52 protein-coding genes and 1 pseudogene (1 of these 53 running past the window's edge) are annotated in these 57,671 nt (G+C 63.4%); 39 read left to right on the forward strand and 14 right to left on the reverse strand.

The genetic code is table 11. The annotated features are described in order from the left end of the window. Positions 1 to 301, reverse strand: a 301-nt coding sequence (locus tag BLR92_RS17445; RefSeq protein ID WP_139171580.1) for a helix-turn-helix domain-containing protein, incomplete at its 3' end; no start/stop codon positions are given. 168 nt (positions 302 to 469) lie between these two features. Continuing rightward, positions 470 to 841 carry a diacylglycerol kinase gene (locus BLR92_RS17450; protein ID WP_089730559.1) on the reverse strand — a complete coding sequence of 124 codons (372 nt, stop codon included), beginning with the start codon at positions 839 to 841 and terminating at the stop codon, positions 470 to 472. A 168-nt stretch (positions 842 to 1,009) separates the two neighbouring features. On the opposite strand from BLR92_RS17450, the gene BLR92_RS17455 reads away from it, so the two are divergent. From BLR92_RS17455 to BLR92_RS17480, 6 genes and pseudogenes are all read left to right on the forward strand, one after another. After that, positions 1,010 to 1,984 (forward strand): MDR family oxidoreductase, encoded by a 975-nt coding sequence (locus tag BLR92_RS17455; RefSeq protein WP_089730560.1) that lies wholly within the window; start codon positions 1,010 to 1,012, stop codon positions 1,982 to 1,984. A 138-nt stretch (positions 1,985 to 2,122) separates the two neighbouring features. Then, complete coding sequence (locus tag BLR92_RS17460; RefSeq protein WP_089730561.1) at positions 2,123 to 3,145, forward strand: type I glyceraldehyde-3-phosphate dehydrogenase; 1,023 nt, start codon at positions 2,123 to 2,125, stop codon at positions 3,143 to 3,145. Between the two features lie 66 nt (positions 3,146 to 3,211). Next, on the forward strand, positions 3,212 to 4,375 hold the full coding sequence (locus BLR92_RS17465; protein WP_089730562.1) for a phosphoglycerate kinase: 1,164 nt from the start codon (positions 3,212 to 3,214) through the stop codon (positions 4,373 to 4,375). Positions 4,376 to 4,426: 51 nt separating this feature from the next. After that, positions 4,427 to 5,491, forward strand: a complete 1,065-nt coding sequence (gene fba / locus BLR92_RS17470; protein WP_089730563.1) for a class II fructose-bisphosphate aldolase — start codon at positions 4,427 to 4,429, stop codon at positions 5,489 to 5,491. A 124-nt stretch (positions 5,492 to 5,615) separates the two neighbouring features. Then, positions 5,616 to 5,951: a Rossmann-fold NAD(P)-binding domain-containing protein gene (locus BLR92_RS17475; protein WP_089730564.1), complete on the forward strand. Its 336-nt coding sequence runs from the start codon at positions 5,616 to 5,618 to the stop codon at positions 5,949 to 5,951. A gap of 15 nt (positions 5,952 to 5,966) precedes the next feature. Continuing rightward, positions 5,967 to 6,584 (forward strand): annotated as a pseudogene (locus BLR92_RS17480) (NAD(P)-dependent oxidoreductase); the annotation flags it as partial. Between the two features lie 111 nt (positions 6,585 to 6,695). Here BLR92_RS17480 and BLR92_RS17485 read toward each other — a convergent pair. From BLR92_RS17485 to rpiB, 7 genes are all read right to left on the reverse strand, one after another. Then, positions 6,696 to 7,652 carry a D-ribose ABC transporter substrate-binding protein gene (locus BLR92_RS17485; protein WP_089730566.1) on the reverse strand — a complete coding sequence of 319 codons (957 nt, stop codon included), beginning with the start codon at positions 7,650 to 7,652 and terminating at the stop codon, positions 6,696 to 6,698. A 17-nt stretch (positions 7,653 to 7,669) separates the two neighbouring features. Continuing rightward, positions 7,670 to 8,830, reverse strand: coding sequence for an ABC transporter permease (locus tag BLR92_RS17490; protein ID WP_089730567.1), 1,161 nt, complete (start codon positions 8,828 to 8,830; stop codon positions 7,670 to 7,672). Positions 8,831 to 8,871: 41 nt separating this feature from the next. After that, positions 8,872 to 10,425, reverse strand: coding sequence for a sugar ABC transporter ATP-binding protein (locus BLR92_RS17495; protein WP_089730568.1), 1,554 nt, complete (start codon positions 10,423 to 10,425; stop codon positions 8,872 to 8,874). After that, positions 10,422 to 11,078 (reverse strand): DUF2291 family protein, encoded by a 657-nt coding sequence (locus BLR92_RS17500; RefSeq protein ID WP_089730569.1) that lies wholly within the window; start codon positions 11,076 to 11,078, stop codon positions 10,422 to 10,424. Before BLR92_RS17500 ends, BLR92_RS17495 begins: the two co-directional genes overlap by 4 nt. Positions 11,079 to 11,083: 5 nt before the next feature. Then, positions 11,084 to 12,196: an MDR/zinc-dependent alcohol dehydrogenase-like family protein gene (locus BLR92_RS17505; RefSeq protein WP_089730570.1), complete on the reverse strand. Its 1,113-nt coding sequence runs from the start codon at positions 12,194 to 12,196 to the stop codon at positions 11,084 to 11,086. A gap of 318 nt (positions 12,197 to 12,514) precedes the next feature. Further along, on the reverse strand, positions 12,515 to 13,489 hold the full coding sequence (locus BLR92_RS17510; RefSeq protein ID WP_089730571.1) for a sugar-binding transcriptional regulator: 975 nt from the start codon (positions 13,487 to 13,489) through the stop codon (positions 12,515 to 12,517). A gap of 78 nt (positions 13,490 to 13,567) precedes the next feature. Then, positions 13,568 to 14,053, reverse strand: coding sequence for a ribose 5-phosphate isomerase B (gene rpiB, locus BLR92_RS17515; RefSeq protein WP_089730572.1), 486 nt, complete (start codon positions 14,051 to 14,053; stop codon positions 13,568 to 13,570). A gap of 293 nt (positions 14,054 to 14,346) precedes the next feature. Between rpiB and BLR92_RS17520 the strand changes: the two genes are divergently transcribed. From BLR92_RS17520 to tkt, 4 genes are all read left to right on the forward strand, one after another. Further along, positions 14,347 to 15,471: a dihydroxyacetone kinase subunit DhaK gene (locus BLR92_RS17520; protein WP_245704258.1), complete on the forward strand. Its 1,125-nt coding sequence runs from the start codon at positions 14,347 to 14,349 to the stop codon at positions 15,469 to 15,471. A 35-nt stretch (positions 15,472 to 15,506) separates the two neighbouring features. Further along, a complete protein-coding gene (gene dhaL / locus BLR92_RS17525) occupies positions 15,507 to 16,160 on the forward strand; it encodes a dihydroxyacetone kinase subunit DhaL (protein WP_089730573.1) in 654 nt (217 codons plus the stop codon). Between the two features lie 134 nt (positions 16,161 to 16,294). Beyond that, positions 16,295 to 17,254 (forward strand): transaldolase, encoded by a 960-nt coding sequence (gene tal, locus BLR92_RS17530; protein WP_089730574.1) that lies wholly within the window; start codon positions 16,295 to 16,297, stop codon positions 17,252 to 17,254. An 18-nt stretch (positions 17,255 to 17,272) separates the two neighbouring features. Continuing rightward, complete coding sequence (tkt, locus tag BLR92_RS17535) at positions 17,273 to 19,264, forward strand: transketolase (protein WP_089730575.1); 1,992 nt, start codon at positions 17,273 to 17,275, stop codon at positions 19,262 to 19,264. Positions 19,265 to 19,282: 18 nt separating this feature from the next. Here tkt and BLR92_RS17540 read toward each other — a convergent pair whose 3' ends face one another. Then, a complete protein-coding gene (locus tag BLR92_RS17540; protein WP_089730576.1) occupies positions 19,283 to 20,662 on the reverse strand; it encodes a dihydrolipoyl dehydrogenase family protein in 1,380 nt (459 codons plus the stop codon). Between the two features lie 45 nt (positions 20,663 to 20,707). Continuing rightward, positions 20,708 to 20,995: a DUF4235 domain-containing protein gene (locus BLR92_RS17545; protein ID WP_089730577.1), complete on the reverse strand. Its 288-nt coding sequence runs from the start codon at positions 20,993 to 20,995 to the stop codon at positions 20,708 to 20,710. 194 nt (positions 20,996 to 21,189) lie between these two features. Between BLR92_RS17545 and BLR92_RS17550 the strand changes: the two genes are divergently transcribed. The 10 genes from BLR92_RS17550 (at position 21,190) to BLR92_RS17595 (ending at position 29,408) form a co-directional block, all read left to right on the forward strand. Further along, a complete protein-coding gene (locus BLR92_RS17550) occupies positions 21,190 to 22,569 on the forward strand; it encodes an NAD-dependent succinate-semialdehyde dehydrogenase (protein ID WP_089730578.1) in 1,380 nt (459 codons plus the stop codon). Positions 22,570 to 22,705: 136 nt separating this feature from the next. After that, on the forward strand, positions 22,706 to 23,248 hold the full coding sequence (locus BLR92_RS17555) for a COG4315 family predicted lipoprotein (protein WP_217636610.1): 543 nt from the start codon (positions 22,706 to 22,708) through the stop codon (positions 23,246 to 23,248). 145 nt (positions 23,249 to 23,393) lie between these two features. After that, complete coding sequence (locus tag BLR92_RS17560; RefSeq protein ID WP_340148224.1) at positions 23,394 to 23,738, forward strand: CidA/LrgA family protein; 345 nt, start codon at positions 23,394 to 23,396, stop codon at positions 23,736 to 23,738. Then, positions 23,731 to 24,471 (forward strand): LrgB family protein, encoded by a 741-nt coding sequence (locus BLR92_RS17565; RefSeq protein ID WP_089730580.1) that lies wholly within the window; start codon positions 23,731 to 23,733, stop codon positions 24,469 to 24,471. Before BLR92_RS17560 ends, BLR92_RS17565 begins: the two co-directional genes overlap by 8 nt. Before the next feature lie 173 nt (positions 24,472 to 24,644). Beyond that, positions 24,645 to 25,610, forward strand: coding sequence for a sugar kinase (locus BLR92_RS17570; RefSeq protein WP_089730581.1), 966 nt, complete (start codon positions 24,645 to 24,647; stop codon positions 25,608 to 25,610). 25 nt (positions 25,611 to 25,635) lie between these two features. Then, the gene (locus BLR92_RS17575) at positions 25,636 to 26,619 is read left to right on the forward strand and encodes a 2-hydroxyacid dehydrogenase (RefSeq protein WP_089730582.1); all 984 of its coding nucleotides are present in this window, start codon (positions 25,636 to 25,638) and stop codon (positions 26,617 to 26,619) included. Positions 26,620 to 26,756: 137 nt separating this feature from the next. Continuing rightward, positions 26,757 to 27,431, forward strand: coding sequence for an HAD family hydrolase (locus BLR92_RS17580; RefSeq protein ID WP_089730583.1), 675 nt, complete (start codon positions 26,757 to 26,759; stop codon positions 27,429 to 27,431). Between the two features lie 50 nt (positions 27,432 to 27,481). Next, positions 27,482 to 27,856, forward strand: coding sequence for a translation initiation factor Sui1 (locus tag BLR92_RS17585; RefSeq protein WP_089730584.1), 375 nt, complete (start codon positions 27,482 to 27,484; stop codon positions 27,854 to 27,856). A 22-nt stretch (positions 27,857 to 27,878) separates the two neighbouring features. Beyond that, positions 27,879 to 28,307 carry a YbaY family lipoprotein gene (locus BLR92_RS17590; protein WP_089730585.1) on the forward strand — a complete coding sequence of 143 codons (429 nt, stop codon included), beginning with the start codon at positions 27,879 to 27,881 and terminating at the stop codon, positions 28,305 to 28,307. Between the two features lie 105 nt (positions 28,308 to 28,412). Next, complete coding sequence (locus BLR92_RS17595) at positions 28,413 to 29,408, forward strand: aldo/keto reductase (RefSeq protein ID WP_089730586.1); 996 nt, start codon at positions 28,413 to 28,415, stop codon at positions 29,406 to 29,408. An 8-nt stretch (positions 29,409 to 29,416) separates the two neighbouring features. Here the strand turns inward: BLR92_RS17595 and BLR92_RS17600 are convergent, their stop codons facing one another. After that, on the reverse strand, positions 29,417 to 30,283 hold the full coding sequence (locus BLR92_RS17600) for an NAD-dependent protein deacetylase (protein ID WP_370659234.1): 867 nt from the start codon (positions 30,281 to 30,283) through the stop codon (positions 29,417 to 29,419). Between the two features lie 318 nt (positions 30,284 to 30,601). Between BLR92_RS17600 and BLR92_RS17605 the strand changes: the two genes are divergently transcribed. Further along, entirely contained in the window at positions 30,602 to 31,513 is a 912-nt protein-coding gene (locus BLR92_RS17605; protein WP_089730588.1) for a nuclease-related domain-containing protein, read from the forward strand. Position 31,514: 1 nt separating this feature from the next. On the opposite strand, the gene BLR92_RS17610 is transcribed toward BLR92_RS17605, so the two are convergent. Further along, positions 31,515 to 32,318: a ribonuclease T2 family protein gene (locus tag BLR92_RS17610; RefSeq protein WP_245704259.1), complete on the reverse strand. Its 804-nt coding sequence runs from the start codon at positions 32,316 to 32,318 to the stop codon at positions 31,515 to 31,517. Positions 32,319 to 32,348: 30 nt separating this feature from the next. After that, the gene (locus BLR92_RS17615) at positions 32,349 to 33,686 is read right to left on the reverse strand and encodes a deoxyguanosinetriphosphate triphosphohydrolase (protein WP_089730589.1); all 1,338 of its coding nucleotides are present in this window, start codon (positions 33,684 to 33,686) and stop codon (positions 32,349 to 32,351) included. A 495-nt stretch (positions 33,687 to 34,181) separates the two neighbouring features. On the opposite strand from BLR92_RS17615, the gene tssB reads away from it, so the two are divergent. The 18 genes in view from tssB to BLR92_RS20025 are tightly spaced (at most 40 nt apart) and all read left to right on the forward strand, a layout consistent with a single transcriptional unit that may run on beyond the window. Next, a complete protein-coding gene (tssB, locus tag BLR92_RS17620; RefSeq protein WP_089730590.1) occupies positions 34,182 to 34,700 on the forward strand; it encodes a type VI secretion system contractile sheath small subunit in 519 nt (172 codons plus the stop codon). 34 nt (positions 34,701 to 34,734) lie between these two features. Continuing rightward, positions 34,735 to 36,216, forward strand: coding sequence for a type VI secretion system contractile sheath large subunit (gene tssC, locus BLR92_RS17625; RefSeq protein ID WP_089730591.1), 1,482 nt, complete (start codon positions 34,735 to 34,737; stop codon positions 36,214 to 36,216). A gap of 15 nt (positions 36,217 to 36,231) precedes the next feature. Further along, positions 36,232 to 36,663, forward strand: coding sequence for a type VI secretion system baseplate subunit TssE (gene tssE / locus BLR92_RS17630; RefSeq protein WP_089730592.1), 432 nt, complete (start codon positions 36,232 to 36,234; stop codon positions 36,661 to 36,663). Between the two features lie 39 nt (positions 36,664 to 36,702). Beyond that, entirely contained in the window at positions 36,703 to 38,466 is a 1,764-nt protein-coding gene (gene tssF / locus BLR92_RS17635; RefSeq protein WP_089730593.1) for a type VI secretion system baseplate subunit TssF, read from the forward strand. Further along, positions 38,430 to 39,434 carry a type VI secretion system baseplate subunit TssG gene (gene tssG / locus BLR92_RS17640; protein WP_089730659.1) on the forward strand — a complete coding sequence of 335 codons (1,005 nt, stop codon included), beginning with the start codon at positions 38,430 to 38,432 and terminating at the stop codon, positions 39,432 to 39,434. Before tssF ends, tssG begins: the two co-directional genes overlap by 37 nt. A gap of 20 nt (positions 39,435 to 39,454) precedes the next feature. After that, on the forward strand, positions 39,455 to 40,810 hold the full coding sequence (gene tagH, locus BLR92_RS17645) for a type VI secretion system-associated FHA domain protein TagH (protein WP_089730594.1): 1,356 nt from the start codon (positions 39,455 to 39,457) through the stop codon (positions 40,808 to 40,810). After that, entirely contained in the window at positions 40,807 to 41,331 is a 525-nt protein-coding gene (tssJ, locus tag BLR92_RS17650) for a type VI secretion system lipoprotein TssJ (RefSeq protein ID WP_089730595.1), read from the forward strand. The genes tagH and tssJ overlap by 4 nt, the downstream gene beginning before the upstream one ends. Continuing rightward, the gene (gene tssK / locus BLR92_RS17655) at positions 41,331 to 42,665 is read left to right on the forward strand and encodes a type VI secretion system baseplate subunit TssK (RefSeq protein WP_089730596.1); all 1,335 of its coding nucleotides are present in this window, start codon (positions 41,331 to 41,333) and stop codon (positions 42,663 to 42,665) included. The genes tssJ and tssK overlap by 1 nt, the downstream gene beginning before the upstream one ends. Positions 42,666 to 42,668: 3 nt before the next feature. After that, a complete protein-coding gene (gene icmH, locus BLR92_RS17660; protein WP_089730597.1) occupies positions 42,669 to 43,463 on the forward strand; it encodes a type IVB secretion system protein IcmH/DotU in 795 nt (264 codons plus the stop codon). Between the two features lie 10 nt (positions 43,464 to 43,473). Beyond that, the gene (gene tssH / locus BLR92_RS17665; protein WP_089730598.1) at positions 43,474 to 46,098 is read left to right on the forward strand and encodes a type VI secretion system ATPase TssH; all 2,625 of its coding nucleotides are present in this window, start codon (positions 43,474 to 43,476) and stop codon (positions 46,096 to 46,098) included. A gap of 4 nt (positions 46,099 to 46,102) precedes the next feature. After that, the gene (locus tag BLR92_RS17670) at positions 46,103 to 47,647 is read left to right on the forward strand and encodes a sigma-54 interaction domain-containing protein (protein ID WP_245704260.1); all 1,545 of its coding nucleotides are present in this window, start codon (positions 46,103 to 46,105) and stop codon (positions 47,645 to 47,647) included. Beyond that, positions 47,644 to 48,276 (forward strand): type VI secretion system-associated protein VasI, encoded by a 633-nt coding sequence (vasI, locus tag BLR92_RS17675; protein WP_089730600.1) that lies wholly within the window; start codon positions 47,644 to 47,646, stop codon positions 48,274 to 48,276. The genes BLR92_RS17670 and vasI overlap by 4 nt, the downstream gene beginning before the upstream one ends. Before the next feature lie 8 nt (positions 48,277 to 48,284). After that, on the forward strand, positions 48,285 to 49,733 hold the full coding sequence (gene tssA / locus BLR92_RS17680) for a type VI secretion system protein TssA (RefSeq protein ID WP_089730601.1): 1,449 nt from the start codon (positions 48,285 to 48,287) through the stop codon (positions 49,731 to 49,733). Positions 49,734 to 49,765: 32 nt separating this feature from the next. Next, positions 49,766 to 53,470 carry a type VI secretion system membrane subunit TssM gene (gene tssM, locus BLR92_RS17685; protein WP_089730602.1) on the forward strand — a complete coding sequence of 1,235 codons (3,705 nt, stop codon included), beginning with the start codon at positions 49,766 to 49,768 and terminating at the stop codon, positions 53,468 to 53,470. Then, positions 53,454 to 54,044 (forward strand): GNAT family N-acetyltransferase, encoded by a 591-nt coding sequence (locus tag BLR92_RS17690; protein ID WP_089730603.1) that lies wholly within the window; start codon positions 53,454 to 53,456, stop codon positions 54,042 to 54,044. Before tssM ends, BLR92_RS17690 begins: the two co-directional genes overlap by 17 nt. A gap of 40 nt (positions 54,045 to 54,084) precedes the next feature. After that, positions 54,085 to 56,256: a type VI secretion system Vgr family protein gene (locus BLR92_RS17695; RefSeq protein ID WP_089730604.1), complete on the forward strand. Its 2,172-nt coding sequence runs from the start codon at positions 54,085 to 54,087 to the stop codon at positions 56,254 to 56,256. After that, positions 56,253 to 56,918 carry a DUF4123 domain-containing protein gene (locus BLR92_RS17700; RefSeq protein WP_175488844.1) on the forward strand — a complete coding sequence of 222 codons (666 nt, stop codon included), beginning with the start codon at positions 56,253 to 56,255 and terminating at the stop codon, positions 56,916 to 56,918. The genes BLR92_RS17695 and BLR92_RS17700 overlap by 4 nt, the downstream gene beginning before the upstream one ends. Beyond that, positions 56,915 to 57,671, forward strand: partial view of a toxin VasX gene (locus BLR92_RS20025; RefSeq protein WP_245704261.1) — the start only. It continues 2,750 nt past the right edge of the window; 757 of the gene's 3,507 nt are visible here — the first part of the coding sequence; its start codon is at positions 56,915 to 56,917; its stop codon lies off the right edge, out of view. Before BLR92_RS17700 ends, BLR92_RS20025 begins: the two co-directional genes overlap by 4 nt.

The raw sequence follows: 57,671 nt of genomic DNA on the forward strand, positions 1-57,671 counted from the left end.
ACTGACGCTCCCATCTGCCAATAGCGCGGCGCTCACGGATATCGAACAGGGCCGCAGTCTGACGATGTGACAAGCCATCTCGCCACATCCTCTCAAGTACTGCCAGCTTGAAAGCCGCACTGCGGTGTGTGTATTTCTTGCGCAGCCCCGTCACGCCATGCTGCCGGTAGTTGTCCAACCATTGCCGTACGGTGGACGCATCCAGGCAGTGCTGACGTGCCACTTCCCTTAAGCTGGTCTCCTCACGTAAACACTGCTGCACCACCCGCAGCTTGAACCACTCGTCGTACCGATTGCTCATAGAAACACCCCGAAGGTTGGATTGGGTGTCCAACTTTCGGGGTGCAGTTCATCAGGGGGGCACGTGGCGTGCTGACCGAAAAACCCGGCGCATGCCACTTTATCGCGGTTGACGATCCGAACATCCATAGGGGATACCGACCATACTCAGGATATATAAAACTGATAACTAGCCCATCAGACGCTGCCAGAGCAGCAACCCCCAGGTCATTCCGGCCATCATCAGCGACAGCATGACCGCCGCCGAGCCGATGTCCTTGGCGCGCCCGGAGAGCACGTGATGCTCCAGGCCGATGCGATCGATGGCGGTTTCCACGGCACTGTTGAGCAGCTCGACGATCAACACCAGAAAGCAGCTACCCACCAGCAGGATCCACTGCACCGGGGTCTCGCCGATCCACCAGGCAAACGGCAACAATAGCGCGCACAGCAATAGCTCCTGGCGAAAGGCGGCCTCGTTGAGAAACGCCGCCTTGAAGCCCTTCATCGAATAGCGGGTCGAATGCACCAGATGGCGCCAGCCGGTGTCGCTTGGTTTCATGCTCCAGTCTCGCGGGTCATCGATAGTCTCGCGATGGTAGCAGAGGGCTTGCCCGTCGCCACCCTTCCCGATGTGGATCGCCGACTGACCCAATGGTCGCGTTGTCGCGCCCGTGAATGCGAGGCTAGGCTGAAACCATTGCAAGCCTGCTCATTCAGGGAGGGTGCCATGCCTCGCGTATTGATGCTCAAGGACGAAGACCCACGTAGCCGGGTCGAGACGATCGACGACGATCAATTGCCGCACCGTGCGGTCAGCGTCGATATCGACTATTCCGATCTCAATTACAAGGATGCACTGGCGGTCTCCGGCCGGGCCAAAATCGTGCGCGAGTATCCGTTCGTGCCGGGGATCGATCTTGCCGGCCATGTGCGTGAATCCGGCGATGAGCGCTACCGCCCCGGCGACAAGGTGATCGTTACCGGCTGGGGCGTCGGCGAGCGTCACTGGGGCGGCTTCGCCGAGAGCATGAACGTCGACGCCGAGTGGCTGGTACCGTGCCCCGAACGGATGACGACGAAGAACGCCATGCTGCTCGGCACCGCCGGGCTGACCGCCATGCTCTGCGTGATGCGCCTTGAGGAAGCTGGCCTGGCCCAGCACAGCGCGATACTCGTCACCGGCGCCACCGGTGGGGTGGGCAGTTGGGCGGTGCAGATGCTCTCGCGGCTCGGTCACGAGGTGCATGCGGTGACCGGCAAGCCCGATCAGGGCCAGTGGCTCAAGGAACTCGGCGCTTACGACGTTCACGACCGCACCGAGCTGGAGGGCGAGCCGCGCCCGCTGGAAAAAGGCCGCTGGGCCGGCGCGGTGGATACCGTCGGCGGTCAGGTGCTCGCCAATGTGCTGGCGCGCATGGACTACAATGGTCGCGTGGCGGCGGTCGGCCTGGCCGGCGGCACTGAACTTGCGACCACCGTCATGCCGTTCATCCTGCGTGGCGTCTCGCTGCTCGGCACCGACAGCGTGATGATCCCCTTCGAGCAACGCAGCCGTGCCTGGCAGCGCCTTGCCGAGTTGCCCGAGGAGCTGTTCTCCACCATGCAGTATGAAGAGATCGGCATGGATCTGATCGCCGAGCGTGCCGAAGCGCTGCTCAACGGCGATATCCATGGCCGGCTATTGATCGACCCACACCAGTAGATATCCTGGGATAGCGCTCGCCTCGCCGCATTTTACAGTGAGCGAGGCGCAACCCTTGGTCAGCCGACCCGCATTTGCGCTAAAATCGACGTTTCCGATTGCCTTTCATGTTCCATCGACTCGTCGAGCCCACTGCTCATGCCCTACCGCATCGCCATCAACGGTTACGGTCGTATCGGCCAATGCGTCCTGCGTGCACTGGTCGAACGCCCCGAACTGGGTTTTCAGGTGGTGGCGATCAATGAATTCTCCGATCTCGACACCATCGCCTACCTGACCCGCTACGACACCACCCACGGCCATTTTCCCGGGCGTGTCGAGACCCACGACGGCCAGTTGATCGTCAACGGCCAGCCGATCGCCATCCTCTCCGAACCCGAGCCGAGCGAGTTGCCGTGGGGCGAGCTGGACATCGATCTGGTGCTGGAATGCTCCGGCAGCTTCAAGGATCGCGCCACCGCCGAGCGGCATATCGACGCCGGCGCCAGGCGGCTACTGTTCTCGCAGCCCGCCGAATCCGACGTCGACGCGACCATCGTCGGTGGCATCAACGAGCATCTACTGAGCCGCGAGATGCGCATCGTCTCGGCGGCCTCGTGCACCACCAATTGCCTGATCCTGGTGCTCACCGTGCTCAACGAGGCGCTGGGCATCGAGCACGGCGTGACCACCACCATTCACTCGGCGATGAACGACCAGCCGGTGATCGACGCCTACCACAAGTCCGATCTGCGCCTGACGCGCTCGGCGATGCAGTCGATCATCCCCGTCGATACCAGCCTGGCGCGCGGCATCGAGCGCCTGATGCCGGAACTCGCCGGGCGCTTCGAGTGCCTGCACGTGCGCGTGCCGACGATCAACGTCTCGGCCATGGACATGGCGCTTTCGGTGCGCCGCCGCACCACCATTGATGAGGTCAACGCGCTGCTGCGCGAGGCGAGCCTCGACCGCCTGGCCGGACGCCTCGGCTACACCGAGGAGCCGCTGGCCTCGGTCGATTTCAATCACGACCCGCGCTCGGGTATCGTCGACGCCACCCAGACCCGTGTCGCCGGTGGCCACTTGGTCAAGTTGCTGAGCTGGTTCGATAACGAATGGGGCTTCGCTAACCGCATGCTCGATGTCGCCCGGCGCATCAAGGAACTCGACGCGGGCCGATGAGCGCTCGGCGACCCACGCCAATTTCATCCGGCCCGCCAAACCGTGTAACAGAGGAAACCCGCCACCATGAACGTGCGCAAGATGACCGACCTGGAACTCGCCGGCAAACGCGTGCTGATCCGCGAAGACCTCAATGTGCCGATCAAGCAGGGCCGCGTCTCCAGCGATGCGCGTATCCGCGCCTGCCTGCCGACCATTCGGGCGGCGCTGGATGCCGGCGCCAAGGTATTGCTGATGAGCCACTTGGGTCGCCCCAGCGAAGGCCAGCCCGATGAGGCGTTCTCGCTGGCCCCGGTCGCCGAACATCTCGGTGAGCTGCTCGGCAAGCCGGTGCGTCTCGAGGCGAATTATCTGGATAACGACGTCGAGGTCGCGGATGGCGAGGTCGTTTTGCTCGAGAACGTGCGCTTCAATAGCGGTGAGAAGAAAGACGACGAGGCGCTGGCACGCGCCTACGCCAGGCTCTGCGACATCTACGTGATGGATGCCTTCGGCACCGCCCACCGCGCCCAGGCCTCGACCCACGGCGTGGCTCGCTTCGCCGCGGCTGCCTGCGCCGGCCCGCTGCTCGCCAAGGAACTCGAGGCGCTGGAAAAGGCCCTGGCCAACCCGGCACGACCGATGGTCGCCATCGTCGGCGGCTCCAAGGTCTCGACCAAGCTCGAGGTGCTCAACGCACTCTCCGACAAGTGCGACCAGTTGATCGTCGGTGGTGGTATCGCCAACACCTTCATCGCCGCCGCCGGGCACAACGTCGGCAAATCGTTGTATGAAGCCGACCTGCTCGATCAGGCCAAGGCACTCATGGCCAAGGTCGAGATCCCGCTGCCCAGCGATGTCGTGGTGGCCAGCGAGTTCTCGGAAGCCGCCGAGGCCACCGTCAAACCGGTCGATCAAGTTGCCGACAACGAGATGATCCTGGATATCGGTCCCGATACCGCCGCGCGTTTTGGCGACATGCTGAAAAACGCCGGCACCATCCTGTGGAACGGCCCGGTCGGCGTGTTCGAGATCGACCAGTTCGGCAAGGGCACCGAGGCGCTATCCCAAGCCATCGCCGCGAGCAACGGCTTCTCCATCGCCGGTGGCGGCGACACCCTGGCGGCCATCGACAAATACGCCATCGAAGAGCAGGTGTCGTACATCTCCACCGGCGGCGGCGCCTTCCTCGAATACGTCGAAGGCAAGCAGCTTCCCGCCGTCGTGGCCCTGGAAAACGCCGCCAGTTAACACCCGAGACAGCCACCCCTTCAATCCCAATCGTTCAGGAAATACGAATTCATGGCCCTCATCAGCCTGCGTCAACTACTGGATCACGCCGCCGAACACGCTTATGGCGTGCCCGCCTTCAACGTCAACAACCTCGAGCAGATGCGTGCCATCATGGAAGCCGCCGATGCGACCGACTCGCCGGTCATCGTCCAGGCCTCCGCCGGCGCGCGCAAATACGCCGGAGCGCCCTTCCTGCGTCACCTGATTCTCGCCGCCGTCGAGGAATTTCCGCATATCCCGGTGGTCATGCACCAGGATCACGGCACCAGCCCCGCGATGTGCCAGCGCTCGATCCAGCTCGGCTTCTCTTCGGTGATGATGGACGGCTCACTGGGCGAGGACGGCAAGACCCCGACCAGTTACGACTACAACGTCGACGTGACCCGGCGCATCGTCGAGATGGCGCACGCCTGCGGCGTTTCGGTGGAGGGCGAGCTGGGCTGCCTGGGTAGCCTGGAGACCGGCATGGCCGGCGAAGAAGACGGCATCGGCGCTGAAGGCCAACTCACCCATGAGCAGATGCTGACCGACCCGGAAGAAGCCGCCGATTTCGTCGCCAGGACCCAGGTCGACGCCCTGGCCATCGCCATCGGCACCAGCCATGGCGCCTACAAGTTCACCAAGCCGCCGACCGGCGATACCTTGTCGATCTCACGCATCAAGGCGATTCACGAGCGCATCCCCAATACTCACCTGGTAATGCACGGCTCCTCCTCGGTGCCGCAGGAATGGCTCGAAATCATCAATGAGTATGGCGGCAATATCCCCGAAACCTACGGCGTGCCGGTCGAGGAAATCGTCGAAGGCATCAAGCACGGCGTGCGCAAGGTCAACATCGACACCGACCTGCGCTTGGCCTCCACCGGCGCCGTGCGTCGTTTTCTGGCCAACAACCCCGCCGAGTTCGACCCGCGCAAGTTCCTCAAGGAAACCGTCAGCGCCATGCGCGATGTGTGTATCGACCGCTTCGAGGCCTTCGGCACCGCCGGCAACGCCAGCAAGATCAATCCGCTCAACCTGGAGCAGATGTTCCTGCGCTATGAAAAGGGCGAGCTGGATCCCAGCGTGAAGTAAATTCGCAGCGCCTGACAAAAACAGCTCTGCTCCAACGTTGGAGCAGGGCTGTTTTCGTTGATGGAGCTCATGTTCCGATAGGCCTGCTAGCTTGGAAGTATCCACGTTCACGAAGGAGCCCAACATGTCGAAGGAAGGGGTAAACCGCTCGATACGAGGCGTGGTGCTGTGTCAGGATTTCGATATCCTCGCTCACTTCGGCGAGGGCATCATGCGTCATCGCCCGCGCCTCGAACTGCTCTCGCCCGACGAGGTGAGCGACCCGGCAGCCATCGAGTTCGCCTTGACGTTCGACCCGGCCGATGATGCTTTCGCGCCCTACCCCAACCTGCGGTTCATCTGTTCGGTTTCGGTCGCCGCGCACCGGCTGGTGAGTTGCCCGAGCCTTCCCGCTGATGTGCCGATCACGCGGGTGGTCAGCAAGGCTCAGGAACAGACGATGGCGGGTTTCGTGGCCTAGCATGTACTTTGTCATCATCGCCATTTCGGCACGTATTTACGCCACCAGCGCGAGCATCGCTGGCGCAATCTGAACTACCGCGCTCCGTCCGACATGCAGGTCACGATTCTAGGCTATGGCCACATGGGGCGCGCCGTGGCGCAGGCGCTGCTGCCGATGGGCTACCGGGTCACCGGTGTGCGGCGCAGCCATCACGACACACCGGAGTCTGCCAGCATCGAAGTGATGTGTGGGCAGGCAGGCTTGGATAGCCTGCTACCGCGTACCGACATCCTGATCAACCTGCTGCCGTTGACGCCGCAGACACAAGGCTTGCTGGCACGACCGCTGTTCGAGCGTTTGGCCGAGGGCGCCGTACTGATTCACTTGGGTCGGGGCGAGCAGCTCATCGAAGCGGATCTGCTGGAAGCGCTGAATAGCGGCCATTTGGCGGGTGCATCGTTGGATGTGTTTGCCAGCGAGCCGCTGCCGCCCGAGCACCCTTTCTGGGATCACCCGGGTGTACTGGTCACACCACACGATGCCTGCCGGCCGACGCCACAGGCCGTGGCCGAGCATCTCGAAGAATGCCTGCGCCGGGTCGAGGCCGGCGAACCGCTGGAACCTTTGGTGGATAGCCAGCGAGGCTACTGAACTTCCTGCATGCTATACCGCACGCAAGTGATGTATTTCACTGACAGCTTCTTCTGTCTGGTTGTCACCGTAGCCGGATCGAGAGCGCGCGTGAGCGCGCCCTCGACGACGTCATTGCTCGAGCACGAACGGAGAGGTCATTTGATCGACGTTGTCCGGGGTGATGAGGAAGCAGTCGAAGAGCTGTTTCTCGCCATCGAGGGGAATCTCGCCCGTGCGGATGAAGGTATCCGCCAACTGGACCGCTCTTTCGGCGAAGATCGCCACCGGCTGGAGCACGGTGTACGCCAGTTCGCCGGCCTTGATCGCGTCGATGGCGGCGGGAGAGCCGTCGAATCCGCCGACCACCACCTCGTCGAGCTTGCCGGCCTGTTTCAGTGCCGAGATCGCGCCTAGCGCCATCTCGTCGTTGCCGCTGATCACGCCATCGATATTGGGATGGGCCTGCAGCATGCTCTGCATCTTGTTGAAGCCTTGGGTGCGATCCCAGCTAGCGACGTCCGAAGCGACCTTCTTGAGCTCCGGATACTGGCTGAGCACGGTTTCGAAACCGTTGGAGCGCGTCGCGGCGTTGTTGTCGGAGGGCGGGCCCTTGAGTTCGACGTACTTACCCGAGTCGCCGACGATCTGCACCCATTGCTGGGCACCCAATGCCGCCCCCTGCGCGTTGTTGGAGACGAGCTGTGCCTTGGCCAAGCCCTGCTGGTTGATCTCGGCATTGATGATGAACACCGGAATGCCGGCATCGACGGCCTTGCGCACCGCACCGATAGAACCATCGGCATTGGCGGGGTCGAGAATGATGGCATCGGCCTGATTGGTGATCGCCGTGTCGATCTGGCGGCTTTCGGTGTTGGTGTCACCCTTGTGGGAGCTGACTTTCGCCCGATAACCAAGCTCCACGGCGGTTTCCTTGGCGATCTTGGCCTCGGTGAACCAGTAAGGATTCGAGCGGTCGTTGACGATGATCGAGATCAGCCCCTGATCCTGGGCCGACGCGACACCCGCGAGTAACGGGACAGTCACGGCAACCGCTGCAATCAGCAGGCGCTTTGCTTTCATGAACATAGTGGGTCACCTTACTTTTACTTTTGTGGTTGTGGTGCCGGCTTACCGACGGTGCTTTCCGCAGCGGGATCGGCCACTCGGGTCCGGGCTCCCTCGCGCGAAGAGGACGTGTCGCCGTCGGAAGGCTCCGAGCGCTTCTTCCGACCGCGGTATTGAATGCTGTTGAGCAATACGGCGATAACGATGACGGCACCGGTGAACACCGTCTGCCAGTAGGACGACACGCCGATGATCACCAGGCCATCGGCCAGAAAGCCGATCACGAAGGCACCGAGCAGCGTGCCGCGCACATTGCCACGCCCACCGGTCAGCGCCGCGCCGCCGATGACCACGCCGGCGATGGCGGTCAGTTCGTAGGTCGTGCCCGCCGTCGGCCCCGCCGAGGTCAACTGCGATGACAGCACCAGGCCGGCGATGGCGGCGCAGATGCCCGACAATACATAGACCGACACCTGGACGCGCTTGACGGGCACCCCGGAGAGTTCCGCCGCGCGTGCATTGCCACCAGTGGAGTAGATCCAGCGCCCGAAGGGAGTCCGGCTCAGCGCGAGAATGCAGACGATAGCCACGAGCGCCATGATCAGCACACCGGCCGGGATACCCAGAATCCGATTGAAGCCCAGCCAGTCGAACCCGGTGTTACCCAACTCCGGGCTGCCGCCAAGATTGTTGAAGGTGAGACCGTCGGTCATCAGCAGGGCAACGCCACGCGCGACGTAGAGCATGCCGAGCGTCGCAACGAAGGCCGGCACCTTGAAGTAGGCGACGAGCACACCATTGATGACACCGACGAAGGCACCCAGCACGCAGGTCAGAATGACGACCACCCAGACCGGCGGATAAAGCGTGACGCCAAAGGCTTCGAGTGATACCCCTTGCATCAGAAAGCCGGCGAACACACCCGCAAGCCCCAGCGTGGAGCCTACGGACAGATCGATGCCACCGGTGAGAATGACCAGCAGCATGCCGATCGAGAGCAGTCCGAAAATCGCCACATGCGATGACATGACCAGGAAATTGTTCGCCGAGAAGTAGACCGGTGAGAGCATCGAAAAGATGGCGATGATCGCAATCAGGGCGAAAAACGCCCGGCCCTCGAGCAACAGGCGCCCCAGGTCGATGTTGCCGCTGAACAACCTCGAACGGGAGCTTTCCGCGGCTTGGCTGATATCAGTCATTGTTGTTAACTCCGCTATTCGTTTATCAAGCGACTCATGTATCAAGCGACTACGGCTTCACCCGAGGCGGCCATGATCTCTTCCTTGGTGACGTCGGCGCCGAACTCCGCCGATATCCTGCCGCGACTCATCACCACGATTCGGTGTGCAATGCTCAGGCACTCGCCGACCTCGGAGGTCGAGAAGATCACCGCCAAGCCCTGGGCGGCCCCCTCGCTGAGCAGACGAAACACCTCGGCCTTGGCACCGATATCGATGCCGCGACTGGGTTCGTCGAGCAGGACGACCCGCGGGTGCGTCGCCAGCATCTTGCCGATGACGACCTTCTGCTGGTTGCCGCCGGACAGCGACCCGATGGCGGCATTTCCGCCATCGGTCTTGATATGGACGTTGTCGATAGAATCGTCGACGACGGCCTGTTCGCGCTGCCGCGAAGTGAACAGTCCCTTGGTGAATGCCCCGATGCTGGCGAGCGACAGGTTCTCCCCCACCGACATCGTCTGCACCAGCCCATCGCGCTGGCGATCCTCGGGAACCAGCACCAGCCCCTTGGCGATCCGCTCGGCAATGCTCAGCCGCGAAATCTCCTCGCCCTCCAGCACCACCCGCCCCTCGCTCATGGCGACGCGCCCGGCAACGCTTTCGAGCAATTCGGTGCGTCCGGCGCCCATCAACCCGTATATGCATACGATCTCGCCGGCGCGCACGCTCAACGACAGGCGATCGACGACCGAGCGTTCCGGCACCGTGGCATCCGCAACGCTCACGTTCTCGAGCGACAGGGCCACCTCGCCCATGCGGTAGCCGCTCGGCGGCGTGCCAAGATCGAAGTTCTCGCCGACCATGTTGCGCACGATCCACTCCAGGTCGATATCCTTGCGCTCGGCGTAGGCGGTCATCGCGCCATCGCGCAGCACCACCGCGTGGTCGGTGATCTGCAGCGCTTCCTCGAGATGGTGGGAAATGTAGACGATCGAGACGCCGCGACTCTTCAGGTCGCGGATCACCCGGAACAGCACCTCGACTTCCGAGGCGCTCAGCGCCGAGGTCGGCTCGTCCATGATCAGGATGCGCGAGTCGACCGACAGCGCGCGGGCGATCTCGACGATCTGCTGCTGCCCCAGTCGCAGGTCCTCAACCAGGGTCAGTGGATCGATCGGCTCATCCAACTCCTCCATCAACAGGCGCGTCTGACGCTCCTCTTCCGCGTAGTCGACGCCCTTGACGCCGCCCAGCTCGCGGCCCATGAAGATGTTGTCGCGCACGTTCAGGTTCGGCGCGAGGCTCAGCTCCTGGTGAATGATCGAGATGCCGCGCCGTTGCGCCTGCGTGGTCGAGGAGAAGGTCACCGGCTCGCCATCGAGGATGATCTCGCCCGAAGTGGGCTGGATCACCCCGGAGAGAACCTTCATCAGCGTCGACTTACCGGCGCCGTTCTCGCCGAACAGGGTGGTGACCTGGCCACGGTGGACGTCGAAATTCACCGCTTTCAAGGCGTGCACGCTACCGAAGGACTTGGCGATGTTGCGCGCCGAGAGCACGGCCTCGCCGATGGCGGCTTCGGTGGCTGCATGGGTGGAAGCGTTGTGGCTCATTGCACGCTCAGCCTTACTGGCGTGACAAACCAGTTCTTCGGATTGATCAGCTTGAAGACGCCGGTGACCGAGAGGGTCTTGCCGGTCAGGTCGGCGGTGTCGATATCCGACAGAACCTGCGCCTTCATCGCGTCGTTGATCGCCGCGCCGGCATTCTGGTACTCGATCTGGTTGGTGAACTGGCCAAATTCGATATTGCCGGTGGCATCGCGCAGGTCCGTGCCATTGATGGCCGGGCCGGTTTGCACGCGGATCGTCAGTTCATCGGGCACGCCCTCGACATCGACCTCGTAGATACCGGAACTCCCCTCGCCTACGACACCGGTGAACGTAACGGGTATCACCGGGCCGATACCGGCCGACACGCCATACTTCTCGCCCGCCGCGGCCTTGTCCTCGGCAATGGCGGTGGCCAGCGTAGTGGCCTCGACGGCGCGGCTCTCGACGCTTTGCTGAATGCTCGGAAACTGCTCGGCGCCGTATCGCTCGGCCGAGAACGCACCGTCCGAGGCAGCCTTCTCGGAGCCGATCGGCACGACTGTGGTGTCCAGGGCCATGGCACCCACCAGGGCGACCGCGGCAGCGATTGCCAGCGCGACGCCACGCCCCTTGCGGGGCCGCTCCACGGCTCTGATGTCGGCTTGTGAATTCATGGCATTCACTCGCTTGGTATCAGCATGATTTTCAAGGCGCTGGAATCGTTCTTCATCAGCTCAATACCCTTGTGGAAATCTTCCAGGGGTAACTTGTGGGTGACCACGCCGTCGGTGGGAAAGTCACCGCTCTCGATGCCCTCAATCACATGCGGGTAACAGTAGGGCCCCAGGTGGGCGCCGAGCACATCGAGTTCCTTGCGATCGCTGATGATGCTCCAGTCCACGGTGACCGGGTCCTTGAACACGCTGAACTCGACGAAACGGCCCAGCTTGCGCAGCATCGCAAGCCCCTGCTCCACCGACTGGGGCGCGCCAGTGGCTTCGATGTAGATGTCGCAGCCGTAGCCGTCAGTCATGTCCTTGACGATCTGGACCACGTCCTCCTCACGCGGATTGAGCACCACGTCGGCGCCGAACTTCTTGGCCAGCTCGAGCCGCTCGCCGTGCAGATCGAGGACCACCAGCTTGGCCGGGCCGGATTTCTTGGCGGGACCGATCATGCCCAGGCCCAGCGTGCCCGCGCCGGACAGCACGACGATGTCACCCAACTGGATCTGCGCCCGCTGCACCGCGTGCATGGAGCAGGAGAACGGCTCGGTCAACACGATATTTTCCACCGGCACGTCTTCCGGCAGCTTGTGATTGATCGCTTCCTTGGGGAACTTCATGTATTCGGCCATGCCGCCGTTGACGTTGTTCTGGAAGCCATAGACATCATGCTTTTCGCACATCCAGTACTGGCCGCGATGGCAGAAGCGGCAATCCCAGCACGGCACGATCTGTTCGGAGATGATCCGGTCGCCGATCTCGAAGCCCTTGACGCCCGGGCCCATCTTGACCACATGGCCGACGAATTCATGACCGGGGATCATCGGCGCCTTGATATAGGCAGGCTGGGTATCGTCACCCCAGAAGCTCGGCGCCCCTTCGAAGGCCTTGAGATCGCCGGCGCAAATGCCGCAGGCCTCGACCTTGATCAGGATTTCCTTCTCGCCGACCTCGGGCACCGTGACTTCCTCAAGCCGGTAATCGCCGGGGGCGTAGGCGACGATCGCGCGCATCGTTGTGGGGATAGCGATGTCCGCCGAAGAGGACTGGGTAAGCGTTTCGTTCATGACGGCCTCCACTGATCACGCTTGATTTATCATTTGATCCACTAATGCTCAAATGAATTAACGCTTTTCAGTATAGCTGGGTCAATGTCGGCGACGTGATTTTTGTCTTATACTTTAGGATATATCCATTAATAGATTGATTTTTATTATTAAAAGGGATTGTTAAACGAATTTCTTAGCGATGGCTTACGAATAGCATCGTTAGGAATGCCTGTTCATAAAAATCACAACATGATCATATGAACAACCATGGAGTACAAGCCGCTCGCACGAGAGCCGCTTGGCTACGAGACACAAGGACGGATCATGGCGCGCCGGTCAGGAAGCGGCAGTCGCCTCATCCAGACGAAGAATGGTATGGGCATTGGTGACGCTGGTAGCCAGCGTGTCGACGACCCCGGTACGCAACGCGCCCAGGATGCCGGCCGCCTTGGTATTCTCGCTGGCGATCGCGATGACGTCGGGAATCCGCGCCAGGTCGACGATAGTCAAGCCGATCACGCGCCCCTGCATGGGGGTCGCCGAGGGCTTGCCGTGAATGTCGATGAAGTCGTAGCCCATCATGTCGCCCACGGTTCCTGACAACCTGGCCTCGGCAATCTCCTGCGGGGAAAACCAGCCCATGCGAACCATATTGCTGTCTTCACTCAGGTCACCCACGCCAATCAGGGCGATATCGGCCCTACGGGCACGGTCCAGGGTCTGGCGAACCGTGGGGTTTTCATACATGGCGTCGCGCAATGCGGAGTTCTGCACCAGCGCCGGGGCATACAGCGTTTCACTGTCGCCGCCGAACTTCATGGCCAGGCGCCGGCAGATATGGTCGGGATTCATGTACTCCCCGGCGCGCAGCGACCCGCCGATCGCACAGACGAACGAACATTGCCGCTCGCCCTGCCCGAAGACGTTGTCCGCCACCTCGCCGACATTGCGCCCCATGCCGACCGCGACGATGGTGCCGTCGAGCAACCGGCGCGTCAGATGATCGGCCACCAGGCTGGCCACGCCCGAGCGCTGCACGTCGGGGTCCGCGTGATCGAGGGCGACCAAGGCGCGCTTGATACCGAAGCGCCGGATCAACTCCTGCTCTATCTCGGCACTCACCGCCGGGTGCTGCCGCACCCTGACATCGACAATGCCTTCGGCATGAGCTCGCTTGAGCAGGCGCCCCGCCTTGACCCGCGAAATGCCCAGACGATTGGCGATGACCTCCTGGGTCTCGCCCTCGACGTAATACAGCGTGGCAATTTCCGTCATCAACGAGATATCGGCGTTCTCGAAGCGCTCATTCATGGCAACCTTCCTGTGCAACCGGGCAGTAGTGACCGGCACAAGATACCACAGGCTTCGCGACTGGCTTCGACACTCGGCTCACGTTTCGGGACGGTCGCGAAACGCCTCTTTTTCATAGTCGGCAATGCGCGCGACCTTTTCCGCCGACGCCCCGCCGTGGAACTGCGTACCCAGGAACACCGTGACGATGCTCTTGGCCAATTCAGGCCCCACGACGCGCGCGCCGAGCGCCAGAATCTGCGCATCGTTGCTGGAGCGCGCCTTGCCGGCGGAGTACGTGTCGTGTGCCTGGGCCGCGCGAATCCCCTGCACCTTGTTGGCCGATATCGCCACGCCGATCCCGGTGCCACAGACCAGGATGCCCCGCTCGAACTCGCCTGCGGCGATCGACCTGGCGACGCGAACCGCTACATCGGCATACAGCACCGGCTGTGCATTGTAGGTGCCGAAATCGTGCACCTCGTGCCCCAGGGCAGCGATATGCTCACGCAGCGCCTCCTTGAGTTCGTACGCCGCCTCGTCACCCCCCAGGGCAACCCGCAACGACACATCGTCTTTAGCCATGAACCCGCGCCTCCCTATCTAACCATGCAAACCCGCCAGGATGATCCCGGCCATCGTTTGTTCAAAATATCACCATATGATCTTTTGTAAAGCCCAAGAGCAATCGAACAGCGCTTTGCAACGTGGCAAAGACAGCGCAAAATTCTGCATAGATTAATATTCTTAAAACATAACGAACTGTTTTAATGGATAAATTACAGAAAGTATTGAAAGCTCACTACCAAAGTCTTAATCAGGAAACCTCCAAGCTCGCTTGACACAAGCAACACCAAAGCTTAAACATTTGATCATCTTTGGAACATTATTTTGAAGCCGTTACGGGTCATGCGCTACCGCTCCTGGCACTGGCATTCGAGCGACGCCATCATGACCCTTCGGCCAAGCGCGACCCGATTCGCGACAACAACGAACAAGAGGACACCGCCATGCAGCGCATCATCAACGATCCCGACAACGTGGTGGACGATGCCGTGAAAGGGTACAGGCGCGCGTCCCCCGATCTTTACGCCGCGACCGAGCATCCCCGCGTGCTGAAGTTCTCGGGAGAGACCGTGGACAAGGTGGGCGTCGTCACGGGTGGCGGCTCGGGCCACGAGCCTGCTTTCCTGGGTTATATCGGCGAGGGTCTCTGCGATGCGGTGGCGATCGGTGAGGTCTTTTCGTCGCCCACCGCCGACGCCTTTCTCGAAGCGTTTCGCGCCGCGAATCGCGGCCAGGGCGTCGCTTGTCTTTATGGCAACTACGCGGGCGACAACATGAACGTGAAACTGGCCCGGCAGATGGCTGAAATGGAGGGCATCGACGTCCAGACCGTCGTCGCGCGCGACGACGTGGCCTCGGCGCCCGCCGATCAGCGTGACAAGCGGCGTGGCGTGGCCGGCGAAATCATCATGTGGAAGGTCGGCGGCGCTGCCGCGGCACGCGGCGAGAGCCTGGATGAAGTCATACGACTGGCGCAGAAAGCCGTCGATGCGTGCTCGAGCATCGGCGTCGGCCTCAGTAGCTGCACCATTCCCGCCAATGGCAAGCCCAACTTTTCGATAGACCCCGGCATGATGGAACTGGGCATCGGTCACCACGGCGAGCCGGGTATCGAGGTAGCACCGCTCACCGACGCCGATGCCATGGCAAGCGCCATGTGCGGCCCGATTCTCGCCGACCGGACGTTCGAGAATGGCAGCGAAGTCGCCGTGCTGCTATCGGGACTCGGCGCGACGCCGGTCATGGAACTCAACCTGCTGTATTCGCATGTCGCCGACCGACTGGATGCCGAGGGAATCAAGGTACACCGGACGTATATCGGTAATTATTTCACCTCGCTGGACATGATGGGCGCGTCATTGACCGTGGTGAAACTCGATGACGAACTGAAGGCCCTGCTCGACGCTCCGTGCCGCTCCCTAGCCATGACGCAATAAACATCCCTGCCTGACCCGGTATCCAGGAGAAAACAATGCAGTTCTTGAACGCATCCAACGGCACGGAAATCCTTGACGAACTTATCGGTGTCATCCTTGAAAATCGCACCTACCTGAGTGAAGTCGATGGTGCAATTGGCGATGGCGATCATGGCATCAACATGGCCAAGGGGTTTCGTCTTTGCGGTGAAGCCATCGAAGGAAAGCAGCTATCGCTGCACAAGGCACTGAGTAATCTGGCGACGACACTGATGGGCTCGATAGGCGGCTCGATGGGGCCGCTCTACGGTAGCTTTTTCCTCGGCATGGCCAATGCCGTGAAGGACAAGGACACCATCGACGCCAAGGCATTTGGCGACATGCTGAGCGGTGGACAGACCGCACTGCAGGGCATCAGCGATGCCCAGGTTGGCGATAAATGCCTGATCGATACGCTGACGCCGGCAATCGCTGCCTATCAAAAAGCCATCGAAGCGGGAGAAAGTTTTCCCGCTGCCCTGCAAGCATTGAAAACAGGCGCGCAACAGGGTCGAGATTCCACCAAGGACCTGGAAGCCAGAATCGGCCGCGCTTCGCGCCTCGGCGAGCGATCGAAAGGCCACTTGGATGCCGGCGCCGTGTCGTGCTGCCTGTTGCTCACCCAGCTCGCCGACAGCACCGAGTCACGGTTGGAAACGGCCGCCGCCTGAATCGACGAGTCGCCGAATCGGCGCCCGCGTCCCGGCTCGTCCATTCTCAAAGCTTCGACATTCTTGCCCACTTCCTGGTAGCGCCTCGGCGCTACCGCCATTTTTCGATTGCAGATCACGCCGGGAGTTATGCCATGTCGTCCCGACTCGAGGCACTCAAAGCCCTTTCGCTGGTGGTGGCCGATACCGGCGACCTCGACGCGATAAAACGCTATCAACCGCATGACGCCACCACCAATCCATCGCTGATTCTCAAGGCATTCGACCTTCCCGGTCATCAGGGGTTGATCGATCGCACGTTGGCCCAGCTCAAAAACGGCACGCAGGAATCACAGGCGCGCATCGAACGTGGCGTCGATCACCTCGCCGTGGCCATCGGCAGTGAAATTGCCGGCCTGATTCCCGGACGAGTCTCGACCGAGGTGGCGGCCAGGCTGTCCTTCGATACCCAGGCCAGCATTCGCAAGGCCCACGAGCTGATCGAGCTGTATGACCGGGCCGGCGTCGACAGCGACCGGGTGCTGATCAAGCTGGCATCGACTTGGGAGGGCATCCGCGCCGCCGAGCGTCTGCAGCAAGAAGGCATCCAATGCAACCTGACGCTGCTGTTCAGCCGCGCTCAGGCTCAGGCCTGTTTCGATGCCGGTGTCTACCTGATATCCCCTTTCGTCGGGCGAGTCACCGACTGGTACCGAAAGGAGACCGGGCAGCAATTCACGCCGGACGACGACCCTGGCGTTCGCTTCGTTCGCGATGTCTGCAACGTCGCCGATGGCGGCAATTACGCGACCGTGGTGATGGGCGCCAGCTTCCGCACCGTCGACCAGGTCCTGGCGCTGGCGGGCTGCCATCGCTTGACCATTTCTCCGGCGCTTCTCGAGGAACTCGGCAGCAGCCACGGGCCGGTCAACCGGCGTATCGAGTTCCCGGGACGGCATACCCAACCGCCCGCCCCGCTGGGCGAAAGCGAATTCCGCTGGAACCACAATCAGGATGCCATGGCCAACGACAAGCTGGCCGAGGGCATCCGTCGTTTCGCCGAGGATCAGGCTTCTCTCGAGAAGCTGATCGCTAAGCGCATGAACCTGCGATAACTGCCACGGAGCCGACCGATGCCTTCTCGTTTCATGCTTGCCAATGCCATCCGCGCGCTATCGATGGATGCCGTGCAAAAAGCCAATTCAGGCCACCCCGGCGCACCGATGGGCATGGCCGATATCGCCGAAGTGCTATGGAACGATCATCTCAAGCACAACCCGGCCAATCCCACCTGGCAGGATCGCGATCGCTTCGTTCTCTCCAACGGTCACGGCTCGATGCTGCTTTATTCGCTACTGCACCTGACCGGCTATGACCTGACGACCGACGACCTGAAACAGTTTCGGCAACTCCATTCGCGCACGCCGGGCCACCCCGAGCTGGGTTATACCCCCGGTGTCGAGACGACCACGGGGCCGCTGGGCCAGGGCTTGGCCAACGCCGTCGGCATGGCGATTGCCGAACGCACGCTGGCCAGCCAATACAATCGCCCCGATCACACGATCGTCGATCACCGCACCTGGTGCTTCGTCGGCGATGGTTGCCTGATGGAAGGCATCAGCCATGAGGCCTGCTCCCTGGCGGGGACGCTGGGGCTGGGCAAGCTGACCGTCATCTACGACGACAACGGCATCTCCATCGACGGCGACGTCAAGGGCTGGTTCACCGACGATACCGCCAAGCGTTTCGAGGCCTACGGCTGGCATGTGGCGGCGGATGTCGATGGCCATGACCCGGCGCAGATCGATCAAGCCATCGAACTCGCCAAGCGCCAGGATGACCGCCCCAGCCTGATTATCTGCAAGACCGTCATCGGCTTCGGCGCGCCCAACAAACAGGGCACCGAGGCCACGCATGGCGCCGCGCTGGGCGACGATGAAGTCGCCGCCGCCCGGGAGCGGCTCGACTGGCCACATCCGGCTTTTCACGTCCCGGACGATATCTATGCCGGCTGGAACGCCATCGACAAAGGCAGCCAAAGGGAGGCGGATTGGCAGGCGCGTTTCGCGCGTTACAGCGAAACATTTCCCAGTGAAGCCAGGGAACTCCAACGTCGCTGGAACGGCGAGTTGCCCGGCGATCTCGACGGCGCGCAAGTCATCGAACAGGCACAACGGGCGTGCGAGAGCCTGGCATCACGCAAGGCTTCCCTGCAGACACTGAATCGCCTCGCGCCAAGGCTTCCCGAACTGCTGGGTGGAAGCGCCGATCTGGCGCCATCCAACCTGACCTTCTGGGACGGCGCCGAGGCCATTTCCCCGACAAGCCCCGCGGGCAACTACCTGCACTATGGCGTGCGCGAATTCGCCATGGGCGCGATCATGAACGGCATCAGCATGCATGGCGGCTTCATCCCCTATGGCGCCACCTTCCTGACCTTCATGGAATACATGCACAACGCCGTGCGCATGGCGGCCCTGGCCAAACGCCAGGTGGTCTTCGTCTATACTCACGATTCGATCGGCTTGGGCGAGGACGGCCCGACCCACCAGCCCGTCGAGCAACTCAACGCCCTGCGCGTGACACCCAACCTGGCCACCTGGCGCCCCTGCGACGCCACGGAAACCGCGGCGGCCTGGCTGGCGGCGCTCAAGCGCCAGGACGGACCGACAGCCCTGGTGCTGTCCCGCCAGACGTTGGCGGGACAACGGCGCAGCACCGAGCAAGTGGCGCATATCGAGCGTGGCGGCTATGTGCTGCGAGACTGCCAGGACTTCCCTGACTTGATCCTGATCGCCACTGGCTCCGAGGTGCAGCTGGCGATGCAGTCCGCCGACGCGCTGGCAGCCAAGGGCCGGCGTGTCCGCGTGGTATCCATGCCCTGCACGGCGATGTTCGATCAGCAGGACGTGGACTACCGTGAATCGGTGCTGCCTTCTCATATACGCAAACGTATTGCTATCGAGGCCGCGCATGCCGATTACTGGCACAAGTATGTCGGCCTCGATGGCCGCGTCATCGGCATGACCGGATACGGCGAATCGGCGCCCGCACCCGATCTTTTCAAACATTTCGGCTTTACCGTCGAACGGGTCGTAGCACAGGCCGAGGCACTACTGGACTGATCGATACGCGGCAGCGCGTTAGCCCAGCTCGTCGAAAACGCCCCGCACCAGCTCCGAGAGTGTGGGGTGGATGTGGATCGTGTTTCGAATCAGCGCTGCGCTAGCGTCACCGGCATTCATCGCCACCGCAACCTCATGCACCAGATCGGCCGCCTGCGGCCCAATCATATGGAAGCCGAGGATACGTTCGCTGCCTTCCTCCATCAGCAGCTTGGCGAAACCGGGCGGGGCACCGACGATCTTGCCCTTGGCGACATCGGCGTACGCTTTTTTGGCGACCCGGTAGCGCAACCCCTGCTGCTGGCATTCGTGCTCGGTTAGCCCCACCGCGCCAACCTGTGGGTCGGAGAACACCGCATGCGGATTGGCGCGATAGGAGACCGCTTCATTGGAGCCCTGCGAGTTGCGATAGGCCAGTTCGCCCTCGTAGCTCGAAGTATGCTTGAACATCGCCTGGCCGATGATGTCGCCGTAGGCGTAGATATCCGGGTGGCTGGTGCGTAGCGCTTCGTCGATGCGAATCCAGCCTTTGTCGTCGAGCTCGACCCCGGTCTTATCCAGGTCCAGCGCATCGCTGTTGGGTTTGCGCCCGGCGGCGATCAGTAGCTCGTCGGCCAGCACGGTGGTGGTCTCGCCATTCTCGCCTTGGGTGATTTCCAGGCCCTTGCCGGCGCCTTCCCTCACCGCGCGCTCCGCTCGCGAATCCATACACAGCCACACCTTGCGTCCGAATTCCTGGGTGAATAGCTCACTGACCTCATGATCTTCGCTGAGCAGGGTCCGGCCCGAGTCGACGATCGTCACCTCGGTACCCAGCGTGGCGAAGAAATGGCCCAGTTCGGCGCCGATGTAGCCGCCACCGAGAATCACCAGCCGCCGCGGCTGGGTGGTCAGTTCCAGCACGTCTTCGTTGGTCCAGTAGCCGACCTCTTCCAGGCCGTCGATGGGCGGTACGGCGGGGCGTGCGCCACTGGCGATGAAAAATTTATCGGCGGTGATGCGCTGCCCATCGTCGGTCTCGAGCAGTTTGTCGTCGATAAAACGCGCGTGGCTGTAAAACGGCGTCAACGCCTCGTCGACCCACTGCTTGGCGCCAGCGGCATTGTCGGCGCGTTGCTCGCGCATGCGCTGCATGATCCGGTCGAAATGCACGCGAACCGAGGATTGATCGAGTGTCAGGCCGAACGCTTCGGCCTCACGGATCGTCTTCATCACTTCGGCCGACTGGATCAATGCCTTGGACGGTATGCAGCCGCGATTGACGCAGGTACCGCCCAGCGCATGGGATCGCGCCTCGATCAGCGCCACGCGCTTGCCGGCTTGATGGGCATGATAGGCGGCGCTCAAACCGGAGCCACCGCCGATCACCGCTACGTCGAAATGCTCTACGTCAGGCATCGAAAACCTCCTTGTCGGGCTGGCTTCCCTCCAGCGTGCGGACTATCAGCTTTCCAAGCGCCTCAACAGGCGCCGACCACGCCGGCTGCGCTTGGCCCGATGCATGGCTTCACTGCCGATGCGCTGACCGACGATACGCGCCATGCCGACCAGCACGCCGGAGGCCGCGCCCCACAACAACGCATGGCGCCACCCCACATCCGCGTCGTAAGTATCCAGAGGCGGTTTACCGATCTTGCGTTGGTAGGTTTTCTGCATGCTATTGCGTGCCGCTACGCCAGCGGCGATCGCCACGCCCGAACTGACCAATGTCCACAGCGTCTCTTCCTTCATGATGTCTTCCTTCGTCCTTGTACCGATCGAATGTATCGATCGAGCGGATCACGGTTTATCCAGCCCGTATCTCAAGCGTAGACGAGTGACACCCCTTGAGATGCACGAATGCCACCCTCAGATTTTTCATACGCAGCTAACGACGCTCTCCATTCAGCAAGACCGCCATCCGGCGCAACGCCAAGGAGAATGACATGAGCCGCAAGACACTGACTGCCATCAATCCCGCCAATGAAAAGGTCGTCGGCGAACACGATATGCTCGACGAGGCAGGGATTGCCGCCAAGCTCGACAAGACCCGCCATGGCTACGCCGAATTGCGCCAGCTACCGGTCAGCGAGCGCGCGAGGCGATTGCATGCCGTCGCCGATTTGATCGACGAGCGCCAAGCCGATATTGCCGAGGTGATTTGTCATGAGATGGGCAAACTGTTCCGCGGCGTGATCGATGAAACGAAAATTTCCTCGGCCATCGTGCGCTTCTATGCCGACAACGCCGAGGAATTCATGAAGTCCCAGCCCAAGGAGGTTCCTGGCGCGCAAAAGGCCGAAGTGATACGCGAGCCGATGGGCGCGGTGCTCGGCGTGATGCCCTGGAACTATCCGCTGTATCAGGTGGTGCGGTTCGCCGCGCCCAACCTGGCCGGTGGCAATGCCTGTCTGCTCAAGCACGCCTCCAACGTGCCGGGCAGCGCCAAGCTGATCACCCAGCTGTTTCACGATGCCGGCTTCGAGGAAGGCGCTTTCACTTGGCTGCCGGTATCGGCCAGCCAGATCGACGATATCATTCGCGACCCGATCGTCTGCGGCGTCACCCTGACCGGCAGCGAGCCCGCCGGCCGCGCGGTGGCCAAGACCGCCGGCGACGAGATCAAGCCCAGCGTGCTGGAACTCGGCGGTATCGATCCGTTGATCGTGCTCGACGACGCCGATATCGACAAAGCCGTGGAACTGGCGATTGCCGGACGCTTCGATAACACCGGCCAAAGCTGCGCGGCTTCCAAGCGACTGATCGTCGTCGAACCCTTGGCCGAGCGCTTCACCGAGCGCCTTATCGATCAGGTGCAGAAGATGCGCATCGGCGATCCGATGGACGCCAGCAATGATATCGGTCCGATGTCGCGCAAGGATCTGCGTGACGACCTCCACGATCAGGTCAAGCGGGCCGTCAAGGCAGGCGCGCAACTCGAAACCGGCGGCGAGATTCTCGACAAGCCCGGTGCCTGGTACGCGCCGACGGTGTTGACCAATGTCGCGCCAGGTAACCCGGCCTTCGACGAGGAGCTGTTCGGCCCGGTGGCTTCGGTGGTCGTCGCCGAGGGCACCGAGCACGCCATCGAGCTTGCCAATCACAGTGACTATGGCCTGGGCGGCACCGTGGTCGGTCAGGACGTCAAGCGCGCCGAGCAGGTCGCACGCCGGCTGAACGTCGGCATGAGCTTCGTCAACCAACCCACCACGCCCTATGCCCAACTGCCTTTTGGTGGGGTGAAGAATAGCGGCTACGGTCGCGAGCAGAGCGAATACGGCTTCGGCGAATTCCTCAACGTGCGTACCGTTTTCGTCGCCGCCTGACCGCTGGCTTCGTCCTAGAGTCACGCCCTGCGACCCACGTCGCAGGGCGTTTTCGTTTATACGGTGGCTCCTTTATTCAGTCTTTGTCCATCGATTACCTACAGTAAAAGTACAGCCATGGAGTCGGAGGTGAACCATGATCGAGCAGCGCTTTCATCGCCTGGGATCGCACCCGCTGATTGTCCTGTGTGCGATAGCACTGCTGGCCATGGCAGGGCCGGCCAGCGCACGGAGCAATGGGCCGGATGCCCGGGTCGAGGTCCGCGAGCAGTCGCCCTACGGTCGATACCTCACCGATAGCAAGGGGCGTAGCCTGTATCTGTTCGAGCAGGATAAACAAGGTGGCACGATGAGCACCTGTGTCGATGCCTGCGCCAACACCTGGCCTCCCTACACCGTCACCGGCGACCCCACCGTCGGCAAGGGTGTGGTTTCGTCCAAGCTCGGCACCATCGAACGCGAGGACGATATCAGGCAAGTCACCTACGCCGGCTGGCCGTTGTATTACTTCAGTGGTGATGATCGGCCCGGCGATGCACTCGGTCAGGATGTCGAACACCTCGGCGGCGAGTGGTACCTGATCACGCCCAAGGGTGAAAAAGTCGTCCATGGCGAACGCAGCGAAGCGCCCGACATTGGCGATACCGGGATCGAGAATCCTTCAGGCGTCAGCCAGTAGCGCGTTGCCGGCGAATAAGCGAGACCATGTTGCCCCAGGCAAGTCTTTCGTCTGCTAACATTGCTCGTTTGGCCGATGGCTCATGCCGTCGTTCGCTCCGTGTATTCCAGCGAGTGTCCTGTCGATGTCGATGCTTCGAGGTTTTTTGCTCCTCATACTGTTCTTGCTGGTGGGCGAATCGCTCTCCTTCATGCTCGATTGGCCAATCAGCGGCAGCGTGATCGGCATGATAACGCTGACTACCTGGTTGATGCTGCGCGGTCATGTCAGCCAGGATCTCGTCGCCGCCAGCCAACCGTTGATCGCCTTTTTGACCATGCTGATCATGCCCGGCGTGGTTGGCGTGTTCTTTCTCGGCGCACAGCTCGCCGGGCAGTGGCTGGCCATCGCCATCAGCCTGATCGTCGGTACGCTGCTCAGCGTACTGACCACGCTACTCTTGATGAACCGCTTCACCCGCGCCGTAAGCGAGAGCGAGTCGCATGACTGACCTCGCCCTGCGTTGGCAAACGCTGCCCGCCCACCTGGCCGACACGCCGCTATTATCGACCGCTTTGACGCTGTTCGCCTTCATGCTCGGCGCCCGACTGTTTCAAGTCATCAAGCAGCCCGGCTGGTGCCCGCCGATCCTGATCGCCAGTAGCTTGCTGGCGCTGTTGATCTGGGTGCTACCGATCGGCTATCAGGACTATTACCAAGGCGCCGCCTGGCTGATGCTGCTGCTCGGGCCTGCCACGGTGGCGCTGGGCGTTCCCCTGTATCAGCAATTTCACCATATTCGCGCGTTGTGGCGCCCGGTGCTCATCACCCTGCCACCGGCAGCGATGCTGGCGGCGGCGTATTCGGTAGCATTGGCCTGGTGGCTGGGCGCCTCACCCAACGTCGTTGCATCGCTGGCCCCCAAATCGGTCACCGCACCCATCGCACTCGGCATCACCGAGCAGATCGGTGGCTCGGCCTCGCTGATGATGGGCGGGTTACTGATCACTGGCGTGGTTGCGACCCTCGCCATTAGTCTGCTTGCCCCGCGACTCGGCGTGACCGATGAACGGGTGATCGGTTTCACGTTAGGCGTCAACGGCCATGCCATCGGTACCGTGCGAGCCTTCGAGATCAGTGCCGCCGCCGGTGCCTTCGCCTCGCTGGGCATGGGGCTGACCGGCATCTTCACGGCGATTTTCCTGCCAATTGCCTGGCAGCTGTTGGCATTCCCCATGCCCTGAAAAACGAGGATGGGTACTTCGCCAAGGACAATCTCTGGATCACACTCAAGAAATGGTATTTTTACGGTATTATCATCATCTGGTTCTAAAAAAATGGCCTAAACTAAGTACTTTTACTACATGACTTGGCGAATCTAGCACTGCACTCAGTCCACCCACTACACGGAGCCCTCATGCCACGCCCTGCCCCCGAGATTCTCGCCTTCGGCGAAGCCATGACGCTGTTCGTCGCCGAAACGACCGGCGACCTAGCCGATGTCCAGCGCTTCGAGCGTCGTATCGCCGGCGCCGACACCAACGTCGCCATCGGCCTGGCGCGACTGGGCTTCCATGTCGGCTGGTTGAGCCGGGTCGGCGCGGATAGCTTCGGTCGTTATATCCAACGCACGCTCGAAGCCGAAGGCATCGATTGCCGGCACCTGCAACGTGACGAGCAACATCCCACCGGGCTGGTGTTCAAGGCGCGTGCCGAGCGCGGTGAAGACCCGCATGTGGAGTACATACGGCGTGGCAGCGCGGCCAGCCATTTATGCCCGGAAGATGCCGCCGACGTCGATTTCGGCGCCGCGCGTCACCTGCACGCCACCGGCATTCCTCCGGCGCTTTCCGCCAGTGCCCGTGAGTTGTCATTGCATATGCTCGAACGCGCCAGGGGCGCCGGGGCCAGCGTCTCGTTCGACACCAACCTGCGCCCCAGCCTGTGGCAGAGCGAACGGGTCATGTGCGAGACCATCAACGCCCTGGCCGCCAAGGCCGACTGGGTGTTGCCCGGGCTCGCCGAAGGCCAGCGCCTGACCGGCCTGGAAACGGCGCATGACATCGCTGGCTTCTATCTCGATCAGGGCGCCCAGGCGGTGATCATCAAGCTTGGCCCGGAAGGCAGCTATTACCGCAGCCAGGCGGAAAGCTTTACCGTGGACGGTTTCAGGGTCAGCGAGGTAGTCGATACCGTCGGCGCCGGCGACGGCTTCGCGGTGGGCGTGGTCAGCGCGCTGCTCGATGGCTTGTCGCCACGCGCCGCGGTACGTCGCGGCAATCTGATCGGCGCCCAGGCGGTGCAGGTACTCGGCGACATGGAAGGCTTGCCCAGCCGGGAACATCTGAACGCGCTCGAAGCCGCTCTACCATCGCTGGACTGAGCCACATCAACCGGGAGTTTCATGCATGACCAAGCGTATCGTCGCCTTTCGCCGCCTGAACGAACGCCACCTCGCCGAGTTGCGCGAGCAGTTCCACGTCGACTACTTCCCCGAGCTCGCTTGCGTCGACGATCCGGGCTTTCGCGAAGCGCTGGCCGAGGCCCATGGGCTGATCGGCACCAGCGTGAAGATCACCCCGGAGCTACTCGACAAAGCCCCCCACCTGGAAGCCATCGCCACCATTTCGGTGGGCTACGACAATTACCCCGTCGACGAGTTGACCCGTCGCAACATCCTGCTGTGCAACACGCCGGACGTACTCACCGAGACCACCGCCGACACCGGCTTCGCATTGATCATGGCCACGGCCCGCCGGGTGGTGGAGCTGGCCGAGTTCGTCAAGCGCGGCGACTGGCGCGAGAGCATCGGCGCGGCCCATTACGGCAGCGACGTGCACGGCAAGACGCTGGGCATGGTCGGCTTCGGGCGTATCGGCGCCGCCGTGGCGCGGCGTGGCGCGCTGGGCTTCAACATGCGCGTACTGTATTCCAACGCCTCGCCCAAGCCGGAGCTTGAGGCCGAGCTCGGCGCACGGCGCTGCGAACTCGACGAGCTGCTCGGCGAGGCCGATTTCGTCTGCGTGACGGTACCCTTGACACCTGAAACCACGCATCTGTTCGGTGCCATGCAGTTCGCGCGCATAAAGCAGGACGCCATCTTCATCAATATCGCTCGCGGCAAGGTGGTCGATGAGCCGGCGCTGATCGCGGCACTCGAGACCGGACAGATACGCGGCGCCGGGCTCGATGTGTTCGAAAACGAACCGCTGCGCGCCGACTCACCATTATTGCGCCTCCCCAGCGTGGTGGCCCTGCCGCATATCGGCTCGGCGACCCATGAAACACGCACCGCCATGGCTCAACGTGCAGTGGACAACATCACCCTGGCCCTGAATGGTGAGCGGCCGATCAGCCTGGTAAACGATCAAGCGTGGAAACAGCGGACCTGAAAATCTCCCGGGATTGCGCTACAGTTAAAAAACAGTGTTCAATAAGTGTGTAAATTCACGCTCAATGCTGGGCTCTTCTTGCCGATAACTGTAACAATAGCGCCGCAAGTCCCGGTTGGCCGAAAGAGATTTTCATCATGTCGCAGCTCTGTCTGCTTTTCGATTGTGATGGCACCTTGGTAGATAGCGAACCTTTGTTGGCCGAAGTGATGGCCGACACCCTGACTCGCGCCGGCTTGCCTTTTGCCGCTCGCGAGTACATGGAACGCTTTCGTGGCGTACGCTTCATGAATATCGTCGCCGAGCTCGAGCGACGCCATGGGGCGCTGACCGACGCGGTGCGCGACGCCGCCGAGATCGAAATGCGCCGCACCCTGGCCGAGCGCATGCTGCGCGAACTGCAACCCATCCCCAACGTGCGCGATACCCTGGAGACGCTGGGCGCCTATCCGCGCTGCGTCGCCTCCAACGGCCCCGAGCACAAGATTCGTACCGCGCTGGACAGCACCGGCCTGCGTCCCTTCTTCGACGATCGCCTGTTCAGCGGCTATACCCTGAACTCCTGGAAACCCGATCCCTGGCTGTTCCTGCACGCGGCACGCACCATGGGTTTCGCTCCCGAACATTGCGTGGTCATCGACGATGCCGCGGTCGGCGTCGCCGCCGGGCTCAAGGCCGGCATGCGCGTGGTGCATATCAATCGCTTCCCGGATGCCGAAACCACACCGAGCGGCGCCATCTGCATGACCGACATGAGTCAATTGCCGGGTATCGTCGCGCAGTTGGATCAGCTCGAAGCCATCGCCAGATAAGCCCTGGGTCGTTATCATCGACGCTCATGGTTTGCCGACAGGAATCGGACATGGCGTCCCTTCAAGATCAGCTTCGCGGTCTCGTGTATTCCACCGAACATGGTGAAACCTGCCCCGCCTGCCGCCGCCCCTTGGCCGACTGCGAATGCGCCGATCGTGCCGAAGCCGAGCGCCTTGCCGCGCTGGACGGCGTGGTGCGCATTCGGCGCGAGACCAGCGGTCGTAAAGGCAAGGGCGTGACCACCATCAGCGGCGTGCCGCTGGCCAGTGACGAGCTCAAGACGCTGGCCAAGACGCTCAAGAAGCGTTGCGGCACCGGTGGCGCGCTCAAGGACGGGATCATCGAGATTCAGGGCGATCACCGCGAGGTGCTCAAAAGCGAGCTGCAAGCGCGCGGCTATACGGTGAAACTCGCCGGAGGCTAGTCGTCAGCGCCAGGAGTCCTGCATGTCACCGCGCCATCATTCACGCAGTCGGTTTCTCGCATTCGCGCTGCTCGCCCTGGTGTCGATCGGCCTGAGCGCCTGCATGAGCGGCCCGCGCCTAGTCAGTCTCGACGCCACGGTCGTGCCCGCCGAGCCACTCGACCTGCCGCCCGGCGCGCAGCTGACCGTACGTCTGGAAGACGTTTCGCGGGCCGATGCCGGCGCCGAGATCATCGCCGAAAGCACCTACACTCGCCTCGGCCAGGGCCCCATTCCGGTGGTGCTGCGCTACACCGCCGGCGCTATCGATGCCGGGCATCGCTATGCGCTACGCGCACAGATTCGCGTCGCTGGCGAGCTGACCCACGCCTCTAACCGCCATGTCGCGGTACTGATCGGTGACGCCCCCGACGATGGCGTGGTCATCCCCATTGAGGGCGTACGTCGCTAGCAGGACTCGCCGCTTGAAAAGCCACCCTTGAAGCACCACGCTGAAAAACAGCATATGGAAAGCTCGGACGGTCAGTCTCGAGCGGCAGCCTCAAGGAGCGAACTCATGCAGACTCTGGATATCGCCGATACCGGTATCAGCGCATCGCGTATCGGTCTGGGCACCTGGGCTATCGGTGGTGCGATGTGGGGTGGCAGCGACGATGCCGAGGCCATCCGCACCATTCACGCGGCTCTGGATCGCGGAATCACCTTGATAGATACGGCCCCGGCCTACGGCTTCGGGCATTCCGAGGAAGTCGTCGGCAAGGCCATCGCCCAGCACGCTCAGCGCGACAAGCTGGTGCTGGCCACCAAGGTGGCGCTGGAATGGCAGGAAGGCGACAGCGGCGTGATACGCAGCGCATCGGCGGCGCGTATCGAGAAGGAAGTCGAGGATTCACTGCGCCGACTGGGCATCGACGCCATCGATCTCTATCAGGTTCACTGGCCCGACCCCAGGGTACCCATGGAGGAAACCGCGCGCAGCATGGAGCGGCTCTACCGCGATGGCAAGATCCGCGCCATCGGCGTCAGCAACTTCACCCCCGAGCAATGCGACGCGTTCCGCCAGGTGGCGCCCCTGCACAGCGTGCAGCCGCCACTCAACCTGTTCGAGCGCGAGGCCGAGCGCGACATCATCCCCTATGCCAAGCGCGAAGGACTGGCCATGCTCACCTACGGCGCGCTGTGCCGTGGCCTGCTGACCGGCAAGCTCAAGGCCGATTCGCACTTCAACGGCGACGACCTGCGCAACGTCGATCCCAAGTTCCAGCAGCCCCGCTTCGATCAGTACCTGAGCGCGGTCGACGCCCTGGATCGCTTCGCCCGCGAGCGCCATGGCAAGGATGTCCTGTCACTGGCGATACGCTGGCTGCTCGATCGCAATGCCAACGGCATCGCCCTGTGGGGCGCGCGGCGCCCGGCGCAGATGGAACCGATCGACAGCGCGCTGGGCTGGCAGCTTGGCGACGACGACATGGCCGAGGTCGACCGCATCGTCGACGAGCACGTAAGCGACCCCGTCGGCCCGGAGTTCATGGCCCCGCCAACGCGAGAATGAGGCGCGTCCTAGCAAAGCGACGCCGCCAGTGCTTCCAGGGTCGCGCCCGTCGGCGCCTCGAGCTTCAAGGCGTAAAGGTCGTCGGCGCGGGTGAGCCCGCGGTTCAGGCAGGCGATCGGCTTGGCGTCGCGCGCGGCCTGACGCACGAAGCGCAAGCCGGAATAGACCATCAGCGACGTTCCCACCACCAGCAACGCATCGGCCTCTTGCAACGCCGCGAAGGCCGCTGCGACTCGCGAAGGCGGCACGTTGTCACCGAAAAACACCACGTCGGGCTTGAGGATGCCATCGCCGCAGCGGGCACAGTCGTTGACCCGGAAGCGCGAAAAATCCAGGCCGTCGAGATCGGCATCGCCGTCCGGACCGACGGCGGCCTTTACGCCATGCCAATCGGGATTGCAGCGTGCCAGCTCGGCATGCAGGTCGTGGCGCATGCGCAGCGCATCACACCCCATGCAACGCACCATCTCGGCGCGCCCGTGCAGGTCGATCACGCGCTTCGAGCCGGCGCGCTGATGCAGGCCATCGACGTTCTGGGTAATCACCGCCGACACATGACCCAACGCTTCGAGACGCGCCAGGGCGCGGTGCGCCGGCCCCGGCCGTGCCGCTTCGATGGCCCGAAAGCCGATCAGGCTGCGCGCCCAGTAGCGCTGACGTGTCGCCAGGCTGGTCATGAAGTGCTGGTGCTGTACCGGCGGCGGCCGCTTCCAGGCGCCACGAACGTCGCGATAATCGGGAATGCCGCATTCGGTGCTGACGCCGGCGCCGCTCAACACCACAAGCCTGGGATGGCGCCGCACGAATGCGACCAGCGCATCCAGGCCGGCGGCCACCGACACCCCAACGGGTTCATTCGCTACGTTAGCGGTCATCATGCCTCTATGACTCTTCAACATCCTGAATTGTGCCGAGATGGCATTATCAACACTAAGTATTAGGGAAGCGCTGAATAAATCGACGAACCGGATGAAGCGAAAGGCGCACGGAGCACAAAAGGCGAGACATAACATGTGGTTAGGCGAGCCTTTGAGTACCGCGCAACGCAGCGATTCGCCGGTGCAGACATTTATTCGGTGTTTCCTTAGGTTAGCATCGCATTCATGACGCACACTGGGCCAATGGCGCATGGCCCACGACGACACCCTTGGCTAGAATAAGCCTTTCTTGAACTACCGAGAGCGATGCCTGCGATGGCCTGGCTAGAGTACCTGTTACCGCTGATCTTCCTGGCCCCGCTTGGGGCCACCGCGGTCGTTGTACTGGCCCTGCGCAACCTGCATGATGCCCGCGTTCGCTCGCCGTTCGACGCCCATACGCTGCGCGAGCCCGGCCAGGCATTGCGCGATCGTCTCGACCGCGCCTTCTCCAGTCTGTTCCTCAACGGTGCGTTGGGTCCCATCGTGGTTCTTGCGCCGCTGGTCTACGGCATGGGCCGCATGCTGTTTTCGTATCATCAGAACTGGCTGGAATGGGCGATCTACGGCCTATTGTGTTCGGGTCTGGTGCTGCTGTTCTGTTTCCTGTTGATGCGCGATTTCCAGCGTATCACGCGTCTCAAGCTGGGGTTGGCCTGCGAACTGGCGGTCGGCCAGGAGCTCGAGCGGCTGATTCACCCCGAGGCACACCCCTATTTCGTCTTTCACGACATTCCCAGCGACACCTTCACCATCGATCACGTGGCGGTAACTCCCTATGGCGTGTTCGTCATCGAGACGCGGGCGCGCACTCATCCGCTGGATGCCAACGGTAACCCCCAGCGCATCGTGGCCGTGGAACGCGAGCGCCTGCGCTTTCCCGGCTGGAGCGAGCGCCAGCCGTTGCGCAAGACCCGCCAGGCCAGCGGCTGGATGCGCCAGTGGTTGGGTCGCGAATGCGGCGTGGAAGTGCCGGTGCGCGGGGTGCTGGTACTGCCCGGCTGGGAGATCGACCTGGAGCATCCGCCCAGCGACCTGCTGATAGTCAATGGCGAAGGTCTCGCCAAGCTGCTCGCCGAGTCACGTCTCGGCAAATTCGACGATGCCGCGCACGATCGGGTCACCCACGCGCTGACCCGGCGCGCGGCGTTGCTCGACGGCCGCCGCCGCGAGCGCCCCTCGATATAGCCTATTGTGCGGCGACCAGGTGTACGCGCGTCGCACAACGCCCACGCCGCAGCGCCGTCAGGCTGGCCGAATCGGGAAAGTCCTCCACCTGCTCGGCATCGATACCGATGCGCACCTCGGTCAGCACACGATTGCCGCGCCCGCCGCACTTCAGGCTGAGCGCGCGCCCCGTGCCGTCGCCGAAGGCCGCCTCGAAGGCATCGATCAGCGCGTTGCGAGTCACCTCGTCACCCTGGTGGATCATTAGGAAATCGACGAAGGCGCTGGCGTTGACCGCTTCGAGCAGTTCCAGCGCAGTGGAAAAATACGCCTCGGCGGGCAACGCCAGGCAGGCGGCATGCTTGGCGTACTCGTAACGATCGAGGCAACTCGCTCGCCCCGGCATGGCGTTATCCAGCCTGTCGTCGAATGGCTCGGGAAAGTCGAAGGGCGCATGCGCGCGACAGAAACTGCCATCGGCACGCGGCTCATCGAGAAAACAGCCCTGCGACCACCAGCGCTGACGTGTCACGCCGCGCTCGGCGAATCGCTCGGGCAACGAGGGCCACAGGCCGTGCAGCACGAACCCCTGCGCCGCGCCTTCGCGCAGCGACGCCTCGCGACATTCCCGGGGCGGCTCGCGGCGCGTCTCGCAAAAACCGGCATGCCAAGTCAGCGCCAAGGTGTAGTGATCGAAGCCCTCGGCATCGAGCTCAGCTTGGGGCGTTGTATCGGCGGAGATGGGAATGGCAGCGATGCACAGCCATGTCACGAACAGCCAGCCAATACCGCGATACGCCAACAGTCGACCAACACTTCGCAACACACCATCTCCCCCGCTTTTAGCTTTATGCAATCAATCCGCCCTGAGTCGCCCACCCATCTCCTGGGCCAGATCGACCGCGTAGTGGTCGGTCATGCCGCCGATAAAATCGAGCATGCGCCGGTAACTGTCGTAGAGCGTCCATGACGGGCGCGGGGTATTCTCGCCAATCAGCGCCAGCACGCGCTGGTGCTTGAACGTCGAACGCCCCTGGTAATGCAGTTCATGGGCGGCGCCGATAAAGGCTTCGAGCAGAATGCCCAGCGTCGTGTAGGCGCCAATCTCCAGCTTGGCCTTGCGCTCATTCTGGAAGATACGCTCGCGGGCCAACTGCTTGGCGGCGCTCACCCCCCAACCGAGATCGGGATGGCATAGTTCAAGCAGATCGTCCTGCAACGCGCCATTGAGCAATTCGCTTTCATGCTGGACGAATACCGCGCCGACGTCGTTGACCGCGCGTTCCATCGCCGCCCCACGCAGCGCGGCGATACGCCGTCGCTGCGACACGCCTTCGCGCTGCATCAGTGAATATTCCTCGGGCTCGCCGCCGGCAATCTGGATCAGCACGTCGGCGACCTCCTCATAGCGCAGGATGCCCATTTCCAGGCCATCCTCGAGATCGAGCAGCGCGTAGCAGATATCGTCGGCGGCCTCGACCAGATAAGCCAACGGGTGCCGGCACCAGACCCAGTCGCCACGCGAACGCAGCCCCAGGCGCTCGGTCACCGCGGCGAGCAGATGTGTTTCCGACTGATAACACCCGAACTTGCCGGCACTACCGCCGTGCTCCACCGTCCATGGATACTTGAGCAGCGTGCCCAGCGTCGCCGCCGTCAGGCGCATGCCACCCTTGAACTGGTTGTACTCGATCTGGGTGACGATACGAAAACCCTGGGCGTTGCCCTCGTAGGTCAGCAGGTCGGCGCGCTCGGTAGCGGACAGCCCATCGAGCAGCCCGCTGCCGTCATTCTCGGCGCGCTTGAACCAGTCGCGAATGGCGTATTCACCGGCATGGCCGAACGGCGGGTTGCCGATATCGTGGCCCAGGCAGGCGGCCTGGACGATCACCCCGAGATCCGCCGGGGTGATCCAGCTCGGCAGCCGCTCGCGCAGACCCTCGCCGACAATCATCCCCAGGCTGCGGCCCACGCAGCCCACCTCCAGCGAATGCGTCAGTCGGGTGTGGATATGGTCGTTGTCGGTGAGCGGATGCACCTGGGTCTTGCGTCCCAGGCGCCGGAACGACCCGGCAAAGACGATCCGGTCATGATCCTTGTGGAACGGGCTACGGCCGACCTCGTCGCGCGCGGCGCGCGGCTTGTCGTTGAGCCGGTGAGGGTCGAGCAGCCGCTCCCAATGCATCTGTGTCATTACGCTCTCCTGGGGACAAGCCGCGATCTTGCATCATCCCGCTACGCTACCAGACGGCCGCGACACAATCGCCTGTCTTTCACGCTGAGTCGCCAAGTGGGGCTTTTTGCAACAACTGCATGTAATAAATGACGTCAATCCGTGTAGGAGATTGACTACAAACACCTGTAGGAAAAAAGCCATGCCAAAAGTCTAGATTCGTAATTTTCAGCTTGAGTGCAATTTTTTCCGTTGCATTTTCATATACCTAATCAACAGCTTTTCACAAATCCGTCTCTCGTGTCTTAAAACACTTGTTTGCCTACGGGCTATTCCCGGCCCCGCGCGCAGTGATACATATCCCGCCCACACAACGAGAGCGCTTCGTCATTCGTTCTCGACGCCAAGGACACGCCACGCGATTGACCAGCCTACTGGTCGATCTTTTGCGCTTGTTAATTCAACGATCCCGCCGACGTAGACGTGGGGTTCGAATCGCACGCCAGGGGGCCAAACATGGCAAAGGAAGGAACGGTTGCGCCGAAAGAGCGCATCAACATCAAGTACGTGCCGGCCACCGGCGATCAACAGGCCGAAACCGAGCTACCGCTGAAACTGCTGATCGTCGGTGACTTCAAGGGCAGCGAGGAGGCCGCCCCGATCGAGGAGCGTGAAGCGGTCTCCATCGACAGGAACAACTTTCATTCGGTGATGCGCGAGGCTGGCCTGACCCTGCAATCCGCCGTGCCCAACCGCCTGGAAGATCGCGCGGAAGGCGGCGAGACGCCCAGCGACATCGCCGTCAATCTCGAATTCAAGTCACTCGCCGACTTCGAGCCCGACAGCGTGGCGCGCCAGGTTCCGGCGTTGCGCCAACTGGTCGAGCTGCGCGAGGCACTGGTGGCGCTGAAAGGCCCGCTAGGCAATGTCCCCGCCTTTCGCGAGCGGCTACAGAAGCTGCTCGAGAATGACGACGCCCGCAACCAGTTGCTGGCCGAACTGGAAGGTCTCGACACGCCCGACGAGCGCACCTGATCACTGCCCACGCAACGCAATCGAGGCATAGCGTATGACCGATACGACACAACAACGCGACCAATCCAGCGAAACGCTGGAGGAACAATCCCTGCTCGACCAGGTAATGGCGCAGACGCGCATCACACCGAGCGATGACGGCTACGATATCGCCAAGCACGGTGTCGCCGCGTTCATCGGCGAACTGCTGAAGAGCGATCAGGGCTCGCCCAAGGTCAACAAGGGCGTGGTCGATCGCATGATCGTCGAACTCGACCGCAAGATCGGCGCGCAGGTCGACAGCGTCCTCCACGACCGGGAATTCCAGAAGATCGAGGCCTCCTGGCGCGGCCTGAAGCTACTGGTTGATCGCACCGACTTCCGTGAAAACATCAAGTTCGACCTGCTGCATGCCACCAAGGGAGAACTGCTCGAGGACTTCGAGTTCGCTTCCGAGCTCAGCCAGAGTGGCCTGTACAAGCATGTGTATAACGCCGGCTACGGCCAGTTCGGCGGCGAGCCGGTCGGCGGCATCATCGGCAATTACGACTTCTCGCCATCGACACCGGACATGAAGCTGCTGCAATACACTGCGGCGATCGGCGCGATGGCCCATGCGCCGTTCCTGTCGTCGGTCGCGCCGTCGTTCTTCGGCGTCGACAACTTCCAGGAACTGCCGAATATCAAGGACTTCAAGGCCATCTTCGAAGGCCCGAAGTACACCCGCTGGCGCAGCCTGCGCGAATCGGAAGACGCCCGCTACCTGGGCCTGACCGCGCCACGCTTCCTGCTGCGCATGCCCTACGATCCGGTCGAGAATCCGGTCAAGAGCTTCAACTACCGTGAAACGGTCAGCGAAGACCACGACCACTATCTATGGGGCAACACCGCCTACCTGCTCGCCGAGCGTCTCACCGACAGCTTCGCCAAGTACCGCTGGTGTCCTAACATCATCGGCCCGCAAAGCGGCGGCGCGGTAGAGAACCTGCCGGTTCACGTCTACGAAGCGCTCGGCCAGTTGCAGGCCAAGATTCCCACCGAAGTGCTGATCACCGACCGGCGCGAGTTCGAGATGGCCGAGGAAGGCTTCATCTCGCTGACCATGCGCAAGGGCAGCGACAACGCCGCATTCTTCTCGGCCAACTCGGTGCAAAAACCGAAGAAATTCCCCAATACGCCGGAAGGGCGCAACGCCGAGACCAACTTCAAGCTTGGCACGCAGTTGCCCTACATGTTCGTCATCAACCGCCTGGCGCATTACATCAAGGTTTTGCAGCGCGAGCAGATCGGCTCATGGAAGGAGCGCCAGGATCTCGAGCGCGAGCTCAACACCTGGATTCGCCAGTACGTCGCCGACCAGGAGAACCCACCCGCCGAGGTGCGCAGCCGTCGCCCGCTGCGTGCCGCCTCGATCCAGGTTTCGGATGTCGAGGGCGATCCGGGCTGGTATCAGGTGTCGATGGCGGTGCGCCCGCACTTCAAATACATGGGCGCCAACTTCGAGTTGTCGCTGGTCGGCCGACTCGACAAGGAATGAGCGGGGTGAGCCGTCATGCGTGAGCACGCCGCGGAGTTGACCGGTGTTCGCCTGTTCGAGCGCCTGACGACGCCCGAGCACGAAACGCCGAGCGAGCAACGCGAGCGACTGGCCGCGACGCTGGAGTCGATCAAGCGCCATCTCGTCGACCTGCTCAACAGCCATCCGGGGCACAGCGAATGCGCCCCGGAGCTGGGCCTTTTGGACTTCAACGACGCCACCAGCGGCGTGCTCGACCTGGAGCTCAATATCCAGCGCGCGATCCGCCAGTGCATCGAGCGTTTCGAACCACGCGTCTGCCGGGTGAGGGTCGAATCGTTGCCCGACCCCAACGACCCGTTGCAATTGCACTTCCATGTGCATGCCACCTTGGCGCTGGGGCGCGAGCGGACCCAAACCACCATCGACCTGCTGCTCAACGACAAGCGCTATCAGTGTCTGAACTGAGCCGTGCTTGAAACCGAGCAACGCCGAATCGAGGCCTGAATGCTGAACCGCTACTACCGGGACGAGCTCAACTTCCTGAAACGTCAGGGCCGGGAATTTGCCGAAGGCAATCCCGGCTTGAGCCGTTTCCTATCGGAGCGCAGTACCGACCCGGATGTCGAGCGGCTGCTCGAAGGCTTCGCCTTTCTCACCGGGCGCCTGCGTGAAAAGGTCGAGGACGAGTTCCCGGAACTCACCCATTCGCTGATCGGCATGCTGTGGCCCAATTATCTGCGCCCGGTACCCAGCATGACGGTGATGCAATTCACGCCCAAGTGGCACGCATTGAGCGCGACCCAATGCATCGCACGCGGCACCGCGGTTTTCAGCCCGCCGGTGGATGGCACCGTGTGCCGTTTTCGCACCTGCCATGACGTCGCGCTGCACCCGCTCGAACACGCCGGTGTCGAGGCCCAGCACTCGCGCGAGGCCTCGATCGTCGAACTCGATCTCGACGTGCACAGCGACCAGGCGCTCGACACGCTGGGCATCGACGACCTGCGCGTGCACCTGGGTGGCGACGGTTACACCGCGCGCACCCTGTATCTGTGGCTCAATCACTATCTGGCGCGCGTCGAACTGGACATCGATGGCGAGCGCCAGCGCCTGCCCAGGGGTTGCCTGCGCCCGGTCGGCTTCGCCGAGAGCCAGGGTCTGTTGCCCTACCCGCGCAACGCCTATCAGGGCTACCGGATTCTTCAGGAATACCTGAGCTTTCCCGAGGCCTTCCAGTTTTTCGATATCGCCGAACTGGGCCGGCGCCTGCCGGCTCGGCCAGGGCGCCGGCTCACCCTGCGCCTGGTGTTTTCCCGCACTCTGCCGGCCGATGCCAAGATCCGCGACGAGCATCTCTCGCTGTATTGCACCCCGGCGATCAACCTGTTCGAACACGACGCCGATCCCATCGATCTCAACGGCGAGCGCAGCGAATACCGGCTGCGGCCGAGCAGTCGCCGTCCGGCGCACTATGAGGTGTTCAGTGTCGACAGGGTTTCCGGCTGGCTCGAGAACGAGTCGGGCAAGACCAGTGGCGAGCCGCGCGATTACGTGCCCTTCGAGAGCTTTCAGCACCAGATCGAGCGCGACCGTGAGCGCAAGGCACTCTATTACCGGGTACGCGCCCGCGAGAGTCTGCGCAACGACGGCTTCGATCACGATATCGCCTTCGTGCGCGGCGACGAGCAAGCCTGCCTGGGATTGAACGAAACGCTGTCGCTGAAGCTGACCTGCTCCAATCGCGAGTTGCCCGAACGGCTTACCGTTGGCGATATCCACGTGCCCAGCGAAGACAGCCCGGCCTTCGCCGACTTTCGCAACATCACCCGGCCAACGCCGGCGTTGCGCCCGACGCTGGATGGCAGCCTGTTGTGGACACTGATCTCCAATCTGTCGCTGAACTACCTGTCGCTGCTCGATCGCGACGCGCTGTGCTCGGTACTGCGTGCCTACGATTTCCGCGCCCTGGTCGACCGCCAGGCCGAGCGGGTCTCGCAACTCCGCCTGGGTGGCATCCTGGATATCCAGACGCAACCCATCGATCGTTTGCATCGCGGCCTGCCGGTGCGCGGGCTGCGTTCGGTGTTGACCCTGGACCAGGACGCCTTCGGCGACGAGGGCGGGCTATACCTGTTCGGCAGTGTGCTGGCGCGCTTCTTCTCGCTTTACGCCAGCATCAACTCGTTTCACGAACTTCACGTTATCAACCGTCATAACCGCGAGCGCTACACATGGACCTCTCAGCCGGGCCAGCAGCCCCTGATGTAGCGCTTGCGCCCTTGATCGACGGGGCACGGCGCTACGAATTCTTCCAGTTGGTGGACCTGATCCACCGCCATCACGACGACGATATCGAACGCGGCGGCGATGGTGACGCGCGCATCCGCTTTCGCGCCTCGCCGTCGCTGGGTTTTCCCGGCAGTGATGTGACGTCACTCGTTGCGCCGCACCCCAATGCCTACGAGCTGGAGGTCAGCTTTCTCGGCTTGCAGGGCGCCCAGTCGCCGCTGCCCGGCTACTACATCGAGGCAGTCGCGCATGGCGCCGCTCACCGCGAGGGCGTTAGCGGCGATTTTTTCGACTTCTTCAACCATCGCCTGCTGACCCTGCTCTACCGAGGCTGGCGCAAGTACCGCCACTACGTGCGCCATCAGGACGGCGCGCGCGACGGCTTTTCCGCCACGGTATTCGCGCTGGTCGGCCTGGCCGACGCCGACTTGCGCGGCGAAACGCCCATCGACTGGAGCAAGATGCTGGCCTACGCCGGCCTGCTCGCCGGGCGTTCGCGCTCACCGCAGGTGGTCGAGGGGATCATCGGCCACTGCTTCGATCTTGGCGAAGTGGCCATCGAGGAGTGGGTCAAACGCTGGGTCGATATTCCCGAGGATCAGCGCAGCCGCGCCGGGCTCTCCAACATGTCGCTGGGCGGTGACGTCATCGCCGGCGAGCGGGTCGCCGATATCGGCGGCAAGTTCGTGTTGTGTCTCGGCGGGCTGAGCCTGGCGCGCTTTCGCGACTTCCTGCCCGACGGCTGCGAACACGCGCCGCTGCGCACCCTGGTCGATTTCGTGTTGCGCGAACCGCTGGCCTACGACCTCGAACTCGAGCTGCTGCCCAGCGAGGTACGCCCCATGCGTCTCGGCGACGGCGATAGCTGTCAGTTGGGCTGGACCACCTTCGTCAACCCCGGCGATGCTCCGCGACGCCGCCGGGTGCGCATACAGATGACCCGCTAATGCCTGAGTACGGAGCGCACATGCAGGAAACGCCTGCCTACCACGCCATCACCCTGGTGGTCACCAACGGCGAACGCCTCGCCGGACGCTCGACCAGTAGCTACGTCTTTTACGAACAGGGCGGCACGCTGGGCAGCGACGGCAGCGACGATTGGCTGTTGCAGGACCCGGACAGCCGGGTTCAGTCCCATCACGCGGAAATTCGCCGGCTCGACGGGCGTTTCTGCCTGATCGATCGCAGTGGCCATACCTTTATCAACCACGCCACGTTGCCGATCGGTCGCGCGCGGCGCGTGGCCTTGCGCGATGGCGATGAACTCGGCATCGGCGGCTACCGGCTGCGCGTGCATCACGGCGACCGTCAGGCGCTACAGCCCGGTGCCCAGCCACTCGATGCACTGATCGACGAAGAACACGAAGGCCTGGACACCCGCGAACTGCCATTCCCGCAGGCGGTGGATGCCGCGACCCAGCGCGATGATCCACTAGACGCCCTCGGCGAAGCCATGCCCGGCGCCAGCCAGCAGGACCCGCTGACCGCGCTCGATCATCCCAACGGGTTCACGGAGCGCGAAGCGGATACCTCGCTCATCGACACCCCCGCGTCGAGCGCCGATTACGGCATCGGCAACGATTTACAGGACCGGCGCCAGAGTGCGATGCGTTTGCCGGCGATTCGACCCCATGAGGAAGGCGATATGGACGAAAGATTACTCAACGATCTGGAACGCTCGGTCGGCGAGCAACTCGAGGACCGCTGGCAGGAACCCACCGCCACGGCGGCCGGCCATGTCGGCGCCGATCCGCTGATGCGTTCGCTTGGTGGCGAGTTGCGCTTTCACAACAGCGAAGAGCAGCAGGCTTTTCTCGAGGAAGCGGGCAGCACTTTGCGTGCCGCCATCGATGGCCTGTTGAACCTGCACCAGAGTCAGGACAACGCACGCTACCCGCTGCGTGACCGGCGCCTGCAGCCGATCGAGGACAACCCGCTGCGCCTCGAACAGAGCTACACCGAAACCGTCAACACACTGTTCTCGGCCCAGCGCAGCCCGGTGCATCTATCGGCTCCGGCGGCGATCAGTGAATGCCTCGGTCATCAGCGCCAGCACCAGGCCGCCATCGAGGAAGCGATCGGCCAGGCACTCAGCTCGATTCTCGATGCCTTCGCCCCCGACGCATTGCTCAAGCGTTTTCACGCCTATCGCCGGGTCAGCCAGTTGCCCGATGACGAAAACGGCTGGGCCTGGGAAATGTATCGCCACTACTACCAGGAATTGAACTCGGGCCGTCAGCGCGGCTTCGAGAAGCTGTTCTGGGAAGTCTTCGAACAAGCCTATGACGGTTCGGTGCGCCGCCAGCAGCGGGAGGGCGCATGAGCCGCAGATTACTGATCGTGATGCTGACGCTGCTATTGGGAAGTTGCAGCACCGCCTACCAGGCGGCCAGCAAATCGGCGCAGGTGATGTGGGACCCATCGATTCCGGTGGGTTATCCCGAGGATCGCCCCACCCGCGTCGACCTGTCGATGGTCGCCGAACGCAACATCAACCCCAACTACCTCGGCATCGGCACGCCGCTGGCCTTCCAGATCCTGCAACTCAAGGATGACTCGATGCTGATGGCCGCCAGCTTCGCCGAACTCGAGAAGGATCTCGAGGAGACGCTGGGCACCAACTACCTGGCCCACGATGACTTCACCCTGCTGCCGGGGCAATTCAAGTTCTACGAGCCCTTCGAGATTCACGAGGATACCCGCTATATCGGCATCATCGCGCTCTACGCCCGACCCGACATGGCGCAGTGGAAGAAAGTCGTGCGCGTCGATGCACGTGGCCGCGATTACCACCTGCTGGTGCATCTGCGCGAACACGACGTGGAATTGAGGAACGAGAACTGATGGCCGGTCGCAATCGAGTGGTATGGAGCGAGGGGCTGTTCATCAAGCCCCAACACTTCCAACAACAACAACGCAGCCTGGAAGGGCTGATCGATGCGCGCTTGCAGGGTGTCAGCGGCTACCTGTACGGCTTTGCGTCGCTGGAATTGAATGCCGAGTTTCTGAGTTTCGGGCGCATCGCGCTGACTCGTGCCAGCGGTGTAATGCCCGATGGCACCGCCTTTCGTCTGCCCGAGGACGACGCCGAGCCGCAGCCGCTCGAGATCGACGATGCCGGGCTGACCAACCAGATCGTCTATCTGGGCCTGCCGCTGGCCACCGACGCGGTCGGCGAGGTGCGCTGGCCCGAGGACGACCTGCCCGCACGCTATCGGCTGACCACGCGCAGCGTTCGCGACCTGCACTCCCGCGATGGCGACGTCACCGACCTCGACGTCGCGCGGGTCGCCCCGCGCCTGCTGCTCGAACGCGACGACCGCAGCGCCTATGCCTGCCTGGCGCTGGCGCGCATCGTCGAACGCCGCCCGGATGGCAGCCTGGTGCTCGACGAGCAGTTCCTGCCGACGCTGCTCAATGTCCCGGCGGCTCCAGCCCTGCAGCGCTTCGTCGGCGAGATGACCGGGTTGATGCGCGAACGCGCGCGCAACATCGCCCAGCGCCTGGCCACGCCACACCAGACCGGTGTCGCCGACGTGTCCGATTTCATGCTGCTGCAGTTGCTCAACCGCGCTCATCCGCGTTTTCAGCATTTGTCGCGGCTCGGCAAGCTGCACCCCGAACGCCTCTTCGAGGCGATGCTCGAGTTGAGCAGCGAGCTGGTCACCTTCACCGACGAGTCGCGCCTGCCACCGGAATTTCCAGCCTACGATCACGATCGCCCCGAGCGTTCCTTCAAGCCGTTGATGCACAGCCTGCGTCAGTCGCTGTCGACGGTGCTCGAACCGCGCGCCCTGGCCATCCAGCTGCAGTCGCGGCGCTACGGGCTGCTCGTCGCGCCGCTGTCCGATGCCAGCCTGCTCGACGACGCCGACTTCATCCTCGCGGTACGCGCCGACATGCCGCTGGAGACGCTGCGCAAGCGTTTCGTGCAGCAGACCAAGGTCGCCAGCGTCGAACGCATCCGCGACCTCATCAGCCTGCAACTGCCCGGCGTGCCCTTGACCCAGTTGCCGGTGGCACCGCGCCAGTTGCCCTATCACGCCGGTTACAGCTACTTCCAGCTCGACCGTCAAAGCCAGGCCTGGAGCATGCTCGAAGGCGCCAGCGGCTTCGCCTTCCACGTGGCCGGCGAGTTTCCCGGCCTGGAAATGCAGTTCTGGGCGATCAGGAGTTGATCCATGCAAGACATCGCAATTCGTCATGAAGATCGCATCAACGAAGCCGGCCTGGATCGCCTGATCCATAGCCACGTCGAGCAACTCGACGCCGACGAGGATTACTGGTTTCACCTGCGCGGCCACAGCATCAACCCGCTGGTCGATGCCGCCAGTTCATTGCTCGGCATGGTCGTGCGGGTGCGTCAGCTCGAAGAGCTCAGCGAGATCGAGCGGCTCTATCGCCAGGTCGTCGATGAGATCGCCGCGATCGAGGTCGAACTCGCCGAGCAGGGTTACGACCGCCCCGCTCTGCTGGCTTATCGCTACGTGCTGTGTTCGTTCATCGACGAAGCGGTGATGGGCACGCCCTGGGGGCAACAGAGCGCCTGGGCCGAGCACTCGCTACTGACGCGCTTTCACAACGAGACCTGGGGTGGCGAGAAGGTGTTCTCGATTCTCTCCCGGCTACAGCAGGAGCCGCATCGCTACCGCGACATGCTGGCCTTCATCTACCTGTGCCTGTGTCTGGGTTTCGAGGGCCGTTACAAGGTCCTGCCGCATGGACGCGAGGAGTACGAACAGGTGGTTCGCGCACTCGGCGACCAGCTTGCCGCGCTGGGCGAGCCACCCGACGACAGCCTGACCACGCCACTCGACAACGTCGTCAGGGCCAGCCATCGCCGGCGTGACGGCCTGCCGGTGTGGGGCGTGTTCGCGCTGTTCGCCGCCGCCATGGCACTGACTTACACGGCACTCGCCTGGTCGCTCGATCAGCAGGCCGATGCCGTCATCGCCATTCTCGATCGGATACTTTAGGAGAGCTTGCATGCTCAGGGTAGAGCTTCCCGCGCTCATCGGCCGGCTTAACGCCATCGCCCGCCAGGGCCTCGAGCAGGCCGCCGGCCATTGCGCCGAGCAGCAGGCCCCCGAAATCGGTGTCGGGCACCTGCTGCTCGCGCTGCTCGACCAGCCGCTGTGCGACGTGCGCTGCCTGCTCGATGGCCAGGGCATCGAGGTCAACGAATTGCGCGCCGCCTTGAGCGACGACTGCGCGCCACCGCGCGACCTGACGGTAACCACGCCGAGCTTTTCGCCACTGCTCATCGAGTTGCTGCAGGATGCCTGGTTGCTGGCCTCGACCGAACTCGAGCACCTCCGCCTGCGCAGCGGGGTCATCCTCATCACCGCGCTACACAATGCATCGCGCTATCTGGGACCGCGCAGCGTTGCGCTGCTCGCCCCGCTCAACCGTGAGGGGCTGCGTCGCGATTTCAGCCGCCTGACCGTAGATTCCGCCGAGGCGCCCAGCCTCGCCGAAACACGCGAACCCGGCAGCGCAACGCAACGCGGCGTGGCCCAAGCCGATGGCGACAGTGCCCTGGCGCGCTTCGCCATCTCGCTGACCGAGCAGGCACGTGGCAACACGCTCGACCCGGTGCTGTGCCGCGATCCCGAGATCGATCAGATGCTCGACATCCTCGGTCGACGGCGCAAGAACAACCCGATCGTCATCGGCGATGCCGGGGTCGGCAAGAGCGCGGTGGTCGAGGGGCTGGCGGCGCGCATCGTCGCCGGCGAGGTGCCCGCCGCACTGGCCGATGTCGAGCTACTGGCACTGGATCTTGGCGCGCTGCAGGCCGGCGCCTCGGTGAAGGGCGAGTTCGAGAAGCGCCTCAAGGCGGTGATCGACGAAGTTCGCAATGCGCCGCGCCCGACGCTGCTGTTCATCGACGAGGCACATACCCTGATCGGCGCCGGCAACCAGGAAGGCGGCGCCGATGCCGCCAATCTGCTCAAGCCGGCGCTGGCGCGTGGCGAGTTGCGCACCATCGCCGCCACCACCTGGCGCGAGTACAAGAAATATTTCGAGAAGGACCCGGCGCTGTCGAGGCGCTTCCAACCGGTAGCGCTAGACGAGCCCAGCCCCGAGCAGGCACTAATGATCCTGCGCGGCCTGCGCGACGTCTACGAGCGCGCGCATGGTGTGTTGATCGGCGAAAGCGGCCTGCGCGCCGCCGCACAGCTTGCGGCGCGCTACCTGGCCGGACGCAAGCTCCCCGACAAGGCCATCGACGTCCTGGATACCGCCTGCGCGCGGCTCTCCCAGGCACTCGACACGCCACCGCGCCGGCTTAGCCACTTGCGCAGCGAGCATATCGCCGCCGACCGCGAACGCGCCCAGCTCGACCGCGAAGCGCTGCTCGGTCGCGCCGCCGATGCCCAGCGCGACGCCGAACTCGATGCGCGCCTGACGCGTACTGCCGCCGAACTCGAGACACTGGAAAGCGCCTGGCATGCCCAGCGCGAATGCGTCAACACGATTCTGTCGCTGCACAGGCAACTGCTCGGTGGCGCCGAGAATGGCCCGTCGCGCACCGCGCTGCACGCCGAGTTGCTCGCCTGCGAGGCCCGGCTCGAAGAACTGCAACGCGAATATACGCTGGTCGACGCCAGCGTCGAGGAGGCGCAGATCGCCCAGGTCATCGGCGACTGGACCGGCATACCGGTCGAGCGCATGACCAGCGACGAACTGATTCGCCTCACCGAACTGCCCGAGCACCTCACGCGCCTGGTACAGGGTCAGGACATCGCCATCGCGCGCCTGCATCGCCACCTGCTCACCGCGCGCGCCGACCTGCGCCGCCCCGGCCGCCCGCTGGGCGCTTTTCTGCTGGTCGGCCCGAGTGGCGTGGGCAAGACCGAGACCGTAGTGCAGATCGCCGAGCGCCTCTACGGCGGCCGTGCCTTCCTGACCACCATCAACATGTCCGAGTATCAGGAAAAACATAGCGTCTCGCGGCTGATCGGCTCGCCACCCGGCTATGTCGGCTTCGGCGAGGGTGGCCTGCTGACCGAGGCGATTCGCCAGCGACCCTATTCGGTGGTGCTGCTCGATGAAGTCGAGAAGGCGCACCCGGATGTACTCAACCTGTTCTATCAGGCCTTCGACAAGGGCGAGTTGGCCGACGGCGAGGGACGCCTGATCGATTGCCGCAACGTGGTGTTCTTCCTGACCTCGAATCTCGGTTATGAAGCCATCGTCGCCCACAGCGACGATCCCGAGGCGCTCGATGAGGCGCTGTATCCGCAACTCGCCGGCTTCTTCAAACCGGCGTTGCTGGCACGCATGGAAGTGGTGCCCTACTTGCCGCTGTCCAGCGAGACGCTGGCCTCGATCGTCACCGCCAAGCTTGACAGCCTCGCCGAACGCATCCGCAGCCGCCATCGCGGCGCCGAGGTCAGTCTCGGCGACGGGCTGGCCGAGGCCATCCGCGCACGCGCCACGCGCAGCGAGAACGGCGCGCGCATGCTCGAGTCGGTGATCGATGGCGAGTTGCTGCCGCCGGTTTCATTGGCACTGCTCGAACGCCTGTCGCGCGACGAACCGGTGAGCCGGGTGACGCTGGGCGTCGATGCCGACAGCGGCGCTTTCCGCGCGACGGTGGCCTGAGCCAATGAGTCTGGATGGTATGTCGATCGCGCTGGCCATGGTGGCAAGCCCTCAGGCACACGAGCTGCGTGCGCGTGGCTGTGGCGCCCTGCGCGACGCGCATGGACTGCCGTGGGTGCAGTGTCTGGCGCTCGACGATAGCGGTCGCTGGCTGACCCCGGATGAAGGCGAGGCGGCGCTGGCCTGCGACGACTTCCGCCATCCTTACGCGCACGCCATTCATCGCGGCAAGCCGGTTCGTCTAGGTCTCGGCGACGCCCGCTCGCGGCTGGACCATCCCGACTTCCAGGGCCACGTCTCTACCCTGCCCGGCCACCTGCAACTGGAGGTGCGCCCACTGCGGGCCGTGGACGGTGCACGCGAATGGCTTGGCGTGCTGGCCTTCGCCGCCAGCGAAACGACGCTTGGGGAGTTGCATGACGATCCTGGCTTCGCGCATTTTGAAACACTGCTGTGCCATCTCTGGGCGCGCCACAGCCGCCACCTCGATGAACGCCGCCAGCGGGCAAGGTTGAGCGATTCGCTGAGCAAGCTCAACGATGGCGCGCGCCGCGAGTCACTGAGCCGCAAGCTGGCCGACGACATTCTCGGCGAATCGGCGACCATCGTCTCGCTGCGTCAGCAGATCGTGCGTGCCGCCGAGACCTCGCTGGCGGTACTGGTACAGGGTGAAACCGGCAGTGGCAAGGACCTGGTGGCACATGCCCTGCACCGGCTTTCGGCGCGTGCCGGCGGACCTTTCGTGGCTCTCAACTGCGCGGCGATCCCCGAGACGCTGCTCGAATCCGAGTTGTTCGGCCATGCTCGCGGGGCGTTTTCGGGAGCCGACAAGGCGCGCACCGGGCTACTCGGCGAAGCCGATGGCGGCACGCTGTTTCTCGACGAGATCGGCGACATGCCGTTGGCCCTGCAGGCCAAGCTGCTGCGCGTACTGGAAAGCGGTCGCTACCGAGCGCTGGGCGAGAGCGAGGAGCGACGCTCGGACCTGCGCCTGGTGGCGGCGACCCACCAACCGCTACGCGAGCACATTCGCGACGGCCGCTTTCGCGCCGACCTTTTCTATCGCCTCAGCCAATTCCCATTGACGCTATCGGCACTCAGCGAGCGACGCGAGGACATCGCCATGCTCGCCGAGGCCTTCGTCGCCGATTTCTGCCGTCGCGAGGGCCGTGACGATATGGGAATAACCCCGGCGGCGCTGCGCCTGCTGCGCGAGCGCGACTACCCCGGCAACGTTCGCGAGTTGAAGAATCTCATCGACTACGCCTGCGCCATGACACCGCTCGGTGACGACATCGAAGCGCTGCATTTCATGCCACCGCCCGCTATCGCGAACCAAGCCGCATCCGCACCGGCCCGCATGGACACGGCAGAAAGCGCCACGTCGATTTCGGACCTGCGCCAGGCGTTGCGCGACTACGAAGCCTGGCTGATTCGTGAACGCCTGAGCCGCTTCGACGGCAATCGCAGCCTGGCCGCGCAAAGCCTCGGACTACCCAAGCGAACCCTGGCCCACAAATGCCAACAGCTGGAACTGGATGCCAAATGAGCCTGAAGCCTATTTATCGCAATGGATTGGCGTTGCTGCTGCTGACGAGCCCGGCCTGGGGCGCCGAGACGCTGCTCGAGCAGGCGCAAGGCTGCGCCGTGCTGGAGTCGCGGCTCGAGCGCTTGAACTGCTACGACGCGCTGTTTCGCGTCGCGCCCGAGGCACCAACCGCTGGTGACTCACGCACGCCGCAGTGGTACGCCGTCAAGGCGCTGGAACAGGGGCGTGGCGACGATTTCACCTTCCGCGTCCAGCGTGAGGATAACGGCGACGTACTGATGAGCGCCCTGGCGCTGGGCACCACCGCGCCGCGTCCGCGCCTGGTGATCAGTTGCGACGACACCATCACGCGCTTTCAACTGCATGTCGATCAACCGCTCGATGAAGGCCGCACACAACTACGCCTGAGTACCGCGGGCGCCGCCCTGGAACAGAGCTGGCGGATTCGTGACGGCGGCTATCTGATCAGCGGCGGGCGCGGCCTGCCAGCCATCGATACCCTGCGGCGTCTACTCGACAGCGAGACCCTGAATCTCGGTAGCGACATTCCCGCGCTCGATGGGTTGCGTTTCGACATCAGCGACTTGCGAGAAAAGATTCAACCACTGCGCGACGCATGCCGCTGGTAGGAGGTTCGATGAAGATTACCGCCCAACCCCATCTTGCCCCGCTGCTCGCCGAGCTGGCACCCGCCGAGGCCGGCCAGCCCGCCGTGGGTCGGTGCATCGACGACGAGCCCGATTACGCCTGGCTCGACGAAGAAATGATGAAGGTCGGCTCGCTACGCCATGCCGAGGTCGACTGGCCCGGCGCCGAGAAACGCGCCGTGCGTCTGCTCGGTGAGTCCGGCAAGGATCTCAAGGTACTCGGGCATCTGTTGCATTGCCTGCAACAGGATGGCGATGCGGTGCGCTTCGCGCTGTCGCTGCAATTGCTCAGTGGCGCGCTCAATGGCTGGTGGAACGACGCCTGGCCGTTTCAGGGTTTGAAGGGCGCGCGCGGGCGTTCCCGCCTGTTCGCGCAGTTTTCCCAACGCGCCAACAAACTGGCCGCCACGCTGGACTTTAGCGGCGGAGCCGAGGCCGAGCGCCAGGCCTGTCAGCAGGCCTGCGACGCAACGATCGATGCCGCCGAGGCGCGGGAATTGCCGCTCGACGACCTCAAGGCGTTACGCCGCACGCTCGACGATACGCCATCGCGCACGTCACCGGCTGGTTCTGCATCGAACCAACCCGCCGCCACGCAGGATAACGCCAGCGCCACCGCCACCGCCAGCGTCGTCGATACCGCCAGGGTACCCGAGGTGCGCCTCGAGAGCGGCAACGAGCGCGGCAATCGTCAGGCCTTGCTCAAGATGGCCGACTTTCTCAATGACCAGGCGCTTGGCGAGCCACTCGGTTATCGCCTGCGCCGTCACGCCATCTGGCATGGCATCCATGCGCTACCCGCTAGTCGGGACGGCCAGCGCACCGAACTGGCGCCAGTCTCGGCGGATCGTGCCGCCGATTATCGCGAGCGTCTGGCACGCGGCGCCGACTCAGCATTGTGGCAGCGCATCGAGGCCAGCCTGGCGGTCGGGCCCTACTGGCTCGAAGGCCACCGACTCAGCGCCGAAGCAGCCGATGCACTGGGATACCCACGCTGCGCGCAGGCGATTCGCGAGGAAACCGCACGCTTCGTCGCACGCCTGCCCGGCCTCGAGGCGCTGAGCTTCAACGACGGCACGCCGTTTGTCGATGGCGCAACCGGCGAGTGGCTCGATAACGCCCCGGCGGGCAGCGCTGGAGCGACGAACGACAGCAATGGCGAACCGTGGCAAGTCGGACTCGAAGAGGCCCGCGAAATCCTCGTCGAACAGGGGTTGCAAGGCGCGCTCGGTGTACTCGATGCCGGACTCGCCCGGGCCCGTTCACCACGCGAGCACGCCTATTGGCGGCTGGCCAGCGCCGAACTGCTCAATGAGGTGGGCCTCGAGACACTGGCTCAACAACATTGCCAGGCGCTGTATCACGGCCTGGCCGATATCGACCTGGCGCACTGGGAGCCGGCCCTGCTGGCCCGCCTCGAAGCGTCACTCAAGACCTGATAACAGTACGAAGCACAGGGGAAGAAAGACACATGTGGACACGATTCAAGTCTGGGTTGAGCCGCTGGGTGCCCGGCATGTCGAGCCTGGAAAGCGATGTCAATCAGGCAAAAATGCACGCCAATCGCGCCAACGGGCTATCCAGGGACGCACAGTCGCTGGGCAAGGCACCGCGAGGTCTGGCGACCCTGCTGTGGCTGCTACTGGCGGTCCTGATCATCGGCGCTATCTGGTGGCTCGGACCGCTGTGGGAGTTCCGCGGCGAGCGCCCGCTCGGCCCCTGGTTGAATCGCTTGCTGGTCAGTCTTGCGCTGGTGGTCATCGTCAGTGTGGTATGGGGTATTCGCCTGGCGCGCCGCTTGCGCGAGATGCGTGAAGCCCAGGCGGATAGCGAACAGCGTGAGCTCGATCCGATTCGGGTCGATGTCGAGCAGCAGGAGGCCTCGCTGAACGCCACGCTCGCCGAGCTCAACGACAGCCTGGGTGGCGGCAACGGCGCCCGCTACAAGCTGCCGTGGTACCTGGTGATGGGCGTCGAGAACGCCGGCAAGACAAGCCTGATCAATCGTTCCGGCCAGAATTTCTCGCTGACCCACGTGATGAAAGTCTCCGGCCAGGGCAAGCGCGCCAAATACGGCTTCGAATGGTGGATCGGCGAACGCGCCGTGCTCATCGACCCCGACGGCGAACTACTCACGCAACAGGCGATGGGCGGTGGCGAACCCGTCGAACTGGAAAGCCGGCTGTGGGATCATTTCGTTGCCTGGCTGGAGCGTGAACGCTCTCAACGTCCGCTCGATGGCATCGTGCTGGTGCTCGATCTGTCACGCCTGTTCAGCGCCAATGTCGGCGTGCGCAAGGCCTACGCCGCGCTACTGCGCGCACGCATGCGCGAGCTGATGGAGCGGCTGTCTACGCGCCTGCCGGTCTACGTCACCTTCAGCAAGATGGACCTGCTGCATGGCTTCGACGATTTCTTCCGCCATTACTCCCGCGCCGCGCGCCGCGCGCCGCTTGGCTTTACCTTTAGCCCGGCGTCGCTGGATACCCCTGGGCTCTGGGAAGATGAGTTCGCCAATGCCTACGACGGTATGCTCGAGCGCCTCAACCGCAGCCTGCCGACACTGCTCGCCGAATGCCGCGCCGCCGATGAACGCGAAGCGGTGTTCCGTTTCGTCCGCCAGTTGGCCGGCATGCGCGACGTGTTGCTGGGTTTCCTCAAGGAGGCGCTATCCAGCGACCGTTTCTCGACCGCCGCCATGGTGCGTGGCACCTACTTCACCTCGGTGTATCAACAGGGTGTGCCAGAGGATCCGTTCGTCGATGCCGCCGCGCGCCGCTACGGCATGACCGATAGCGTACGCCCCGCGCATCGCACCGCTCGCTCGGCGCTGTATTTCACCGAGGATCTGTTCGAAAGCGTCATCTATCCCGAGGCGGGATTGGCCGGCGACAATGCCCGAGCCGCGCAGCGCCGCAGGCGCTTGCGCCGCAGGCGCTTGCGCCGTGCCAGCGCACTGGCGTGCCTGTTCGGTGGCGCAGTGCTGGTCGGTGGCTGGAGCCATTTCTACGAGAAGAATGCCGGCGCACTGGCCGACGTGGAACACAAGGCGCGCGAGTTCATCACGAGCCGTCCGGCCGAGTTGCAAAGCGACGACCCTACCGGTTATGCCCTGCTCGAGCCGCTCGACCGCCTGCGCAGCGCCACGCTGGAGTTCGGCGATTATCGCTCGCACCTGCCGATGCTCGCCGACATGGGGCTTTATCAGGGCGACGAGGTTGGCCGCAAGGTCGATAGCGCCTATCTGGCAATGCTCGAGTACCAATTTCTGCCAGCCTTGATGGTCGGCATCATGGACGACATGAACCGCGCACCGATGGGCAGCAACGAGAAGCTCGCGCTGCTGCGCATCTTGCGCATGCTCTCCGATGCCAGCGGGCGCCAGCCACAGCGCGTCCACGATTTCATGGCCAGCCGCTGGCAGAGCGCATTTCCCAATCGTGGAGGTGTTCAGGAGCGTCTCCTCGAACATCTCGATTACGCATTGGCATATACCGACCTGAAAGCCGGCGTCGTCGCCGGGCAGCGCCGCGCAGAGCTTGCCATGGCGCCGCTGCGCGGCAGCATCCAGGCCGCCCAGGACGAACTCGGCCAAATGCCGATGGCCGAGCGTGTCTACCGCACGCTCGAGGCGGGCAGCGCGCAACGCAGTGGCGCGACGCTCGATCTGCGCCAAGCCGTGGGCCCGGCCTGGAGCACCGTGTTCATGGCACGCAACGACAACCCCGATAACGTCACCATCCCCAGCCTGGTGACTCGCGATGGCTTCGAGCACTATTTTCTACCCAAGGTGGAAAAAGCCACCGAGCTTGCACTCATCGACCTCTGGGTACTCGGTCGCCGCGACGACATCGACTTCAGCGAGGCCGACCGGCGACGCCTGCGCGATGCGTTGCGCGAGCGTTACATCAGCGACTATCACGTGACCTGGCGCGATGCCCTGGCCAAGGTGCAACTGGTGCCTTTCCCGGATATCGACCAGGCGGTCGCGGTCATGGATACCCTGCTCGGCGCCAGCCGCCCGATGGACCGGCTACTCGGCGAGGTCGCGCAGCATACCCAGCTCTACCCCGAGCTGCCGGCCGATGACCAGGCCGCGCGCCAGGCGCTGGAAGAGTCACCGCGTTATCGACTGGCCGCGGCGATCGACAAGCCATTTGCCGACCTGAGCCGACTGCTCGAAGCGCATAACGACAACCCCGCCGAGATCGTCGAGATCAAGCGCGCCATCGCCAAGCTGCGCGACTATATGCGTAAGATACAGACCGACAGCCATCGCAGCCACGCCGCCTTCATCGTCGCCCGCGATCGGCTGGCCCTGGGCGGCTCCGCCGATCCGATCTATACCCTCAAGCGCATCGCCGAGGACACGCCGGCACCGGCCGGCCGCTGGCTTGCCAGCCTCGCCGATCAAAGTTGGCAGTTACTGCTCGATAGCGCCGTACGCCACCTCGAACGCCAATGGATCGACGAAGTGGTCACCCCCTTCGAGCAACGCCTGGCCGGACGTTACCCGCTGGCGCCGAACGCCGAGCGCGAAGTCGCCCTGGTCGACTTCGAACGCTTCTTCGGCCCCGAGGGCACGCTGGCCGGTTTCTACCAAGACAACCTGCACCCGTTCCTCGAGGAAGCGCCCGAGCAATTGCGCGACGCCAATGGCAATCCGTTGGTGCGCGATAGCGTGCTCGCCGCCCTCGACCGCACCCGACGCATCCGCAGCGCCTACTTTGATGCCAACGGCGTGCTCGACGTGGAGTTCAGCCTGGAGCCGATCAGCCTGACGCCCAACAAGCGCCGCAGCATCATCAGCGTCGATGGTCAGATCATCGATTATCGCCATGGACCCAGCGAAAGCGTGCCGATGATCTGGCCCAACAGCCTGCGTAGTCTCAACGAGAGCCGCGTGACGCTGATTCCCAGCGAAGTCAACCGCTCGCCGCGCAGCGTGCGTCATCAGGGTGTGTGGGCCTGGTTCCGGCTACTCGACGAAGCCCAGGTGACCGGGGTCAGCGAACGCGAGCTGGAACTGCGCTTCAATGTCGATGGCGGCAACATGCGCTATCGCCTGTATGCCGAGCGCACGCCGAACCCCTTCACGCGCCCGCTGGTGACCGGCTTCGATTTGCCCACCGCACTTTACGGACCGGGAGGTAGCGACAATGTTGGCAAGCCTTGAACGTCTGCTGCGTCGGCGCGACGCCAAACCCGCCGCCCGCGCCCTGATCACAGCCGATGGAAGGAGCGCTGCATCACCGCTGGAGGCGGCGCGCGAGGCGGATATCGACATCTTTGTCGAGGCCGCGCGCAGTGCCGCGGCACTGGGGCAAGCCCCTTGGACGCTGCGCGACCGAGTCCAGCTCGACACCCTCGAGCGTGCACTGGAATTCACCGTGCATCGCCAGTTATGGCTGCAACGCGACAACGACGACGTGCAGCACTGGCAAGGCCGGTTGCTGGCCTTGCGTCATGCCGATGCGCCGCCGCTGGGTCTAGTGCTCGCCTGCCGCCCCGATGACGAGGCGGCCTGGCAATTGCGATTTTTTTGCATCGACAAACCCTGGCAGGGCAGCGGACATGGCACGCGCCTGCTACTCGCCGCGCGCCGCAGCCTGAGTGGCGTGCCACTGCGCACTCGCCTACCGCTGGCTTGCGGCGCGGCGGTCAAGAGCCTCGAAGCAGCGGGCTTTCAGCGTATGCACGTCGATGCCGCCGAGATCGCCAGTTTCGAAGCGTCCGCGCAGTGGGATTGAGCGTCGACATCGACAAGGTCAGCAATCAGGGAGTCGTAGCATGGCCAATATAACCGGTCTTCAGTTCACGCTAACGCCCGCCAACGACGACGCGGACGACCTGGCGGTGGTCGATTTCGAGGGCACGGAGAGCCTGTCGGCGCCGTTCGAGCTGCGCGTGGCCTTCGCCAGCCGCCGCCACGACCTGGCGCCAAACGACTGGCTCGACCACGAGGTGGACCTGACGGTGTGGCAGGACGGCGTGGCGCTGCGCCGCTTTCACGGCATCGTCGCCGAGTTCGCCCAAGGCGATCGCGGCCATCGCCGCACGCATTACTCGATCCTCGTGCGCCCGGCGCTGTGGCGGCTGTCGCTCAGGCACAACTCACGCATCTTCCAGCGCGTCTCGCCACAGACCATCATCAATACCCTGCTCGCCGAGCGCGGCATCCGCGAGGTGGCGTTCGCGCTCAGCCGCGAGCCGGCCGAGCGCGAGTATTGCGTGCAGTACCGCGAGACCGACCTGGCCTTTATCGAGCGCCTCGCCGCCGAGGAAGGCTGGTGCTACTTTCACGAGCGCGTCGCGCCGGTGGGTGAAGCCGCTGACGAGAACGATACGGGCACTCAGCGCCTGGTGTTCGCCGACGATCCACGGGCCTTTGCCGGCCTCGGCGCCAAGCCCTATCACGGCCGCGCCGGGGGCACGGCGCCGCTACGACATATCCGCCGCCTGCGCCAGACCGCGCGGGTGGGCCCCGCCTCGGTGACGCTCAAGGACTACTCCTTCAAGCAGCCGGGCTATTCACAGTTACATCAGGCCCAGCTACACGAACACCCGGCCGAGGGGCTCGACGCCCACGCCCAGCACCCCGGCTCTCCCCAACATTATGAACACTACGACTATCCCGGGCGATACAAGGCTGATGCCTCGGGCCGCGCCTTCACCCAGGCCCGCCTCGAGCATCTGAGAAGTGACGCCCTTAGCGTGACGGCCCAAAGCGACCTGCCCGAACTGCTGCCCGGGGCGCGCTTCAGCCTCACCGGGCACGACAACACCGCGCTCAATCGCGACTGGCAGACGGTCACGGTGGTGCATGAAGGCAGCCAGCCCCAGGCGCTGGAAGAAGACGCCGTGGGCGATAGCCTGCAGGGGCGGACAGGCTTAGAAGCCATGACCCGCTATGGCAATACACTGACGCTGATCCCCGCCGACCAGGCCTGGCGCCCCAAGCCCAACCCCCACCCCCGCGTCGACGGCCCGCAGGTCGCCGTGGTGGTCGGGCCCGACGGCGAGGAGATCCACTGCGACGCACACGGCCGGGTCAAGGTGCTGTTTCCGTGGGATCGCTATGCCCAAGGCGATGACACCAGCAGCGCCTGGCTGCGTGTCTCCCAGGGCTGGGCCGGGGGTGGCTACGGCGCCATGGCGATCCCGCGCATCGGTCATGAGGTGATCGTCTCGTTTCTGGAAGGCGACCCCGACCAGCCGCTGATCACCGGGCGCACCTATCACGCGGTGAATACCCCGCCGTATGCACTGCCCGAACACAAGACACGCACCGTGATTCGTACCCAGACCCACCAGGGCGAGGGCTTCAACGAACTGCGCTTCGAGGACCAGCACGACCGCGAACAGATCTGGCTGCACGCCCAGAAGGACCTGGAACTGCTGACCCGCAACGATCGCACGGAAGAGATCCGCCGCGATAGTCACCTGGCCGTCAAACGCGACCGCATCAGCGAGCTCGACCGCGACGAACATCTCAGGGTACACGGCGAGCGGCGCGAGAAGATCGACGGCGACGACAACCTGATCGTCGGCCAAACCCGCCATGAGAAGATCGGTCGCGGACAGCTCGTCGAGGCGGGCCAGGAAATTCACCACAAGGCCGGCATGAAGATCATCGTCGAGGCTGGCGCCGAAATCACCCTCAAGGCCGGCGGCAGCTTCGTCAAGCTCGACCCCAGCGGCATCAGCCTGGTCGGCCCCAGCGTCAAGATCAACTCCGGTGGCAGCCCGGGCTCCGGCAGTGGCCAGAACGCACGCGAGCCGCTATTGCCGGGACATGTGGCGCCCGAAGTCAGCGAGGATGTGACCATGGAGCCGACGTTTGGCAAGCGGCTCGATCAGGCGATGGCGAATGACATTCCGTTGGTCGAACGTTGCCAGATGAGACAGGACGGCAGTTGCCCACTAACCGATTGCCCATGCGGGAATGGCGCCTCGTCATGACAGCCATCAGCGCAAAGTCCCTGGTGGAGCTGCTGGGAGACGATGACGAGCAAAGTCACTGGTTGATTCTCGAAGAGACCGGCCAAACGTTGCCGGCGCTTTACTCACTATCGCCGGCACCCGATTACGAGTGGCTGTTTCTACACACACCCTACGCCGGCCTGTTGAAGCGCAGCCCGCTAGTGCTACGACTCGACACCGTCGCTCGTGAAATACGCCAGGCTTTCGAAAACGACCCACGACAGGGTGATTTTTCGGGCATCGTCGTCTCGAGTCATCATCCTCACGATGCGGTATTAGCGCACCTGCGGCGTTGTCTGGAAGTGCGCTTCTATGGCAATCGTCGAGCCATGCTGCGTTATTACTACCCGGCTATCGCGGCGTGCCTGTTCGCGCCGGACTCCAAGCCCCATCGCCAGTGGCTGGGACCACTCGATCAGTGGGTCTGGTTTGGCACGACAACTCAACGCCTCGACGAGCAGCCACAATGGCATGCCCTGCGCGATGATACGGATACCCAGGCGATAGCTAGCGACGAGTCGTCTCGGCCGATCACGTTATCCAACGGTCAGGAGAATGCCTTGGAGCAGCATATTCGGACCAGCCAGGCAACCGAGCGAACGACCCACTACCACTACCACAGAGAAGGGAGTCTCACATGAGCCAGGAACTCAGCCAACACAAGGCGTGTGAGCCGCCCAAGCTCTACATCCAGGTCATGGGCAAGGCGCATCCCGACGGGCACCGCTTCGTCTTCTACGATATTACCGATCAACAGGTGCAACAGGCGCTGGCCGACAAGGTAGAAGAAGAGGATCTGCCGACGCCGTTGAGTCGTATCCATGGCTGGCCATGGAAGGACCAGCCCGAGCGCAATGTGTGGCTGGAAATCGCCAGCGACGGCGATGCGCCGATTCGCGTTTCGCTGTTCGAGCGCGTCGGCGAGACACCCTGGCAGGAACACCCACAGCGCGTAACCTGGCAGCATCATGTGGTGCAGCCGGTCATGCCGCTGGCATTCTGGCAATCACTACAATCCGAGCGCGCTCGGGCACTGCCCATACGCCCCGGTTATCTGTACGTTTATTATCAGGGTGCCGTATGGCGAGAAATCGAGATAACCCTATCGCAGCAAGGCCAATGGCAATTCCGCGATATCGATCTTGCCCGGCACCGCGATAGCGCCTCCGAGTATACCGACAACCAACGCCCCGGCATCGGCAAGTCGCTCTCGGAAATCTGGCTGCCCGCACGCCAGAACCTCGGCTGGCTGTCCACGGCGGTGAGGGTCGCCTTTTCCGAAGTTCAGTGGTCGGCCCCACGCCTCAATTACCTGAATACCCATCCCGCCGGCATCAGCCGGCGCTTTCAAGCCGTGTCGCTGCAGCGTCCATCGCAGGCCATCACCAGCGGGC

Source organism: Modicisalibacter muralis (assembly GCF_900102945.1).
GTDB lineage: Bacteria > Pseudomonadota > Gammaproteobacteria > Pseudomonadales > Halomonadaceae > Modicisalibacter > Modicisalibacter muralis.

Excerpts from the sequence above, each read along its gene's own strand:
- BLR92_RS17450 (WP_089730559.1), bottom strand. The coding sequence starts at position 841 with ATGAAACCAAGCGACACCGGCTGGCGCCATCTGGTGCATTCGACCCGC.
- BLR92_RS17455 (WP_089730560.1), top strand. The coding sequence starts at position 1,010 with ATGCCTCGCGTATTGATGCTCAAGGACGAAGACCCACGTAGCCGGGTC.
- BLR92_RS17460 (WP_089730561.1), top strand. The coding sequence starts at position 2,123 with ATGCCCTACCGCATCGCCATCAACGGTTACGGTCGTATCGGCCAATGC.
- BLR92_RS17465 (WP_089730562.1), top strand. The coding sequence starts at position 3,212 with ATGAACGTGCGCAAGATGACCGACCTGGAACTCGCCGGCAAACGCGTG.
- fba (WP_089730563.1), top strand. The coding sequence starts at position 4,427 with ATGGCCCTCATCAGCCTGCGTCAACTACTGGATCACGCCGCCGAACAC.
- BLR92_RS17475 (WP_089730564.1), top strand. The coding sequence starts at position 5,616 with ATGTCGAAGGAAGGGGTAAACCGCTCGATACGAGGCGTGGTGCTGTGT.
- BLR92_RS17485 (WP_089730566.1), bottom strand. The coding sequence starts at position 7,652 with ATGTTCATGAAAGCAAAGCGCCTGCTGATTGCAGCGGTTGCCGTGACT.
- BLR92_RS17490 (WP_089730567.1), bottom strand. The coding sequence starts at position 8,830 with ATGACTGATATCAGCCAAGCCGCGGAAAGCTCCCGTTCGAGGTTGTTC.
- BLR92_RS17495 (WP_089730568.1), bottom strand. The coding sequence starts at position 10,425 with ATGAGCCACAACGCTTCCACCCATGCAGCCACCGAAGCCGCCATCGGC.
- BLR92_RS17500 (WP_089730569.1), bottom strand. The coding sequence starts at position 11,078 with ATGAATTCACAAGCCGACATCAGAGCCGTGGAGCGGCCCCGCAAGGGG.
- BLR92_RS17505 (WP_089730570.1), bottom strand. The coding sequence starts at position 12,196 with ATGAACGAAACGCTTACCCAGTCCTCTTCGGCGGACATCGCTATCCCC.
- BLR92_RS17510 (WP_089730571.1), bottom strand. The coding sequence starts at position 13,489 with ATGAATGAGCGCTTCGAGAACGCCGATATCTCGTTGATGACGGAAATT.
- rpiB (WP_089730572.1), bottom strand. The coding sequence starts at position 14,053 with ATGGCTAAAGACGATGTGTCGTTGCGGGTTGCCCTGGGGGGTGACGAG.
- dhaL (WP_089730573.1), top strand. The coding sequence starts at position 15,507 with ATGCAGTTCTTGAACGCATCCAACGGCACGGAAATCCTTGACGAACTT.
- tal (WP_089730574.1), top strand. The coding sequence starts at position 16,295 with ATGTCGTCCCGACTCGAGGCACTCAAAGCCCTTTCGCTGGTGGTGGCC.
- tkt (WP_089730575.1), top strand. The coding sequence starts at position 17,273 with ATGCCTTCTCGTTTCATGCTTGCCAATGCCATCCGCGCGCTATCGATG.
- BLR92_RS17540 (WP_089730576.1), bottom strand. The coding sequence starts at position 20,662 with ATGCCTGACGTAGAGCATTTCGACGTAGCGGTGATCGGCGGTGGCTCC.
- BLR92_RS17545 (WP_089730577.1), bottom strand. The coding sequence starts at position 20,995 with ATGAAGGAAGAGACGCTGTGGACATTGGTCAGTTCGGGCGTGGCGATC.
- BLR92_RS17550 (WP_089730578.1), top strand. The coding sequence starts at position 21,190 with ATGAGCCGCAAGACACTGACTGCCATCAATCCCGCCAATGAAAAGGTC.
- BLR92_RS17555 (WP_217636610.1), top strand. The coding sequence starts at position 22,706 with ATGATCGAGCAGCGCTTTCATCGCCTGGGATCGCACCCGCTGATTGTC.
- BLR92_RS17565 (WP_089730580.1), top strand. The coding sequence starts at position 23,731 with ATGACTGACCTCGCCCTGCGTTGGCAAACGCTGCCCGCCCACCTGGCC.
- BLR92_RS17570 (WP_089730581.1), top strand. The coding sequence starts at position 24,645 with ATGCCACGCCCTGCCCCCGAGATTCTCGCCTTCGGCGAAGCCATGACG.
- BLR92_RS17575 (WP_089730582.1), top strand. The coding sequence starts at position 25,636 with ATGACCAAGCGTATCGTCGCCTTTCGCCGCCTGAACGAACGCCACCTC.
- BLR92_RS17580 (WP_089730583.1), top strand. The coding sequence starts at position 26,757 with ATGTCGCAGCTCTGTCTGCTTTTCGATTGTGATGGCACCTTGGTAGAT.
- BLR92_RS17585 (WP_089730584.1), top strand. The coding sequence starts at position 27,482 with ATGGCGTCCCTTCAAGATCAGCTTCGCGGTCTCGTGTATTCCACCGAA.
- BLR92_RS17590 (WP_089730585.1), top strand. The coding sequence starts at position 27,879 with ATGTCACCGCGCCATCATTCACGCAGTCGGTTTCTCGCATTCGCGCTG.
- BLR92_RS17595 (WP_089730586.1), top strand. The coding sequence starts at position 28,413 with ATGCAGACTCTGGATATCGCCGATACCGGTATCAGCGCATCGCGTATC.
- BLR92_RS17600 (WP_370659234.1), bottom strand. The coding sequence starts at position 30,283 with ATGACCGCTAACGTAGCGAATGAACCCGTTGGGGTGTCGGTGGCCGCC.
- BLR92_RS17605 (WP_089730588.1), top strand. The coding sequence starts at position 30,602 with ATGGCCTGGCTAGAGTACCTGTTACCGCTGATCTTCCTGGCCCCGCTT.
- BLR92_RS17615 (WP_089730589.1), bottom strand. The coding sequence starts at position 33,686 with ATGACACAGATGCATTGGGAGCGGCTGCTCGACCCTCACCGGCTCAAC.
- tssB (WP_089730590.1), top strand. The coding sequence starts at position 34,182 with ATGGCAAAGGAAGGAACGGTTGCGCCGAAAGAGCGCATCAACATCAAG.
- tssC (WP_089730591.1), top strand. The coding sequence starts at position 34,735 with ATGACCGATACGACACAACAACGCGACCAATCCAGCGAAACGCTGGAG.
- tssE (WP_089730592.1), top strand. The coding sequence starts at position 36,232 with ATGCGTGAGCACGCCGCGGAGTTGACCGGTGTTCGCCTGTTCGAGCGC.
- tssF (WP_089730593.1), top strand. The coding sequence starts at position 36,703 with ATGCTGAACCGCTACTACCGGGACGAGCTCAACTTCCTGAAACGTCAG.
- tssG (WP_089730659.1), top strand. The coding sequence starts at position 38,430 with ATGGACCTCTCAGCCGGGCCAGCAGCCCCTGATGTAGCGCTTGCGCCC.
- tagH (WP_089730594.1), top strand. The coding sequence starts at position 39,455 with ATGCAGGAAACGCCTGCCTACCACGCCATCACCCTGGTGGTCACCAAC.
- tssJ (WP_089730595.1), top strand. The coding sequence starts at position 40,807 with ATGAGCCGCAGATTACTGATCGTGATGCTGACGCTGCTATTGGGAAGT.
- tssK (WP_089730596.1), top strand. The coding sequence starts at position 41,331 with ATGGCCGGTCGCAATCGAGTGGTATGGAGCGAGGGGCTGTTCATCAAG.
- icmH (WP_089730597.1), top strand. The coding sequence starts at position 42,669 with ATGCAAGACATCGCAATTCGTCATGAAGATCGCATCAACGAAGCCGGC.
- tssH (WP_089730598.1), top strand. The coding sequence starts at position 43,474 with ATGCTCAGGGTAGAGCTTCCCGCGCTCATCGGCCGGCTTAACGCCATC.
- BLR92_RS17670 (WP_245704260.1), top strand. The coding sequence starts at position 46,103 with ATGAGTCTGGATGGTATGTCGATCGCGCTGGCCATGGTGGCAAGCCCT.
- vasI (WP_089730600.1), top strand. The coding sequence starts at position 47,644 with ATGAGCCTGAAGCCTATTTATCGCAATGGATTGGCGTTGCTGCTGCTG.
- tssA (WP_089730601.1), top strand. The coding sequence starts at position 48,285 with ATGAAGATTACCGCCCAACCCCATCTTGCCCCGCTGCTCGCCGAGCTG.
- tssM (WP_089730602.1), top strand. The coding sequence starts at position 49,766 with ATGTGGACACGATTCAAGTCTGGGTTGAGCCGCTGGGTGCCCGGCATG.
- BLR92_RS17690 (WP_089730603.1), top strand. The coding sequence starts at position 53,454 with ATGTTGGCAAGCCTTGAACGTCTGCTGCGTCGGCGCGACGCCAAACCC.
- BLR92_RS17695 (WP_089730604.1), top strand. The coding sequence starts at position 54,085 with ATGGCCAATATAACCGGTCTTCAGTTCACGCTAACGCCCGCCAACGAC.
- BLR92_RS17700 (WP_175488844.1), top strand. The coding sequence starts at position 56,253 with ATGACAGCCATCAGCGCAAAGTCCCTGGTGGAGCTGCTGGGAGACGAT.